General features: G+C 48.1%; 54 protein-coding genes (1 of these 54 cut by a window edge). 8 read left to right on the top strand and 46 right to left on the bottom strand.

Annotation, left to right across the window (positions count from 1 at the left end; all coding sequences use genetic code 11):
• Positions 1-24 precede the first annotated feature (24 nt).
• The 6 genes from JNUCC32_RS08730 to JNUCC32_RS08705 form a co-directional block, all read right to left on the bottom strand.
• Positions 25-1,620, bottom strand: coding sequence for an extracellular solute-binding protein (locus JNUCC32_RS08730; RefSeq protein WP_192571691.1), 1,596 nt, complete (start codon positions 1,618-1,620; stop codon positions 25-27).
• 88 nt (positions 1,621-1,708) lie between these two features.
• Positions 1,709-2,584 (bottom strand): carbohydrate ABC transporter permease, encoded by an 876-nt coding sequence (locus JNUCC32_RS08725; protein WP_015735651.1) that lies wholly within the window; start codon positions 2,582-2,584, stop codon positions 1,709-1,711.
• A gap of 32 nt (positions 2,585-2,616) precedes the next feature.
• The gene (locus tag JNUCC32_RS08720) at positions 2,617-3,579 is read right to left on the bottom strand and encodes an ABC transporter permease (RefSeq protein ID WP_192571690.1); all 963 of its coding nucleotides are present in this window, start codon (positions 3,577-3,579) and stop codon (positions 2,617-2,619) included.
• A complete protein-coding gene (locus JNUCC32_RS08715; RefSeq protein ID WP_192571689.1) occupies positions 3,567-6,074 on the bottom strand; it encodes a heparinase II/III domain-containing protein in 2,508 nt (835 codons plus the stop codon). Before JNUCC32_RS08715 ends, JNUCC32_RS08720 begins: the two co-directional genes overlap by 13 nt.
• Positions 6,075-6,593: 519 nt before the next feature.
• On the bottom strand, positions 6,594-7,496 hold the full coding sequence (locus tag JNUCC32_RS08710; RefSeq protein WP_192571688.1) for an RCC1 domain-containing protein: 903 nt from the start codon (positions 7,494-7,496) through the stop codon (positions 6,594-6,596).
• A gap of 66 nt (positions 7,497-7,562) precedes the next feature.
• A complete protein-coding gene (locus JNUCC32_RS08705) occupies positions 7,563-8,249 on the bottom strand; it encodes a DUF6273 domain-containing protein (protein WP_192571687.1) in 687 nt (228 codons plus the stop codon).
• A gap of 156 nt (positions 8,250-8,405) precedes the next feature.
• On the opposite strand from JNUCC32_RS08705, the gene JNUCC32_RS08700 reads away from it, so the two are divergent.
• Positions 8,406-9,107 carry a MerR family DNA-binding transcriptional regulator gene (locus JNUCC32_RS08700; RefSeq protein WP_192571686.1) on the top strand — a complete coding sequence of 234 codons (702 nt, stop codon included), beginning with the start codon at positions 8,406-8,408 and terminating at the stop codon, positions 9,105-9,107.
• A 118-nt stretch (positions 9,108-9,225) separates the two neighbouring features.
• Here JNUCC32_RS08700 and JNUCC32_RS08695 read toward each other — a convergent pair whose 3' ends face one another.
• The 5 genes from JNUCC32_RS08695 to JNUCC32_RS08675 all read right to left on the bottom strand — a co-directional run bounded on the left by JNUCC32_RS08695 (position 9,226) and on the right by JNUCC32_RS08675 (position 13,696).
• Positions 9,226-9,975: an ABC transporter permease gene (locus JNUCC32_RS08695; protein ID WP_009592402.1), complete on the bottom strand. Its 750-nt coding sequence runs from the start codon at positions 9,973-9,975 to the stop codon at positions 9,226-9,228.
• Complete coding sequence (locus JNUCC32_RS08690) at positions 9,976-10,737, bottom strand: ABC transporter ATP-binding protein (RefSeq protein WP_096773970.1); 762 nt, start codon at positions 10,735-10,737, stop codon at positions 9,976-9,978.
• Positions 10,738-10,945: 208 nt separating this feature from the next.
• Positions 10,946-11,287, bottom strand: coding sequence for a DUF1048 domain-containing protein (locus JNUCC32_RS08685; protein ID WP_192571685.1), 342 nt, complete (start codon positions 11,285-11,287; stop codon positions 10,946-10,948).
• Positions 11,288-11,356: 69 nt separating this feature from the next.
• Positions 11,357-11,677 (bottom strand): PadR family transcriptional regulator, encoded by a 321-nt coding sequence (locus tag JNUCC32_RS08680; RefSeq protein WP_015735658.1) that lies wholly within the window; start codon positions 11,675-11,677, stop codon positions 11,357-11,359.
• Between the two features lie 585 nt (positions 11,678-12,262).
• Entirely contained in the window at positions 12,263-13,696 is a 1,434-nt protein-coding gene (locus tag JNUCC32_RS08675; protein WP_192571684.1) for a family 43 glycosylhydrolase, read from the bottom strand.
• A gap of 268 nt (positions 13,697-13,964) precedes the next feature.
• Here JNUCC32_RS08675 and JNUCC32_RS08670 point away from each other — a divergent pair, with 268 nt between their 5' ends.
• Positions 13,965-17,099, top strand: coding sequence for a hybrid sensor histidine kinase/response regulator (locus JNUCC32_RS08670; RefSeq protein WP_192571683.1), 3,135 nt, complete (start codon positions 13,965-13,967; stop codon positions 17,097-17,099).
• Positions 17,100-17,229: 130 nt separating this feature from the next.
• On the opposite strand, the gene JNUCC32_RS08665 is transcribed toward JNUCC32_RS08670, so the two are convergent.
• A complete protein-coding gene (locus JNUCC32_RS08665) occupies positions 17,230-18,135 on the bottom strand; it encodes a LysR family transcriptional regulator (protein WP_192571682.1) in 906 nt (301 codons plus the stop codon).
• 143 nt (positions 18,136-18,278) lie between these two features.
• On the opposite strand from JNUCC32_RS08665, the gene JNUCC32_RS08660 reads away from it, so the two are divergent.
• Positions 18,279-19,298, top strand: coding sequence for an alpha/beta fold hydrolase (locus JNUCC32_RS08660; RefSeq protein ID WP_096774576.1), 1,020 nt, complete (start codon positions 18,279-18,281; stop codon positions 19,296-19,298).
• A 101-nt stretch (positions 19,299-19,399) separates the two neighbouring features.
• Here the strand turns inward: JNUCC32_RS08660 and JNUCC32_RS08655 are convergent, their stop codons facing one another.
• From JNUCC32_RS08655 to JNUCC32_RS08565, 19 genes are all read right to left on the bottom strand, one after another.
• Positions 19,400-19,930 (bottom strand): GNAT family N-acetyltransferase, encoded by a 531-nt coding sequence (locus JNUCC32_RS08655; protein ID WP_192571681.1) that lies wholly within the window; start codon positions 19,928-19,930, stop codon positions 19,400-19,402.
• A gap of 76 nt (positions 19,931-20,006) precedes the next feature.
• Positions 20,007-20,795, bottom strand: coding sequence for a nucleotidyltransferase domain-containing protein (locus JNUCC32_RS08650; protein ID WP_192571680.1), 789 nt, complete (start codon positions 20,793-20,795; stop codon positions 20,007-20,009).
• 178 nt (positions 20,796-20,973) lie between these two features.
• The gene (rpsN, locus tag JNUCC32_RS08645; protein WP_192571679.1) at positions 20,974-21,243 is read right to left on the bottom strand and encodes a 30S ribosomal protein S14; all 270 of its coding nucleotides are present in this window, start codon (positions 21,241-21,243) and stop codon (positions 20,974-20,976) included.
• 29 nt (positions 21,244-21,272) lie between these two features.
• Entirely contained in the window at positions 21,273-22,409 is a 1,137-nt protein-coding gene (locus JNUCC32_RS08640; RefSeq protein WP_192571678.1) for a metal ABC transporter substrate-binding protein, read from the bottom strand.
• Positions 22,396-23,262 carry a metal ABC transporter permease gene (locus tag JNUCC32_RS08635; RefSeq protein ID WP_192571677.1) on the bottom strand — a complete coding sequence of 289 codons (867 nt, stop codon included), beginning with the start codon at positions 23,260-23,262 and terminating at the stop codon, positions 22,396-22,398. Before JNUCC32_RS08635 ends, JNUCC32_RS08640 begins: the two co-directional genes overlap by 14 nt.
• Positions 23,208-23,915: a metal ABC transporter ATP-binding protein gene (locus tag JNUCC32_RS08630; RefSeq protein WP_192571676.1), complete on the bottom strand. Its 708-nt coding sequence runs from the start codon at positions 23,913-23,915 to the stop codon at positions 23,208-23,210. Before JNUCC32_RS08630 ends, JNUCC32_RS08635 begins: the two co-directional genes overlap by 55 nt.
• Before the next feature lie 111 nt (positions 23,916-24,026).
• Positions 24,027-24,839, bottom strand: coding sequence for an AAA family ATPase (locus JNUCC32_RS08625; protein ID WP_192571675.1), 813 nt, complete (start codon positions 24,837-24,839; stop codon positions 24,027-24,029).
• A gap of 80 nt (positions 24,840-24,919) precedes the next feature.
• Positions 24,920-25,168, bottom strand: coding sequence for a type B 50S ribosomal protein L31 (locus JNUCC32_RS08620; protein WP_096773980.1), 249 nt, complete (start codon positions 25,166-25,168; stop codon positions 24,920-24,922).
• 261 nt (positions 25,169-25,429) lie between these two features.
• On the bottom strand, positions 25,430-26,104 hold the full coding sequence (locus JNUCC32_RS08615) for a stalk domain-containing protein (protein ID WP_192571674.1): 675 nt from the start codon (positions 26,102-26,104) through the stop codon (positions 25,430-25,432).
• 60 nt (positions 26,105-26,164) lie between these two features.
• Positions 26,165-27,253 carry a HAMP domain-containing sensor histidine kinase gene (locus tag JNUCC32_RS08610; RefSeq protein WP_096773982.1) on the bottom strand — a complete coding sequence of 363 codons (1,089 nt, stop codon included), beginning with the start codon at positions 27,251-27,253 and terminating at the stop codon, positions 26,165-26,167.
• Complete coding sequence (locus JNUCC32_RS08605) at positions 27,246-27,941, bottom strand: response regulator transcription factor (protein ID WP_096773983.1); 696 nt, start codon at positions 27,939-27,941, stop codon at positions 27,246-27,248. The genes JNUCC32_RS08610 and JNUCC32_RS08605 overlap by 8 nt, the downstream gene beginning before the upstream one ends.
• Before the next feature lie 263 nt (positions 27,942-28,204).
• Positions 28,205-31,123 (bottom strand): hypothetical protein, encoded by a 2,919-nt coding sequence (locus JNUCC32_RS08600; RefSeq protein WP_192571673.1) that lies wholly within the window; start codon positions 31,121-31,123, stop codon positions 28,205-28,207.
• A gap of 108 nt (positions 31,124-31,231) precedes the next feature.
• Positions 31,232-32,572, bottom strand: a complete 1,341-nt coding sequence (locus tag JNUCC32_RS08595) for an ABC transporter substrate-binding protein (RefSeq protein WP_192571672.1) — start codon at positions 32,570-32,572, stop codon at positions 31,232-31,234.
• Between the two features lie 44 nt (positions 32,573-32,616).
• The gene (locus JNUCC32_RS08590) at positions 32,617-33,771 is read right to left on the bottom strand and encodes an efflux RND transporter periplasmic adaptor subunit (protein ID WP_192571671.1); all 1,155 of its coding nucleotides are present in this window, start codon (positions 33,769-33,771) and stop codon (positions 32,617-32,619) included.
• Between the two features lie 36 nt (positions 33,772-33,807).
• Positions 33,808-34,686 (bottom strand): carbohydrate ABC transporter permease, encoded by an 879-nt coding sequence (locus JNUCC32_RS08585; RefSeq protein ID WP_192571670.1) that lies wholly within the window; start codon positions 34,684-34,686, stop codon positions 33,808-33,810.
• An 18-nt stretch (positions 34,687-34,704) separates the two neighbouring features.
• Entirely contained in the window at positions 34,705-35,571 is an 867-nt protein-coding gene (locus JNUCC32_RS08580; protein ID WP_096774578.1) for a carbohydrate ABC transporter permease, read from the bottom strand.
• A 340-nt stretch (positions 35,572-35,911) separates the two neighbouring features.
• Positions 35,912-36,457 carry a spermidine/spermine N(1)-acetyltransferase gene (locus tag JNUCC32_RS08575; protein ID WP_192571669.1) on the bottom strand — a complete coding sequence of 182 codons (546 nt, stop codon included), beginning with the start codon at positions 36,455-36,457 and terminating at the stop codon, positions 35,912-35,914.
• A gap of 25 nt (positions 36,458-36,482) precedes the next feature.
• Positions 36,483-36,935 (bottom strand): MarR family winged helix-turn-helix transcriptional regulator, encoded by a 453-nt coding sequence (locus JNUCC32_RS08570; RefSeq protein ID WP_192571668.1) that lies wholly within the window; start codon positions 36,933-36,935, stop codon positions 36,483-36,485.
• 594 nt (positions 36,936-37,529) lie between these two features.
• Positions 37,530-37,838, bottom strand: a complete 309-nt coding sequence (locus tag JNUCC32_RS08565) for a hypothetical protein (protein WP_192571667.1) — start codon at positions 37,836-37,838, stop codon at positions 37,530-37,532.
• A gap of 238 nt (positions 37,839-38,076) precedes the next feature.
• Between JNUCC32_RS08565 and JNUCC32_RS08560 the strand changes: the two genes are divergently transcribed.
• The 3 genes from JNUCC32_RS08560 to JNUCC32_RS08550 all read left to right on the top strand — a co-directional run bounded on the left by JNUCC32_RS08560 (position 38,077) and on the right by JNUCC32_RS08550 (position 41,358).
• Complete coding sequence (locus tag JNUCC32_RS08560) at positions 38,077-38,751, top strand: response regulator transcription factor (RefSeq protein ID WP_096773991.1); 675 nt, start codon at positions 38,077-38,079, stop codon at positions 38,749-38,751.
• Complete coding sequence (locus JNUCC32_RS08555; RefSeq protein WP_192571666.1) at positions 38,736-39,818, top strand: HAMP domain-containing sensor histidine kinase; 1,083 nt, start codon at positions 38,736-38,738, stop codon at positions 39,816-39,818. Before JNUCC32_RS08560 ends, JNUCC32_RS08555 begins: the two co-directional genes overlap by 16 nt.
• A 61-nt stretch (positions 39,819-39,879) precedes the next feature.
• A complete protein-coding gene (locus tag JNUCC32_RS08550) occupies positions 39,880-41,358 on the top strand; it encodes a serine hydrolase domain-containing protein (RefSeq protein ID WP_192571665.1) in 1,479 nt (492 codons plus the stop codon).
• Positions 41,359-41,434: 76 nt separating this feature from the next.
• On the opposite strand, the gene JNUCC32_RS08545 is transcribed toward JNUCC32_RS08550, so the two are convergent.
• Both JNUCC32_RS08545 and JNUCC32_RS08540 read right to left on the bottom strand, forming a co-directional pair.
• Complete coding sequence (locus JNUCC32_RS08545) at positions 41,435-42,664, bottom strand: multidrug effflux MFS transporter (protein WP_192571664.1); 1,230 nt, start codon at positions 42,662-42,664, stop codon at positions 41,435-41,437.
• A 156-nt stretch (positions 42,665-42,820) separates the two neighbouring features.
• A complete protein-coding gene (locus JNUCC32_RS08540) occupies positions 42,821-43,870 on the bottom strand; it encodes an NAD(P)-dependent alcohol dehydrogenase (protein ID WP_192571663.1) in 1,050 nt (349 codons plus the stop codon).
• A 246-nt stretch (positions 43,871-44,116) separates the two neighbouring features.
• Between JNUCC32_RS08540 and JNUCC32_RS08535 the strand changes: the two genes are divergently transcribed.
• On the top strand, positions 44,117-44,665 hold the full coding sequence (locus JNUCC32_RS08535; RefSeq protein WP_192571662.1) for a TetR/AcrR family transcriptional regulator: 549 nt from the start codon (positions 44,117-44,119) through the stop codon (positions 44,663-44,665).
• Positions 44,666-44,896: 231 nt separating this feature from the next.
• Here JNUCC32_RS08535 and JNUCC32_RS08530 read toward each other — a convergent pair whose 3' ends face one another.
• The 10 genes from JNUCC32_RS08530 to modA form a co-directional block, all read right to left on the bottom strand.
• Positions 44,897-45,673 carry an NAD-dependent epimerase/dehydratase family protein gene (locus JNUCC32_RS08530; protein WP_192571661.1) on the bottom strand — a complete coding sequence of 259 codons (777 nt, stop codon included), beginning with the start codon at positions 45,671-45,673 and terminating at the stop codon, positions 44,897-44,899.
• A 252-nt stretch (positions 45,674-45,925) separates the two neighbouring features.
• Entirely contained in the window at positions 45,926-46,573 is a 648-nt protein-coding gene (locus JNUCC32_RS08525; protein ID WP_192571660.1) for a glycosyltransferase, read from the bottom strand.
• 157 nt (positions 46,574-46,730) lie between these two features.
• Positions 46,731-47,363: a Vat family streptogramin A O-acetyltransferase gene (locus tag JNUCC32_RS08520; RefSeq protein WP_192571659.1), complete on the bottom strand. Its 633-nt coding sequence runs from the start codon at positions 47,361-47,363 to the stop codon at positions 46,731-46,733.
• A gap of 274 nt (positions 47,364-47,637) precedes the next feature.
• Positions 47,638-49,002: an amino acid permease gene (locus JNUCC32_RS08515; protein WP_192571658.1), complete on the bottom strand. Its 1,365-nt coding sequence runs from the start codon at positions 49,000-49,002 to the stop codon at positions 47,638-47,640.
• Between the two features lie 233 nt (positions 49,003-49,235).
• Positions 49,236-50,114 carry a metallophosphoesterase family protein gene (locus JNUCC32_RS08510; protein WP_192571657.1) on the bottom strand — a complete coding sequence of 293 codons (879 nt, stop codon included), beginning with the start codon at positions 50,112-50,114 and terminating at the stop codon, positions 49,236-49,238.
• Between the two features lie 88 nt (positions 50,115-50,202).
• Positions 50,203-51,000: a DMT family transporter gene (locus JNUCC32_RS08505; RefSeq protein ID WP_267132976.1), complete on the bottom strand. Its 798-nt coding sequence runs from the start codon at positions 50,998-51,000 to the stop codon at positions 50,203-50,205.
• 222 nt (positions 51,001-51,222) lie between these two features.
• Positions 51,223-51,987, bottom strand: a complete 765-nt coding sequence (locus JNUCC32_RS08500; protein WP_036660720.1) for a DeoR/GlpR family DNA-binding transcription regulator — start codon at positions 51,985-51,987, stop codon at positions 51,223-51,225.
• A 190-nt stretch (positions 51,988-52,177) separates the two neighbouring features.
• Positions 52,178-53,164: a helveticin J family class III bacteriocin gene (locus JNUCC32_RS08495; protein ID WP_096774000.1), complete on the bottom strand. Its 987-nt coding sequence runs from the start codon at positions 53,162-53,164 to the stop codon at positions 52,178-52,180.
• A gap of 227 nt (positions 53,165-53,391) precedes the next feature.
• A complete protein-coding gene (modB, locus tag JNUCC32_RS08490; protein ID WP_192571655.1) occupies positions 53,392-54,051 on the bottom strand; it encodes a molybdate ABC transporter permease subunit in 660 nt (219 codons plus the stop codon).
• An 11-nt stretch (positions 54,052-54,062) separates the two neighbouring features.
• Positions 54,063-54,902, bottom strand: a complete 840-nt coding sequence (modA, locus tag JNUCC32_RS08485; protein WP_192571654.1) for a molybdate ABC transporter substrate-binding protein — start codon at positions 54,900-54,902, stop codon at positions 54,063-54,065.
• 223 nt (positions 54,903-55,125) lie between these two features.
• On the opposite strand from modA, the gene JNUCC32_RS08480 reads away from it, so the two are divergent.
• Positions 55,126-56,076, top strand: coding sequence for a substrate-binding domain-containing protein (locus JNUCC32_RS08480; RefSeq protein ID WP_192571653.1), 951 nt, complete (start codon positions 55,126-55,128; stop codon positions 56,074-56,076).
• Between the two features lie 121 nt (positions 56,077-56,197).
• Here JNUCC32_RS08480 and JNUCC32_RS08475 read toward each other — a convergent pair whose 3' ends face one another.
• From JNUCC32_RS08475 to ppsA, 3 genes are all read right to left on the bottom strand, one after another.
• Entirely contained in the window at positions 56,198-56,581 is a 384-nt protein-coding gene (locus tag JNUCC32_RS08475; protein WP_036660724.1) for a VOC family protein, read from the bottom strand.
• 37 nt (positions 56,582-56,618) lie between these two features.
• On the bottom strand, positions 56,619-56,897 hold the full coding sequence (locus JNUCC32_RS08470; RefSeq protein ID WP_192572625.1) for an ArsR/SmtB family transcription factor: 279 nt from the start codon (positions 56,895-56,897) through the stop codon (positions 56,619-56,621).
• 200 nt (positions 56,898-57,097) lie between these two features.
• Positions 57,098-57,671, bottom strand: partial view of a phosphoenolpyruvate synthase gene (gene ppsA, locus JNUCC32_RS08465; protein ID WP_192571652.1) — the end only. 2,042 nt of this gene lie beyond the right edge of the window; only the last 574 of its 2,616 coding nucleotides appear in the window; its start codon lies off the right edge, out of view; it ends in the stop codon at positions 57,098-57,100.

Genomic DNA, 57,671 nt, shown 5'->3' with positions numbered 1-57,671 from the left:
GTTTAAAGCGTTATTTCCAAAGTCTCACTTAAACAGTGCCTTCGGATCCTTCTCTTTGATATTCGCGTTGTATTCCTGGATGATCTGGGCACCGCCTTTGTCCAGATACTCCTGTACCAGTTTATCCCAATCCGAAACCGGACGGGTCCCCGCAATCATTTTTACCTGCTCATCCATGACATACTTTCTCAGCTCGGCGCCCTTCGAGTTGTCGGTCGGCGACTCCAGTCCATTGATCGGGTTTGCATAAAGCTTGATTTCCTTATACATGGATTCGATCTCCTCAACCAGATCGGCCAGCTGCTTGGTCTGATACGTAATGGAGTAATCATTATCGAAATCCTGCGGCGCCCACGAAGTGTTATCAACAAAATAAGTGGAAGGCGCAAGTCCGTCGGATGCGAAATTCTCCTTGTTGACCTGCACGCCGTCCTGCATGTCATAACCCACACCGACTTTGCCCGACCACCAATCAAAATCGGCGTTTGTATCATTCCGCTGATCCTGAGGATAGAACTGGCGGCCGAAATCAATCATTTCGAAAATCTTCTTCAGCTTTTCCGGCTCATCGGCAAGTTTGGCGCTCAGCACGGTAATTCCGTTGTAGCCCGCCCCGGACGTAAGCCCTTTGTTGCCGTAATTGTCCTCGAAAGGACCAAGACTGATAAACTGGGCATCCGGATGTATACTGAGCAGGCCGTTCATGTAATCCTGCGACATGCCGCGCGGCGTTCCAATAAAGATGCCTGCTTTGCCGGAATAGAACTCCTTGTTGGTGTCTCCCCAGTTCAGGATGGCGTAGTCCTTCGTCATCGCTCCCTGCTTATAAAGCTCAGACAGCATCGTAATGAACTCCCGGCGGCCTTCACCGATAATGCCCGGGATGTAGTTGCCCTGCGCATCTTGGTGGTACCAGGCATCCGGGTCCCAATACGGTCCCTGGTTGAAGTTCGGGTTAATGTCCTGACCAATGGCGATTCCGTAGGTGTCCTTCTTGCTGTTGCCGTCCGGATCTCCGTTCGTGAATGCCAGCGCTACCTCTTTCAGCTCCTCGTAATTTGTCGGCGGTTTCAGGCCAAGCTTATCGAGCCAGTCCTTGCGGAGCACCGTGACGACCTGATATTTCGGAGAATACTGCGGGATGGCATAAATCTTGCCGTTCACCCGCATGGCATCCCAGATAAAATCAGGCACCACTTTAAGCGACGGATACTCCTGGATATAAGGCTCGATGTCCAGGAAAGCCCCTTGCTTCGCAAATTTATTGTAACGGTTCTTGATGTCAGCCGACATAAGTCCGATCATATCGGGTATTTTACCTGAGGCGAACACGGCGTTGATCTTCTCATCAAAGGCGGTATTCGGCACAAAAACCGGCTTGTAGTCGACTTTAAATTTCTCGTTGATCATATCAAGTCCCGGACTTGAAGTCGGTGGCGGATCACCATAGCGAAAATCAATCGTAGAGATTTCATACGTCTGCTCTGTCGGTGCCGGTTTTTCCTCCCCCCGAGTGGTCGTTCCAGGTTTCTCCTCCGCCTTCGGCTGGCCGCCGCATGCTGCCACGCTGATGGAGAGCAAGGCCGCCATCACTGCGGTAAGTCTGCGTTTCTTTAACATGAGCTTTCCCCCATTCTTATCAATGTTGGAGTGTGACCTCCGTTTATGATTCATTCGAACAGCTCCGTTATTCGGCCGTTCGAAGTCATCAACCTTTGACGGCGCCCAGCATGACGCCTTTCGCGAAGTGCTTTTGCAAGAACGGATACACGATCAGAATCGGCAGCGTCGCCATGAGAATCGCGGCCATCTGGATCGTTTCCGGGGGCGGCGGATTATCCATGAACATGTTATCTCCTCCGAGCGTGCCCGTCGTTTCCCCCACCACCACAATCTGTCTCAGCACGACCTGTATCGTCCATTTGGCCGGATCATTGATGTACAGAATCGGCGCAAAATAGTTGTTCCAGTGCGTGACCGCATAAAACAGGCTGAATGCTGCCAGCGCAGGCTTCGAGAGCGGCAGGATGATGCGCCCGAAAATCTGCAGGTCATTCGCGCCGTCCACGATGCCCGCCTCGATCATATCGCTTGGGATGTTCATGAAGAATTGGCGGATGACAATCAGGTTGAAAGGCGCGATGGCCACCGGCAAAATAAGCGACCAGATGGAATCAAGCAGCCCCGTTTCCTGGACGACCAGATAGGTCGGAATCATGCCGGCCGAGAACAATAGCGCAAATACGACCATAAACATGACGGTACGCTGGCCGACGATCGGTCTTGACAAGGCGTATGCCATCGTCGCCGTAAAAAACAGATTGACGATGGTACCGAGCACGGTAACCAGCGACGTGTTTAGCAGCGCCTGCCGGAACGTCCTGGAGGCCCAGATATATTCATAGGCGTCGGTCGTCCATTTGGACGGCCAGAGCAGCAGTTTGCTGCCCAGAAAATCCTCGAACGAGGAAAATGAAACCGAGAACAAATATAAAAACGGAAACAGCATGACTGCGGATATGACAAGCAGCAGACTGATATTCACGCCGCTGAACAAGCGTTCCGCGATGGATTTTTGCTTCATATGTCGTTCTCCTCCCAGAAAGAATCGAAGCCCTAATATACGCCCTGTTCGCCGAATCGCTTGGACAGCTTGTTGGCGGCCATAACCAGCACGAGACCTACCAGACCCTTGAATACGCCGACCGCGGTCGAGAAGCTGTAGTCCGACTGCTGGATCCCCTTGTAATACACGAAGGTATCGAGCGTATTGCCGATGTGCATGTTAAAGGCGTTCAGTTGAAGGAACACCTGCTCGAAGCCGACCTCCAGCACGTCGCCCAGACGTATGATCAGCATGATTATGATCGTGCTGCGGATAGCGGGCAGCGTAATATGCCAGATTTGACGGAAGCGCCCTGCGCCGTCCATGACGGCCGCTTCGTAAAGAGCCGGGTTGACGCCTGCCAGCGCCGCCAGGAAAATAATCGTTCCCCAGCCGGCTTCCTTCCAGATGACCTCCAACACCAGAAAAGCTCGGAAATAATCGGGCTCGGTGAGAAAAGGGATCGTCTGCTGCAAGCCGAACCATTCGCGCAGCACGTCGTTGATCAAGCCCTCGTTGCGGAAAAAGATCGTCACGATGCCGACCACCACGACCCAAGACAGAAAATGCGGCATGTAAACGATGGACTGCAGCCCTCTTTTCAAGAGCGGATTTGCCACCTCGTTCAGCATGATGGCCAGAAGGATCGGCGCCGGAAATGCGAACGCGATCTGCAGAAATGAAATGATAAGCGTATTCCAGATAACCTGGATAACCTCCGGGCTTTCGAAAATTCGGGCAAAGTTCGCAAAACCGACCCAAGGACTCTCCGCGAACCCCCGGAACGGGCTGTATTCTTTAAAGGCTAGGGATATGCCCAGCATGGGCATATACCGGTACACGATAAAGTAAAGCAGGCCCGGCAGCAGCAGCAGGTATAGATAACGATCCCTCCACATTCGGGTCCGGATTCGCTTCCAAGCGCTCTTCTTGACGGGAGCGGATGGATTGACCTCCGAAATCACGGTTTCCACACAGCTTCTCTCCCTTCCGCCTGACCACCTCTGCCGGTATTCATAAGATTCCATTCATAATAGCCGGGTGGTGCGGTTTGTTTGACTTCCACGCCAGCAGTTATCTGCCTCAGCTTGAAGGAGACCTCCACAGGGTGGGGGTTATGCACAATGCAGGTTAAGCGGCGGTCATCGCTGTATATACTCAGAGGCAGCTCCGCCTCAAAAGCGATGTCTCCGCCGGACAACCGTTCAGCCTTCCACAAATTAAGCATGCCGTTACCCGATAAACGGGCGGCTTCTCCCAGGAAAGTTATGCCCCGGTAGCGGGCTTCCACAGCGTCAGCGCAAAACAGCCAGATATCCTCCGCCCCGCCGGGCCTTTCCATCGTTAAACCGGAAGCCAGGCTTCCGGTATCCTGCTCCTCCTGATGGATGGCCAATCTCTCGCCGTAATGGACCCGCGGATTGATCAGCGTGATGAACCGCCGTCTTTTGCCTTTCGTGCCACCGACAACTACATAAGGACCGTAGGTTTCAGCCCCGGGGTACTCGCGGAGGGTGAGCACCTTCTCCTTGGGAAAAGGAAACATGAGCTGCAGTGCGGCGCTTTCTCCTTGGAATACAACGGATTCACTTCCCAGAATCTCGCCCGGAGCCTTGGGCTCTTCTCCATCCAGAACCGCCGAAGTCGTATGAAACAGCAGCTCGGCCTCATCCGATTCCTGATGAAGCTCCACGTCATCCACGATGAAGTAATATGCCGAATCGATATGTAGGACAGATCGCCGGTAGCGTTTCAGCAGCCCGCCATAGCTTTCGGCAGCGTCCCCGACAACCGCCTCAAATGCCGGGAGTAGCAACTCCTCCCGGAGACCCCCGCCACCCAGGCGGATTTGCCCCTGACCATTGACGAGCAGCGAATTATGGCCCACCGTGCCGGTAGTGTAATCCGCCTTCGGACCGGGTACATAATCCTGGTAGCCGGGATTGGTCAACAGCCACTCTCCGCCGACATTGATCACCAAATTGTTCTGGTCCTTGTGATTATGGTCCTTCGCCGAGCTGCTTGAGGTGAAGCACAGCAGATGATCCTCATCGCCCCATCCCGACCGCAGGGCGGCCCAGCCTACGCTCCGGAATACTGCGGAAGCACGCTTCCCGTACAGCTCCGTTGGACTTGCAGGTGAGGTCTCTTTCCGTAAATAAAGAAGCGATGCGTGATGCGTTGCAGCATGCTTGTGCAGGTACCAAACCGCTGCCGGATGGTCGTAATGGGTAGCTGTCATGGCCATGAGGTAAGCGATATCGAGCTTGTAAAACGAATCCGACAGATTCGGAAACGAGCTTTCCTTTCCCGGTGCCAGGAGCCGAAAAAAACGTTCAGGAAGCTCTTCCCGCAAATACGGATGCTGAACCAGGCCGTCATCGCCGCTGATTCTCCGATAAAGATCCGCAGCCATCCAGGCATGGCGCGCAGCCACATTGTCGTACAGCAGCCCCTCTGTTTCTCCAGACACCCCTTTTCGGTCCAGATAGCTTTGAAGATAAGTAAGTCCGGCTTGCAAATATTTGGCGGCAAACGGGTTCTCATCCATAATGGCCGACGCGCCGTACACCATCGCCACCTGCTTGGCTGCCACGATGTTGTGCATATCACGGCTTCCGATATCGATGGCCAGCGGATGCAGCCCTTTTTCCAGAATGGCTTGGCGAATGGATCGCCGCTCTTCTTCCGTCAGCAAGCTGTGAATGGCGTCATAGGCGCAGGAAGCGCCTAGCAGCAGATGGGCGTTGCTCAGATTTCCTTCCGCGCCCCGCTCGTCGAACTCATACCATTTGCCGAAGGCGGCCAGGGACAACAGATGCTGCTTCACTCGAACCGCATACTTTCTCTCTTCCGTCACTAGGAAGGCCGTGGACATGACGACCAGCCGATCCTCTATCGCTCTGGCGTACATCGTCCAGAACGGGAAGAAGGTATGGCCTTGCGGTTCTCGTACCCGCTTCGGCTCCGTTAGGGGCAGCGCAACCTTCCACTGATCCGATATGGACGGATACAGCACCTCGAAGCTATCTTCCTCCACATAGTCGTCCGCTTTCGCCAAGTATCCGGCCCATAGCACGGATGCATCGATTGCCCTCGCAGAACTGCCGTCATCCCGCTTAATCCGACCCCGAAAATCCGCGAGCTCATCGATCGAAAACAAAATCCTCGGGCGGTCCTTCAGCTTCAATTTCGCGGGTTGACCAGCCGGCCTTACAAGAACCTTCCATTTAAACACTGAAAATCTATCGTCCAGAAAGTCTACGGCAATTTCGGTCTCGCCCGGCTTCAGCCCGGTGATCGCGCTGCCGTTCACCTCAACGATCTCCGGGTCGCTGCAAGTCATGCTGAAGGTCGTATCCGATTGCGGCTCCATTCTTCCGCAGGGGTGCACAAGCATGAAGTTAAGCCGATGTTCCTCCCCGGTCTCCAGGAGCGAGGGCTTAATAAATTCCATCCGCAACAACAATCGCAAGCTCCTCCTTTTAATAAGTGAGTATCTTTCTTTTCAATCGATCAAGAAAACGCTGTCAAAAGTTTTTGCAACAAAGCACCGATTGAAGCCGTCCGCCGTTACGTAACTTCTGGTTGTCATGCTTCAATTGAATCTCCTTTTAAATATACATGTATATTACTTGTATGTTTTGTGATCTGTCAATTCAAATTTTTGTTGCTTTCGTTCAACTGCAACATGATCAATCGGGAGGAAATCCCCCGTATACGGCCTGCTATAAGGAAACTTGCCCGTTCCAAAGCGTTTGGCTGCAACCATATTTATTTCCGACTTTAAATCCTTGTTGTTAATCTCAATCCTTCACTTGCGGCGTCCGTTCAGGAGAAATCCAAATGTAAAGCGGCACCAAACATTCCATTTGGTGCCGCCTCTTTTTGCCTTGCTATTTAACCGTGACTACACATTCCGACTTCTTGCTGCATCGAATTTTTGCCAAAAGTCTATGATCCATTCCTAAAAGTTAAGCAATTAACATTAAAACTGCCTGCCGGGAAGCTTGATGCCGCGCCATTCGCTTACATCGCATTGGCCATATTCATTATCACCCACGGCTACGACCGTGCCGTCCGATTGAAGGCCGAGCGTATGAGCGCATCCCGCCGCTACCGCTACAATATCGCGCCAGCCGCTTACATTGCATTGGCCATGCTGATTCCAGCCCGCGGCAATGACCGTACCGTCGGATTTAAGACCGATGGTATGATAACTCCCCGCCGCTACCGCCACTATGCCGCTCCAACCGATTACATCGCACTGGCCGTGCTTATTTAAACCCACGGCGGCCACCGTGCCGTCCGATTGAAGCCCGACGGTATGAAGGTAGCCCGCCGATGCTTCCACGATGTTGCGCCAGCTGCTTACATTGCATTGGCCGTACCGATTATTCCCCACGATCGTTACCGTCCCGTCCGCTTTTAGACCGACCGTATGCCAGTCACCTGCGGCGACCGCCACGATGTCGAGCCAGCCGCCTACACTGCATTGACCTTCATTATTTCGTCCCGCAGCCACCACTGCGCCGTCGGATTGAAGACCGACGGTGCGACGCCAGCCTGCCGCTACCGCAACCATATCGCGCCACCCGCTGACATCGCATTGATTATGCTTATTCCAACCCACGGCCGCCACCGTACCGTCCGATCTAAGACCGATGGTATGAGCATTCCCCGTATTCGTTGCCATATGGACATTCCCGGCCGCGACCGCTACGATATCGCGCCAGCCGCTGACATCGCATTGGCCATAATGATTATCTCCTGCGGCCGTGACCGTGCCGTCCGATGTAAGAGCCACGGAATGACGTCGACCCGCCGCTATAGTATGTTTGGGCCACCGTTTTACTTTGAACGCCGCTTCTAGTTGGGAAGTGCAATCCATGTCTTACCTCCTCGAAAAGTGTGAGTTTCGATATTTCTTCCGGAAAGTTCTCCTATTCCATTTCGATTATGATAGATCCAAATTTAAAGCAGGGCGTACGCCATAACCGTCAATACTGTTATTTCCGTAGCTGCGAGCACTGCAGCCTGTCCCTACAAAATACGCACGCGAAGGCTTGTTTCCTTGCGTCCGCAGCCACCACCAGGAACAGCCGGCTTCTTTGCCGTCTATGATCATATAGTTGTCTTTGTTCGTTTTATCATATACATATAAGCTGCATCCATCGGGCTTAATCGTTTTGGCATAATCGGTTCCGACAGCGCGTCTCCAATCCTTGCCGTGAGTCTCAGATACATCGTTTAGTTCGGCAACGCTGAGCAGAAAAACCTTATCCTCCGTATCCGGGCAGCCCTTTCCGTTGTCCGTGCAATGCGTCGTCTTGATGAGTTCTTTCTCCGAAGCATTGAATGCGACGTTATAGAATTCATGATTCAGCCACTCGCGCAAGTCGCAGTCATGCCAAGATATATCCATGCAATCACGCCACGTCAGATCCGCACGCTTGCCCTGATACCTTTTGCAGTCCAAAATATATTCGCTCAATACCAACAGCTCGCTCCCTGAGTTTTGAAGAACACGCCAAGTAATCGCCCGTTCTTTGCCGTCCATAGACTGCGGATACGTGCCGAACGTAATGAATTCGCCGGCCTTTAGGTTGCGATATGACGCTAAAGCATAATTCCCTTTTTCCATGACCTTTACCTCCTCCATGTTGCGTTCCTGCTTCGATCATATAACATTCATGCAAGATTTCGCTTGATATACCGGGAATCCTTGTGGGGAGGGTCATTGTCTCTTATAATATTGTTGCCGTACTTTAGAGTTTGACTTTAAGGAAGGTGCACGCAAATGGACAGAACCTTTACACCGAAACAGATGGCCAAGAAACTTCAGGTCAGCACCACTACCTTGCGAAGATATGAAACTCTCGGCTTGGTGCCTGACGTACCTCGGACTTCAAGCAACAGAAGATATTACACGCCGCTCCATGATCAAGCTTTCCTTGCCTTACGATCCTTGGTCCAAGGATTCGATCTGCCTATCGCCTACGAGGTCATGAGTTTATTAAAGAAAGGTCATGTTGAACAAGCACTTTGGATGATCAATGTGCAACAGTACAACATCCAGGTAGAGAAGCAGCGAGTCGAGGAGGTTATGAGGCTCATCCATCAAACGGATTTCTCCAAGTATAGAAATATTCAGGTCACGGATGAAATGAAAATCGGGGAGGTCGCCGTGATCGCTGGCGTTAACCCCTCCGCTATTCGACATTGGGAAAAGGAAGGACTTATTCGCGCTAAGCGAAACGCGGAAAACGGATATCGAGTCTTTACGTCCCAGGAATTAAAAAAGATTATAGTGCTAAGCAGTTTAAGGAAAACCGTCTTTTTCATTGAAAGCATGAAACAGCTGCTTGAAGCTTTAGAGACACATGATCTAACTACGATTGAACGCTCCTTCAAAGTGGCTCTTCAGAAGCTGAATGAGCAACTGGAAAAGCAAATGAACGGCATATCCGAAATGATGAGATATATACAATTTTTCAAGTGAAGGCATTTACTTCAAACAAAAAAAGCCGCATTTCACGCGGCTTTTACAGTATCCATGGCCATTCTGTTCGATGAAAGATGTTACCTGTTCTCCGATCATCTAAGGAGGCTAGGTGTATTTAACCTAACTGGCGTTTAAAGGCTTTATTAGCGAAAAAGTAAGCGATGACCATGATGCCGACGCACCAGGCAAGCGCGATCCAGATATCGTTGCCGACAGATCCTTCATGCAAGAGGGCACGAATCGCATTCACGATGGAAGTCACGGGCTGGTTCTCAGCGAACGCACGCACAATTTTAGGCATGGTTTCGGTAGGGACAAAGGCCGAACTGATAAACGGCAAGAATATCAGCGGGTACGAGAAGGCCGTCGCCCCTTCCATCGTCTTTGCTGTCAAGCCGGGAATGACCGCCAGCCATGTCAGCGCCAGCGTAAACAACCCGAGTATCCCTGTTACCGCGAGCCAATCCAGGATATTAGCGCCGGAACGGAAGCCCATCAATAGAGCGACGAGGAAAACCACCACGACCGTAAGCGCATTGGAAACAAGCGATGTCAACACATGAGCCCACAATACCGACGAGCGCTTGATCGGCATGGTAATGAAACGCGCCATCAGTCCGCTCTTTACATCTCCGAACAGCCGGAAGGCAGTATAAGAAACGCCGGATGCGATAGCCATCAGCAAGATTCCCGGCAATAAATAATTGACGTAGTTGGCCGTGCCTGTCTCTATGGCGCCGCCAAATACGTAGACAAACAACAGCATCATCATTATCGGCGTAATCGCCACCGTGATAATCGTATCCGGGCTGCGCATGATGTTGCGCATTAAACGCCCCAATAATACCCCTGTTTTGCTTTTCATTTACATTTCCTCCTTTTTGCCGATGATGGCAAGGAAAATTTCCTCCAATGTCGGCTGCTTCTCGATATACTCTACTTTTGCCGGCGGGAACATCTCTTTGAGTTCGGCTAGGGTACCGGTCGTGATGATTTTTCCGCCATGCAGGATGGCGATACGGTCCGCCAGTTGCTCGGCTTCCTCCAGGTACTGGGTCGTCAGCAAGATGGTCGTGCCGCTGCCGGCAAGCTCCTTGACGGTATTCCAGACTTCAATTCGTGCTTCAGGGTCAAGTCCTGTGGTCGGTTCGTCGAGAAAAATGACGGCTGGACTCCCGATCAGGCTCATGGCGATGTCAAGCCGACGCTTCATCCCGCCTGAATATTGGTCCGCCCGGCGGCCCGCCGCATCGGTCAGGCTGAATTTGGCAAGCAGATTGTCAGCGACTTGCGCAGGATTGGGAACTCCCCTCAGCTTGGCGATCATAATGAGGTTTTCCCTTCCTGTGTTCATGCCGTCTATAGCTGCAAACTGACCTGTCAAGCTGATGCTCTGGCGAACATGATCCGGTTGACGTTGGACGTCAGAGCCGCAAATGCTCGCTTCGCCGCCATCGGGCTTCATCAGCGTCGAGAGGATGTTGACCGTCGTCGTCTTGCCCGCTCCATTGGAGCCCAGCAGCGCGAAAATTTCGCCGCGCCGCACTTCAAAATCCACCCCTTTTAAGACTTCCTTGTCTTTAAAGGATTTTTTTAACCCTTTTACTGAAATCGCTGCATTGCTCATATTTTTTCCTCCTTATAATAAGCTCGATTAGGCTGCACTTGAGAATTCCGAAACTTACGGTTAATTGCCTTGAGGGCTAAATTAACGCAACTAGTTAGTCAGACTGATAATCTGTATTACTTACTACTGGACTAAAAATATAACTGAATAGCGACGGTGGCAATTCACACGCGTAACCAGCTAATCAGTCGGTATTATTGTAATGAATTTATTTCTTACCCAATCGTTTCATGATGCTCTGATTCAAATCTTCACGATACTTCGTGACATAGGTTTTAGCGTTAGCAACCAGCTCGTCGGCAAAGGATGCCACGTCGTCCCCCGTGATTTCCAGCACTTGTCTGCCTTCCGCCGCACCGGCTTCGAACAACTCAATTAATTCATACTGCATATGCAGCATATCCATCCCGTTGCCTGAGGAGAAATTCCACATGTAATTTTGAATCTTCTTAAATACATACTGGTAGTCTTCTGGCAGGGCTTCAACGCGCGCCATCATCATCTTGTATTCTTTTTTATCGCCGATCATTTTTTTGAATATTTCCATCATGTTATGGTTCCTCCTTTTTTATAAAACCGAACCCGACACTCCATTTATCGGACGGAATATCTTATGATGCTACGTCGACTTCAAGACGTTGATTTTTGATGATACAAAATCCCACTTTTCCCAAAACAACTCAAGTTCCTGGCGGCCCGCTTCATTAAGCGTGTAAAACTTGCGGGGCGGTCCCATGTCTGACGGTTTTTTTTCGATGTTCACCAGTTTCTTCTTCTCTAATCGCACGAGAATGGTGTAGACCGTCCCTTCCACGACTTCGGTAAACCCAAGCTCGTTCAATCGGCGGGTAATCTCGTAGCCATAGGTTTCATGGCGGCTGATAATTTCAAGCACGCAGCCTTCCAGCGAACCTTTCAGCATTTCAGTTAAATTTTCCATGTTCAAAGCCTCCTCTTTTTCGTCCCTCCTCTATTTAGTCTGACCAATATTCAGTACAACATAGTACTAAGGGAATGTTTTACCTAACAGCTTTTATAAATCGAACTATTTAGTATTACTTACTACAGGTACATTGTATTACAGAGTAGATGGAGTGTCAACTGTTTTACTAAAATTATTCTCCACATTCCGCGGTTCGGTATTTAGTGTGACATATTACCGGTATATCGTAACACAAGGTAGCTGGTTTTTCAACTTGATTGGCTTTTTCCTTGTAAAGCAGGATCAACCTGACGCTTCCCCAATTATTCACACTTTAGTCCTCCATCCTTGATTTTAGATTCTTTACATAGCATGACAAGGACAATCAGGTCACTGCAAGCCATGCTTTTGGAGGGAGTCCGAATGATGAGCCTGCCGATCTCAAGTCTGGATTACGTATCCTCCGTTGTTGACTTCATGATTGAGGAATACGCGAGCAAGCTGCAGGGCTACCAGACCATCCTGCGTTCGCGATTTATGGAGCTCGTCGCCTCGCCAATGGAAGAAGCGACGCACCCATGTAAAAGGCGCGTCGCTTCATATTTACAGCTTCTGATAGATAAAGTTTTTAAACGTAACTTCGCCGGAACCTTTCGCCCTGAGAGCGATTCGCAATGCAAGAAATCCGCCCAATGTGTTATGATGCCAGCCTGAGGTTTCGAATGAATGCTCAAATTTATGCCATACCGATCCATCCGCACTGTAATAGAAGACGACTTCATGCTCGTTATTTTCAAGACGAACGATGACACGCCGATGCGGAAAAGGCCTTGATGGCGTCTCCCAGCCGCGAATAATCCCATAAAGCCCCTCTTGGGATATGCCGAATCCGCTATACGTCGATCCATTATAGAACAATAACAACTGGGCTTCCGATTCTTCCGAGAGCTCAATCTCCACCTGTGCCGCGTACGAATGGTCTTCCGGCATCATAACCAGGGGCGCCGGCTCGGGAGCAGCTTGGATCGTTATCGCTTGCTTCTGCAGAGTATATTGAATATGATTGCTGGATTGGTACCAGCTCCACGGATAGCCCAGCCCGCCGGACGCTTCTTGAAATTCACCGTAAGTCATGCCATGCGGAACGGCATCTCCCGGCGGTTTTGGAATAGCTTCATCTGTATTGCAATGAAGCGGGACGCGGAACCATCCGTCCTCCGTCCATTCCAGCGGTTCGAGCAGCTTTTGCCTGCCGAGTGTGTAGTACCCTTTTTCGTACGCATGATAAACGATCCACCAGCCGCCGTCCGGGGTGTCAACCAATGAGCCGTGACCTTTGGAGCACCATCGTTCATTCCGGCTTTGCGTTCGAATAATCGGATTGAGGGGAGAATGTTCATATGGCCCCCATGGCTCTTTGGAGCGCGCAGAAGCGACCATATGGCTAGTCGAAGGCCCCGATGTTCCTCCTTGCGCCACGGTAAGATAGAAATATCCGTTATGAAACGTTAGTTTGGGAGACTCCATAAAGTTTCCTTCCACGACCCATTCCTTCGGAAAAGGCCAGCCATCGTACACTTTGCGCGGAGTGCCCACAGCCGACAAACCGTCCCCAGCCAGTTCTACCATATAACCATCGCTAAAAAACAAATACCGGTTACCATTGGAATCCGCGACATGTCCCGGGTCAATTCCTTGCACCCCCACCTTTTGCGGATCACTCCAAGGTCCGTGCGGATGCGTCGCCGTCAGCACCATGATCTCTTCATTGATGGGAGCATAGATATAAAACCGGTCTTCATAGTATGTCAAATCAGGCGCCCAAACATCTCCGGCATAATCGGTTAACGCTTTGGCGATGGGTTCCCAGTTCACCAAGTCTTTGGAGTACCAAATCAATAACCCCGGCGCAAACTTAAAACTGGAGTGCGTCATATAATAATCGTCTCCGACTCTGACCACGCTAGGATCCGCATAATCACCGGCCAAAATCGGGTTTCTATACGTGCCGGTTCCCAAATCTCCGCTTGCTTGCATGATCAAACTCCTCACATTCCATGATGTTATGAACTGTCCAAAATACAATTATAAGGAGATCGAAATGACCGGACCTTGATTATTCTGTCATGGATTAGCATGATTGAGACCTTGCTAGCTGCGAGTGCTCTTCCGAGTTCATTATTACAAATCATTTTTCGGCAAAGGATATAAGTCCGAGGCCTTATCAACCTAACATATAGTGCTGTACGGCTATCCTATTTTTGCGTATATTGGGAAGTAAGACTTTTATAAAGGAACGTGAACGGTGACAACCATACTCGCAAAGAACCACAAACGATTTCGAATCATCAAAATACTCCCGCATATTGCGGCATTTGTCGTTTTTTTGAGCATGCTACTGGGGATCCGTTGGCTCTGGCTTGAAACCTATGCCCCTCCTGCAGATCAACCGAAAGTCTCCAATGGCATACTCGATTTGAGAGGCTGGGATCTGTTGGGCTCAAAATCCATCAATCTGGACGGAGAGTGGCAGTTCTACGCCGACATCCTGGCTAAAGAACAGGAAATGAAGCCGTCCCATGAGTTTTCCTACGTAAATGTACCTGGAGACTGGAATAACAATCGTACGAATAAGGCAAACACTTCGTTTGGCAGCGGAACATACAGGCTTCGCATATTGCTGGATCGCCCGCTTTCGGCCCCTATCTCGTTCTGGATCCAGGAGATTCAATCCGCCGCTACCGTGGACGTCAACGGCGAAACGGTAGCTTCCATGGGAAGGACGGGCGAGCCCGGCCAAGCCTCCTATCTGCCGAACCGCACCTCTTTCGTTGTCGATTATGTTCCCGACCGGGATGCTCTCGAGCTCGAACTGATCATCCGCGTGGCGAATTATGAGCATCCTTACCTAGGCGGAATCGCAAAGCCGATCAAGCTGGGATCGCACCAGGCGATCCAGGATGAGCACGGCGTTTCCGTTGATCTTCAGCTGGTTATGTTTGTCGTCCTGATGCTGCACGGACTGTACGCTTTCATTCTATACATATTCAATCCGCGGGAAAGGTCGCTGCTCGATTTTTTCCTGCTGCTAGTATCGGCCGCTTTAACCGTTGTAACATCACACGATAGTCTCCTGTTGAAATGGGTGCCTTTAAACTATGAATGGGAGGTCAAAGCAACCTTTCTCTCCTATTCGTGGCTGTCGTATTTCATATGGAAGCTGAGCCGCACCTTTACCGCCCGAAAACGTAACGTGTGGTTTATCACATTCAGCACGCTTCTAGCCCTATATACGGTCGTGGTATTTGCCGCTCCTGTGTCTTGGGTTCACTGGCTCGTAGAATACCGGGTGTTCGGCGCCTTTTACCTGCTGCCGATGCTGATGTCGCTGTTCCTGTTTACCCGAATGGTCTTTAACAGCCAGGATGATTCCATATTCCTGCTGCTGTCGGCCAGCGGCGTGCTGGCAAGCGCCGTATGGGGGGCGCTTAATAAATATTGGGAGCTCCCAGCCGTGTATTATCCGGTGGACGTGCTCGCGGCCATCATCGGGTTTTCGGCCTATTGGTTTAAGCGATACTTCCGCAACCTTCATCAAATCAGCAAACTCAACGATAAGTTGAAGCTCGCGGATCAAATGAAGGACCGGTTCTTGGCCAACACGTCTCACGAGCTGCGCACGCCGCTGCACGGAATCATGAATATCGCCATAATCCTTGCTGAACGGGAGAAAGAAACCCTCGGCAAACAGAGCAGCGAGGATTTGAACCTGTTGATTACGGTCAGCCGTCGGATGTCGCATTTATTAAATGATCTGCTGGATGCCGTCCGTCTTCAGGAGAAGCAAATTCAGCTGCAGCCGAGCCGGGTTTCCCTGGTTTCCGTCGTGAACGGGGTATTCGATATCGTAAAATTTATGACGGATGGCGCGCCCGTTCAGCTCAAGATGAATATTCCCAATACCATTCCTGCCGTACAGGCGGATGAAAAGCGGCTCGTTCAAATTTTGCTCAATCTGATTCACAACGCCATCAAGTACACGGAGAAAGGCTCCGTTACCGTCTCCGCCTTTACCAAGGGCAGTAAAATGACGATCACGGTAACGGATACGGGGATCGGGATGGACCCTCAAACGCTAAACCGTATTTTTCTTCCGTACGAACAGGGGAATCAAGGGTTAAATGACGCGAAGGGGATCGGTCTAGGGCTTAGCATCAGCAAGGAGCTCGTTGAGCTGCATGACGGCGAGCTGACGGTCGAATCGGAATTAGGGAAAGGAACGACTTTTGCATTCACACTCCCGCTTGCGGACACAAACGCAGAGTACTCTGCTTCGCAGCAGGTTCCCGTACCCGCTGTAGACCCAGCTGTCTACAAAGAACTCGCAGCCAGCTGGGAAGTTGCAACAGAAGGTACCCCTATGCAGGTACCAACTAGGTTATTGTCGAAAGAGCATCCCGTCAGTATCCTGGCCGTGGATGACGATCCTGTAAACCTGCGCATCCTTGCCGGCATTCTTTCAGCAGAGCCGTACAACCTGAATGTCGTTGCCTCGGCAGCCGAAGCGCTCGAGCTTCTCGGCTCGCAGCCGTGGGATCTCCTCATAGCGGATGTCATGATGCCGGAGATGTCCGGCTACGAGCTCACCCGCACCGTAAGGGAGCGCTTTAACGCCTCGGAGCTGCCCGTACTGCTGCTGACGGCTCGAGGCGAATCGGCCGATGTGTATGCCGGCTTCCAATCCGGCGCAAATGATTATGTGACGAAGCCGGTTGATCCTGTAGAATTGAGATATCGCATCCATTCCCTGATCACGCTGAAGCATACGGTGGATGATCGCATGCGCATGGAAGCAGCGTATTTGCAGGCACAGATCCACCCTCACTTTTTGTTCAACACCTTGAATTCGATTATGGCGCTTAGCGAAATGGACATCGATCGCATGCGAAGCCTTGGCGAGGCTTTCAGCTCCTATCTGCAGATCAGCTTCCATTATCGGAATCAGGATCGATTGGTACCGCTGCAGCAGGAGCTTGAGCTTATCCAAGCCTATTTATACGTAGAGAAGGAACGATACGGGGAACGCCTTAACGTGACCTGGGAAGTTGATTGGAATATCAATATCCTCATCCCGCCGCTGGCGATCCAGCCATTATTGGAGAATGCGGTTCGGCACGGCATTATGAAGAGGGCCCTTGGAGGCACGATACGGGTCAGAATTGCGATGCAAGAGGACTTTATCGTTGTTGAAGTGACGGATAACGGGCTTGGCATGGAACCCGACCAGGTTGCCCAGCTGCTGAATGCACCCGACCATCGTAAAGGCGGCATCGGTCTCTACAACACGAATCGTCGTCTGCTCCAAACCTTCGGCAGCGGGCTGGTCATCAAGAGCACGATGAATCAAGGCACTACGGTTTCTTTTAAAATTCCGATATAGCTCCCATTACATTCTTTATTAAAAAAAATCCCAACCTCAACATGTTGGGATTTTTTTATAAAGTGGGTGAGTACATTTACAGGTGAAGAGCGGCCTCTTACCGGCGCAGAGGACATTCTTCACCTTGTTCCTACGGCCTATTATCCTCCTCTGTTGCAAGAAGTTCCCTTGCCGCTTCTATGAACGACATCATGATTGGTGAAAGCCACTTGTCCTTATGCCACAACATTTGTGTATACACGTGCAAATCCGGAATTTGCCATGGAAGGGCAACCAGTTCCCCTCGTTCCACTTCGGCTTCCGCTACGATTTCAGGAAGAAAGGCAATGCCGATTCCCGAAATGGCACATTGTTTAATGGCTTCGGCACTTTGAAACTCTAAATACGTAATACTGTCAATGCCCTCTTTTTCAAAGGACCGGTCAAACATGGTTCGATAGGGACACCCCTTTTCATTCGTCAAGAACACTTCTTCGTGAAAATCTTCGAGCCGCAGCACAGTCCGTTTTGCGAGCGGGTGGTCTGGAGCGGCGAATAAGCGGAACGTTTCTTCCAGCAAGGGTTCCACGGCAAGTCCGCTTGAGCGAATGGGTTCGTCCAACATAAAGACAACGTCCGCGCTTCCTTCAAATAGTGTTTGTTTGAGCTCTTGATTGGGAACGGAGCGGAAGATGAGACGCACGCCCGGATGACGCGAACGAAATAACTGAAAGACGGCCGGAAGCCGATAGGCGCAAATCACCTCGTTGGCACTGATCGTTAGGGTGCCGCTTAGAACCTCGTTGTCATGAACGACGGTTTTAGCTTCTTCCAATTGGTCAAGAACACTCTGGACATGTGTTAAAAATCGTTTACCCGCCGTCGTGAGTACGAGCTGCTTGCCCAAACGGTCAAACAGGCGAACCCCCAGCTCATCCTCCAATGCCTTCATTTGCATCGTGACGTTGGAAGGGACGTAACTCAGCACTTCCGCAGCACGACTGAAATTTAATGTGGACGCCACCGTGCGGAACGTAATCAGTTGGCGTAATTCCATATACGATGCCCCTTTTACTTTCAATTTTATTGAATACTGTTTTGAATTCTATTCACTTTTATTGAGAGTACCATGACTCTATACTGAGTACAAGAACGACAATCTAAATATATGGATTCATTTTGAAGGGAGCAAACGATATGATGGATTATGAAATTTTTGATTTGGGTGACGTAACCTTGCAATCCGGAGTGACGTTACCGGACGCTTTTCTTGCTTATAAGACATATGGACGATTAAATGAGAAGAAAGATAATGTCATCGTCTATCCAACTGCTTTTGGAGATCAGCATATACAGAATGAATGGTTGATTGGAAACGGAAAGGCCTTAGATCCGCGTGAATATTTCATTATCGTTCCAAACCTGTTGGGTAACGGATTATCTTCCTCCCCCAGCAACACGCCTCCCCCATTCGACCGGGCTCATTTTCCGCAGGTAACCATCTATGACAACGTTAAATTTCAGCATCGGCTGGTGACCGAAAAATTCGGCATTCACAAGATCGCTCTTGTCGTTGGGTGGTCCATGGGAGGCATTCAAGCATTCCAATGGGGTGCGAGTTATCCCGACATGGTGGAGCGAATCGCCCCTTTTGCCGGCGTTGCCAAGACTTGGCCCCAAACGTACGTGGTCCTGGAAGGAATGAAAGCTCCGCTCATGGCTGCAGTCGGCTTCGATTCAAGCAAACTAAACAAGTTGACTTCCGCAGACATGCGCGCCGTCGGCCGCGTCTATGCCGGGTGGGGCGTATCGCAGGCGTTTTATAGAGAGGGACTTTATCGTGAGATGGGTTTTGACTCTTTGGCAGAATTTATGGAGGGCGTCTGGGAAGACAGCTTTATGAAGATGGATCCGCACAATGTCCTGGCCATGTTATGGACTGGTCAACATGCAGACATAAGTGCGAACCCCTCCTATGAAGGAGATTTCGATAAAGCGCTCAAAAGCATTTCGGCGCTTGCCTGCATCATGCCGGGTAGCACGGATCTCTTCTGCCCGGCCGACGACAATGAATACGAGGCCAATCTTATACCTCATGCTCTATTTAAGCCCATTGAGTCGATCTGGGGTCATTTTGCCGGACGCGGAATCAACAGCGCCGATAATCAATTTATAGATGATAACTTAAAACGCTTGTTAGCGCTTCGTACAAACGAATAGAACATCAATAGCTGAGGTCACCAGAGCTTGCTGGTCGACCTCTTTTTATCCATCGCCCTCAAGCCCGGATAGGATGAGTAAAATCTCTCAATGCAAAGAGTCTATAAGAATATCCAGAATCGTCTTACAACGTTCCCATTCTCCTCCACATACTCCGACTCAAACTGACCACCATTCTTCAGAATCGTTTTTTCCGATGCCACATTTCCTTTATCACAAACCAGCAGCACTTTGTTTAGTCCCATATCTCTCGTGATTTCAAGGGTTAATGCTAAGAGTACGGAAGCATAGCCCTTTCTTCTTTCCGATGGACGTATTCCGTAACCGATATGCCCGCCGCTGTTCAAAAGTTTTTCATTAAGTCTGTGTCTAATATTGACTGCACCCATTACTTTTTTTGAATAGCTGTCGATAAGCCAGTACGTAGAATGTGGGACAAAGCTCTTGTTCTGTAATTTCTCCTCTGTATCCTCCGCATATAAAAATTCGATCATGCAATCAAAATCAGAAGGATCTTTCCTCACTACCCACGGGGTAATATCCTGTTCATCCGACATCCAATCTTCGTAAAAAGACAGATACTCCTTCTTATATGCAGCTGAAGGTTTCACCAACTCAACGGAGTTCGACATTACACCATATCCCATCTGTTAAAATTTATGTAACTCCTAGTAAAATGAGTTTACCTTTATTGTCGTCCGACCTTTTTTATTGAAGTTTGGCTGAATAGACATGGTCTAGAAACTCGATAGAGATGCGTTCTGCTTCCTTTTTGGTTACAATTTCCGATGCCTGGCGTAAATTTTGGTACAACGCTATCGTATTCTTTAAAGCCTGGTAGCAACTTTCAAAGTTGTGGAGGGAAATCGTTCCTTTAAGCTCCTCTAATTCCTGGACACCGTATTTCTCTAATTTTCGAACCCCTCGCGGTTGCTGGCCGTTACTCATGAGAACGAGCGGCCCCAAGACGGCGCTTCGCATAAATGTTAAAAGATCTATTACTTCAAACAACTCGCCTCTCCCTAGTTTTGTTGCACCGTAATGAACCCATACCCAAAAGCGGTCTTCAATCCATTGCGGATCAGGGTTAGGAAAAGACATCGTCGTTTTGTTCAGTATCGTTGTAATGTCAGAACCTCTCTCCCATAGAATTCTCGGATCTTCGATTCGAGATTCGAGCTCTTGCGGCTGTACAAATTTGAGGTCGACATGAAGCGGATCGGGGCCGTATAGGCAAATAACCAAACGAGGCTCACCAACATGCTCCCCGGTGAATGCCGACAGCAGGTTACCCAGCCCTTCCGCAATTTGAAGCCGTTGTTCCATGATCTCACTTCGGAATTCATTACGATAAACCACAATTAAATCTAAATCACTGTACTCATCCATAGCGCCGTGCACCATAGAACCGCCTGCGAGCAAACCTGCAAATCGTTGATCTTGGCGAAAATGCGCTATTGCCTGTTCAATGAATCGTTCATGCACGGGTAACCTCATACAAAACACTCCTTAAATGATGACCCATAAAATGGGTATTATTAAAAAGTAACATTGAAGCAATGCGCGTGTCAATCAAATGAAATCCAATTTGCGAAATATGAAAAAAGCCGCAGTTTATGCGGCTTATCCATGTTTATCTGTTCTTGTCGTCCAACAATAGCAGTTGACAAGGTAGTTACCAGCTGGACTTCGTTATACCAGGAATTTGCCCCTTATGGGCCAACTCCCGAAAAACAATGCGTGAAACGCCAAATTTACTGATATAACCTCTTGGCCGACCGCTGACCGCACAGCGATGATGAAGCCTGGTCGCGGAAGAGTCGCGGGGCAGTTTTTGGAGCGCTGCATAGTCGCCCTTCTCTTTCAGTTCCTTACGCTTCTGCGCGTATTTAGCAACCATCTGTTGTCTTTTCCGTTCTTTCACGACTTTCGATTTTTGTGCCACTTGGAACACACCTCCCTTCCTATTCGCGATTATTCATTCAAAGCCTGTGCTAAAGCGTCGAGATTTTGTCGCATAATGGCAATGTAATCATGGTTATCCGCGATATCTTCCTCGGTTAACCCTTCGATCGGATTAAGGACGGAAGTCGAAGCCCCGATCTCAGAGGCTATCGTCTCTGCAACGTTTGACGACACAAGCGTTTCAAAGAATATCGTTTTTACATTGTGCTCCTTGGCAAATTCGATCACTTCAGCCATTTGAGAAGCCGAGGGCTCTTGATCCGGAGACAAGCCTGCAATCGGCACTTGAGTCAAACCGTATTCTCTGGCTAAATACCCGAACGCAGCATGCTGCGTAATGAAGTCTTTTCGTTTGGTATTTTTCAGCCCGTCTCGAAACTCCTTGTCCAATGCCTCCAGTTTACTAACATAAGCATCTGCGTTTGCTTTGAATGCCTCTTGATGTTCCGGAGCAGCTTTGGCCAAACCTGCCTCGATGTTGCGCACTTGTTTGACAGCCATGGCCGGCGAGAGCCATACATGCGGATCCAGTCCACCGTGGTCATGGTGATGCCCCTCATCCTCATGATCATGGGCATGCTCATCATGGCTGTGATCGCCCTCTTCACCATGATCATGGGCATGCTCATCGTGGCCGTGATCACCCTCTTCACCATGATCATGGGCATGCTCATCGTGGCCGTGATCGCCCTCTTCACCATGATCATGAGAATGACCGGTACCTTCCATGATCTCTATTCCCTTACTGGCCTCAATTGCCGATACCCCGGTGCCTTGGATGCTCTCCAGAACCTGATCCACCCAGCCTTCCATGCCGGCGCCATTATACACCAGCACATCGGCATCGGAAATTCCCGCCATGTCCTGGGGTGTCGGCTCCCAATCATGCGCTTCAATACCCGGAGGAATTAAATTCTCCACATCTGCCAGATCGCCCGCTACCTGTCTAGTAAATTCATACATGGGATAGAAGCTGGTTTTAACTTTCAGCTTTGTAGTTTCCGTTGTGGAGGCATCTGTCGCTTGGTTATTGGCGGAGGAAACGTTTCCCTCATGAGTAACCGTCGATTTTCCCGAGCCGCAGCCTGCAATAGCCAATACTGCGGATAGGGATAGTAGGGTTAATACTCGCTTAAATCTCTTCATAATTCTTATGACTCCTATTTCTATTTATTTTTTGTATCGACCTTCGATTTTGTAACCGAAGTAATTTTTGAAAGATTACGGCCATGATTAGAAATCCTAATAGAATCAGGGCAATGGTACCTCCTGGCGGCGTATTGAGATAGTATGAAGCTGCAAGGCCCGAAAAAACACCACTCAACCCAACAACGACGGCGATCCCCATGGCTGCTAAAAAACCTGTTGCCATCCGCAGTGCGATCGAGGCCGGCAGCACAATTAACGCCGAAACCAACAGCACGCCGACTACCGGCATGGCGGCGGCAACCGTCATTCCCGTAAACACGGCGAATAAAAAAGACAGGAGAGAGACACGCATACCGGATGCCGCAGCGGTCTCCTCATCAAAAGCAAAGTTATAAAGCGGCCGGCGCAGTCCAACAAAAAAGATCATTCCCACTGCTGCTACCACCGCAATAAGCCGAAGCTGCGTATCGCTAACCGCAACAATCGATCCGAACAAATAGGAGCTGAAGCTCTTGCTCAGATTTTGATTCAAGCTCATCAGGACCACCGATAGAGCAAGCCCAGAGGTCATAATAATGGCAACCGGAACCTCGGTGTATGTACGATACACTCTTCTAAGCTGTTCAATCACAAGTGCCCCGATCATAGCCATTGCAAAACCGCTGAGTGCGGGATTCAGTTTCAAGAAAGAACCCAATGCGACTCCCGCCAAGGATACATGAGAGAGTGTGTCCGCCATGAGAACCTGGCGCCGGAGCATTAAAAACACGCCCAGAACGGGACCGATCACGCCGATCAGGCCTCCTGCCCAAAACGCGCGCTGCATAAATTCGTAACCGAGCATCGCCATCCCTCATTCTCCTTTCGCTCCAATTGGACGACCTGGTCCATATATGGACCGATTTCATCAAGCGAATGGGTGACCATAATGACCGTGCTGCCTTTGTCCTTGACATAATCGTTTAATAGTCGGTACAGATCCGTACGACTCGACACATCCATCCCTGTCGTAGGCTCGTCTAGAATCAACACCTGCGGCTCCTGGGCCAACGCTCTGGCAACGCAAATTCGCTGCTTCTGCCCTCCCGATAACTCGCCGATCCTCCGATAACGATATTCCCACATCCCCACTTCCTTCAGGCTTCGCTCAACGATCTCATGATCTGCGGATGTGAAACGCTTGAACAATCCAAGTCGTCCGTAGCGGCCCGATCGTACAAGCTCAATCACTTTACTGGGAAAGCCAGCGTTGAACGAGGCCACTTGCTGCGGAACATATCCAACAGATATCCTGGATCCGTCCTCCAATACTCGCTTGAAAACGATGGACCCGCTCCAGGGCTTTATCAAACCAAGCATCAATTTCAGCAAAGTTGATTTTGCGGCGCCATTTGGACCGGATATACCGATGAATTGTCCGCCATGAATGTCGAGCGACAAATTCTCAACGACAGCTTGATCCCCGTATCCAAACATAACGTCGCGCATGGAAGACAATAACATATCCCCATCTCTTCCTTCCTTGTGACAGAAAAACTGTTTTATTCAGCATGAAACCCGGTGTATCCTAAGTCTAATCCCTTTTCCAACTCGGCAGCATGACAGCCGTCCCACTTAAACCTTTGCCAGATCAGGGTTATATTCATCATAGGAATCTTTTATATGGCTTCTTAGCAGCGGCTGCCGTTCAATAATGGCTTTTCGCTTTGCTTTCAATACAATTTGCTCCATGTCGGCAAAGCTGCACCCTTCAAGCAGGTCGCATGCCTCCGTCAACGCTGACGCCTCACACCGGAAATCTCCGAGAAGAATTTCGATATAATGCTGCCTTCTGCCAAAGTCCGGCAGGGAATACGTCATCTTCGTGTCGAACCTGCGCCATATTGCCTGATCCAATTCCTTCTCCAAATTGGTCGCCGCCATCATGATGCTTTTGTCCCCAAAATCATCCAGACACTGCAGCAATGTATTTACGGCACGGGCCATCTCCTTCACTTCATCGTTGCTGTCCCTCGTCCTGGCAATGGCATCGAACTCATCAAGGAAAAGAACGCAGGGAAATGTGTCTGCATAATCGAAGATTTTGCGAATATTGCTCCCCGTTTCGCCCAGATGACTATGGATGATAGCATCCAGTCGAGTCAGAACGAGTGGAAGCTCCAGTAGGTTGGCCATATAAAAGGCCGTTAAGGTTTTACCTGTTCCCGGAGGACCGTACATGACGATCTTGTTAGGTATCGGTACGTGATGCTCCTCGAATTCCTCCCTCATCCCCAAAATGGCTATAAACTCATCCACAATTCTCTGATTGAAATCCGGCAAAATCAGGTGCCTCGCTTTTTTGCCGCACTCCTTAGGTGAATACACGGTTGCCATATCGATCCCTTTGGCACGCGGAATACGCTGGCTTGCATTGCTTTTGCTCATGATCAACTGCTGCTCCTTCACTGCATAAATCGAGTATCATGACGTGACCGTTCTTTCTCTGATTCGGTACGTTAACCTCTCTACCGTTTATAACTTAATCGTTTCTTGAACTTATCGACACGCCCGCCGATTTCGGTATTTTTCTGCTTGCCCGTAAAGAAAGGGTGTGAAGCCGAACTGGAATCTACGCGAATCACGGGATAGGTTTGACCGTCTTCCCACTCCATCGTTTCTGTCGAAGTCTTGGTGGAGGCACTGAGAAATGAATAGCCCACGCTCGCGTCTAGGAATATGACTTTTTGAAATGTTGGATGTATCCCTTTTTGCATGGTAATGTTCTCTTCTTTCCGAGCCGATCGACTCTGTATTATTTGTTATTCGTAATATTTACGATTAACGTCATGGATGAATATTAAAATATAAAATCATTTCTGTCAACTCTCGGCTCCATACTGAAAAAATCGTTTCATTACTCTTGGGCATAAAGAAAAAACCGCATACCACGAATGGAATGCGGTCGGACTATGCGATCATAAAGGCGTAAAGTCTAATTTGATAGAGTTCTAAACTAATCTTTAATCGCTTATACCCTAGCCGTCAGTAATATGTACAACAAAAGCATACGAGGTGAATCCTGCCTTCCAATCCGAATTCACTAAAATCGTATAAACTCCCGGTTCCGTTGGCAGCTGTAAGCGCCGATTCACCACCATCATGTCAACAAACTGCTCGGTTTCATTGCCCGTATCCATGACGTTAAATACCGTCAATCTGTCAGGCTCCAATCCAGCCGGATAGGTTATTACAAGATTAGAGTCCGGCTTCACCCTGACCGGCGGATACCGGGCTTCGGTTACCCATTGCCCTACAGAGTCTTTTACTTCCAGGCATCCATTCCAGCAAGAGCTTCCCTGTAGCAGCGGAATCTCCTGCATCCAAACGCTACCATCCTTGTATGTGTTCTCATAAGCAATGGATGGAACGGGTGCCTCTACCTGTTCATCGAATGCTAAGCTTTGCTGTTTGATCGTGATTAATTCCTTCTCCTCATCGTAATGAACTTCAGCATGCATTTCTTCCCCTACAAGGCGAAGAGGAACGTAGACGTTTCCGTTGTAGTTAATGACGGGCAGTCTTGCTGATATGCCATTGATCACAAATTTTCCGGATGTCAGGAAGTCGATCGAGGAGCTTGCGCCATAAGCCACCAGACCGATAACGGCTAACAAACCGAACCATAACCATACCAAAACATATTTCCGCAAAAAGCATCTACGCTCCTTTCCTTAGTCAGTCATATCAGTTATTTATTCAGATATTGGCATTCATCGCGGCAGCCTTACTTCAAAAACTGTACGAAGCAAGCTGCTGTCGGCCGTGATCGTGCCATTATGCTGCATCATGATATTTTTCGATATAAATAAACCGAGGCCTGTGCTGCCCTCCCGATGAACCCGGGACGCATCGCCGGTATAAAACATGTCGAATAGATGCGGCAGCTCGTTCGGATGGATGCGATCCCCATAATTGATTACCTGGACCACCGTTTCGTCTGCTTCAAGGAAAGCGCGGATATCTACAAACTGGCCGTCGCTGCCGTACCGTATCGCATTGGTCATTAAATTTTCAAATACGCGTGCCAGCAAGTCGCCATCTCCCGAAATGATCAGATTAGGCGTAACGTGCAATCGAGCTTCCAGTTTATTTTTCTCAAGAGCCGGAAGCAATTCTTCACTTAACTGTGTCAGCAGCTCGCTTAAATTGATCGGCTGTTTATCGACAGGCAGCATACCGTAATTCATTCTAGTGATTTCGAACAATTCGTCTATCAGCCTCTCCAGGCGCTTAGACTTCGCGAAAGCAATGCCCGTGTAATGCCGTACCTGTTCTTTGGTCAATAATTCGTCCCTAAGAATGAAATCCAAATAACCGATGACGGAAGTGAGCGGCGTTCGCAAATCATGAGCCAAATTCAATATCAGCTGATCTTTGCTGCTCTCAGCAAAATCTCCTCTCGCCACCGCTTGCTTCAGCATCTCTCCCGTCAGATTAATATCCGCCGCGATATCACCGAACTCGTCCCGGGACGAAACCGAAACCCGCTTGTCGAAATCGCCGCTGGCGAGATGACGAATCCCCGCAGAAATTTCACGAAAATATGCCACATAAGGCTTCGTAAGCAGGAAGAAAAACAAAACCGCCAACGGGATAAAAAATATCAGAAAAAAATTAATATCCCCGACCGTTCTTATGAACAAGCGGACATAAGCCAGCGGATCCTCGAATTTGACCTGTGTTCGGTAATAATATTGCAGGATTTTATATAGTGCGTACATGATGATGCCGGATATGATCATGCTGAAGCCGAACAGCACGATCATTTTGGAGCGGAAGCTTCGTATCAAGTTAGCCATTGAACGTATAGCCTACCCCCCAAACCGTTTTGATCAGCTTATTTTTGTTCGTATCATCGCACATCTTCTTTCGCAATGTTCGAATATGGACCATAACCGTATTGCTTGTTTCAAAGTAGGCCTCGCCCCATACGTGTTGAAAGATATTTTCCGTACTAAACACCTTCTTCGGGTAACTGGCCAATAAGTACAGAATGTCAAATTCCTTAGGCGTCAGCTCGATCGTTTCGCCGTATAGGGTAACAACTCGCTGATCGGGGTATATGACCACTCCTCCTGCTTCCAGGGCGGGTTTGCCGGAAGTCGCCGGCTGGTTCATCTGCATATAACGGCGAAGGTGCGCATTCACGCGAGCGATCAACTCCATCGGGTTAAAGGGCTTGGTCATATAGTCGTCTGCGCCTCTCACCAGCCCGGCAATTTTATCAAGATCGGACGTTTTCGCGCTCAGAAAAATGATCGGCATATGATTGCGTTCCCGAATGTGCTGGATCACTTCATAACCGTCCAGCTTCGGCATCATAATGTCCAATATCGCTAAATCGACGGAATGCGCTCGAACGGCTTGCACCGCCTCCTGCCCGTCAGCCGCTTTCAGGACATCATAACCTTCTTTTATCAGGTGCAGCTCGATCAGGTCCGCTATTTCCGCCTCATCGTCCGCAATGAGAATAGTAATCCGCTTCATGGTATGTATCCATCCTTTGCATATCGTTAACGTAGGAACATGATTGAAATTTAGGACAATAAGAAGGAGGTTCGTTAACACTCCATTATGCTTGTAAGAACCTTCCGACTATAGCTTACGTGGAAAATCTTAAAAATTCTTTTAGAATAATTAAAGAGTTATTAAATTGACAAACCAAACGGAAAGAAGTATATCAAAAACACCCCCGAACCTCCTCATTCTTCAGGGGTGTTGTCTTCACTGCCAGTGTATTGGTGATTCTTTTAATCGGTACCTGGCCTGTTGGCCTGATTCTCTTCATACATGATTGGATAGCTTTGACTTCCTAGCAGCATTCTACGTCCTTGGAACTCGTCATACAGATTGATTCGAACCGCCCCTCCACTCACGATTTTACTGAAGTTGCTATTCAAGCTAATGGAGTAGGATTGATTGTTGCCGATGGTCAAATCGGTACCGAGTGTTAACGTCTTCTCTGTCGACTGCCCGGTTGGGTCAATCAGCTCCATGATGAGTTTATGGTCATAAGGACCTGTCTCGTAATCCCCATTCCTAGAGAGATTATAATGAATAACGGTAGTGAGCATATCTTTCCCTGCGCTAAGCGTACCTTCTCCTCTCGTGATGGTGAGGAAGTACGGAAACAATTCCACATTTTGCAGATTCGTTGCCGGATGCGTAACTTTAGGGTTAAGCGCTAAACCCACCGTATTGATAGATCCCGTTGATTCTTCCCCTAAATTTGTCATTTTTCCGTTCGCTACGCCTTCCCCGACAAATAAAACAAGCTGGGAAGCATTCACATTCTGCGGAAGCTTGCTCCAAATGGTCACAAGATTCTTTCCATTGGCACTTGTCTTTTCGGATGATTGACTAATCTTTGCCTCAAAAAACTCGTTGTCCGGTGTTTTATAGTAAGCAACCAGCTGCGCCTGTTTGGATTGGCGTGTTTCCTGACTCGTCATCACCAGTTCCGTATATATTAGATTGGAGCCGTTGTCTTGGTATACGGTCGTCAAGCGTTCCCGGACTTCCGCTTTCTTGCCTGTCGTATGGATAAGATAAGATTCGCCGGCAGCCACCTGTTTCATGACATTGTTGAGCGAATGGGTATTCAGCGACAGAAATTTGTGAACATCCTCACCTGAAGTTTCCTGCAGATCGACTCTGAGCTGATTGAATGAATAGGAATACGGTACATTGGCAAGCACATACAGCTCCATGGTTTCATTCGGCGCCAGAGTTGTTTGATCATTCGGCACTACCATTTGGGACGTATTGCTGAGATTGCGCATGCCTGCCTTAACTGCAGCTTTAAACTCAGGCAGCGATACGGTCGTCGATTGGGTATTGCGAATGCTGATTTGGGCTACAATTTGATCCACATCTCCCAGCGGCACACGCTGATATGAGCTTAGTTTGACGCCGAATGTTCCATGAGCATTTTCGACGATGTTTTCTACACCCAGATGACTTTTCCCCTCAGGGGCATAAGGAATTTTATAGTGGGCAGCCGGGAAGCTGATCCTCCCCTCCACAGCCGGCTCTGTCAATTGCAGCTGCAATTGATTCTGTTTCATGTGCAACGGCACATCTGCACTGAGGTCGATAAGCTTCTCTTCCAGCGGCTTCAGCGTTACATGGTCAAGCGCCTTCGTATTCACCGGGATGCTGTAGCCTTCATCCGTGAGGATGGAAAGCTCATAAGCCGGCAGCTTCAAGGATTTATCACCGAGATTTTTAACGCGGAATTGAAGGTTCCATTTGCCGGTATCGTTCTCTGCAAATACCGAAGCATGTTTCAGCTGCGTCTCTATCGTTTGATGGTTCACCGATATGTTTCGGATGGCATAATTCGCCGCAGGCACATCAGCGGTAACACCCGGAAGTTTGAAGGTTTTGACCGGAAGCAGCTTGTTCATAGCCTCGTCTTTCTGCGTGAATTGCATCGTCATTTGGTCTGTTTTAAGTTGGGACGGAACCTCTGCCAGATAAAACACCGTTCGTTTTTGTCCTGGCTGGATCCTGAAGCTGCCCCCTGTGACATCCTCAGGCGTAAGATCGAATACCGAGCCGCCGGCCGACTTCAGTTGTACTGTATATCCGGGATCACTCAGCACCTTCTTGCCTCCGTTTGCAAAATGAACCCCCACTCTCAAATACACTTTTCCATTATGCTTCATTCGCTTCACACTTTCCGCCTTGACCGTAACAGGCTGTTGTTTCATAATCAGCTTTGCGCTTTTGCCCTTGGCCACGGCGAAATCCGTCGCTGCCGCCGGAAGCTTGAACGTTTGCACAGGAATACTGATCTTCAATGCTTCGTCCTCCTGCGCCAGCTGCAGTGTCATGCCGTTCGTCTTTATCGTGGATGGGATCTCCGCCCAATAGAAGATGATGCTGCTCTCCTGAGGCTGCAGCTTGTATCCGGTGCTGGCTGAATCGGAGGTGAGCTCAAATACCGAGCCGCCGGCCGACTTCAAATATGCCTTATACCCGGGGTCGCTTAATGCCTTTGTCCCTCCATTCGTGAGCCTGAGTCCTAATTTTATAAATACTTTTCCATTGATGGTATACCTCTGCAAGGTATCCGCCTTGGCCGTAACCGGAAGATGATTCATCGTGATCTTCTTGCTCTTTCCTGTCGGAACTACCGAAGAGTAATCGGCCGGAACGGTGATCTGCCCCAGTTTTTTCTGATAGTTCGCGCTGTCAAAATTCCATCCGTACAGGGAAACCTTGGCTCCGTTGACCTTAGTTGATTTTCCAACGTTTACATAATACGTCACGGAGAGGCTGCTGTTCGCCGGCACCGTTCGTTTAATAGCGTCACTCGTAACGTTCTTGCCTTTTCCCGTTGCCCCACTAGGCATAGAAACTTTGGAAAAATAATCGATAAGATCTACTCTACTGCCGCTGCTGTTACGATAACGAAGCGTATAGACCAAAATATTCCCGTCTGGCTGAGTTAAAATATCCATCCCCGTCAGCTTCACGCTGACGTTCTGCTTCAATGGAACAGAGCCCAGTTTATCTAATGCCATGCTGGACGCGACTGCAGCTGCTGATTTAGAAACAGAGTAGCCTGTTGCGGATGCCCCATACGCATCAAGGGCAAACCCATGACTTAACATCAGCGCACCAAGCATGATGACCGCGCATGTCTTTTTTGGTCCGTGCATAATGTACCTCCTGTATAAAAAGAAAATCAAAAAGCCTATTCTCCGTTGTCTCTCTTCTGTGAAATAGGGAGCAGCGCACAAATGTGGGCTGTTTCCTGGATGATCCTCCTATTCGTTTAAATAGGTGGTGACCCGGTTCTGGATCAGCTTCGCCACTTCTTCTGCCGTTTTCTGTCCGCTGAAGTACGCCATAGACTCTTCACCGGCAATCGATATCACTTTACTGTCCAGATCGACGTATTGATCCGCGGACTGAACAATTTGTTTAAACACGTTGAATTGTTCGTCAGATACTTTGGCCGGCTGCCCGTTCGGAAGTGTATAATCGCCGCTCCCCACCTTTTCCTGGAGGTCATTGATCAGCTTTTCATTCACGGATTTAAGCATCGAGAACCCTTCTCTTTCCTGCAGTAATTGTGCTTCTTCAGACAATAGGAAGGAAATGAACTTCCAAGCTTCTTCTTGTGCTGGCGATTTGGCATGGATCGCGAACCCGGATGATGTAAAAACCCTCGCGCCTTTTTGACCCGCGGTTTCTCCCGCTCGGGGTAACAGCATGATCTTGGGATGATCAAATAGCATATAAGGGCCTTCGATAAATTGAAGCGGCGACAATATTGGGGTAGAGCTGAACAATTGATTGCCCGGCTTTGCCTCGTCGGATGTAATGATCTTGTCATCATTCATTTTCATGGCTTGCTGAAGCAAATCCACAAATTCCGGAGAATCGAACGTTGCCTTTTTGGCTGTCGTATCAACAAATGCAGCGTAGTTTTCATATAGCATCTCCTGAAAGAGGTATTCCGGCGGGTAGGACGCTAATGCATAAATCTCATCGGTACCGCTCTCCTTTGCCTTTTGGATAACTTCCTTTGAAACCTTCTCGAACTCCTTCCAATCCCAGGTTTTATCATCGAACGCCACATTAGCGTTGCCCAGCATGTCCCCATTACCAACCAATACTCTCAGGGAGTATCCCAAAGGGATGGTATACACCCCGTCATTCAGTTTCAGACCGTCCACAATATTCATTTGCAAATCGTCTTTATGGAGCGTCTGGTCTTGCTCCAGCAAATCATTCATATTGAGCATGAAACCTTTGCTCACATATTCTTTAACAGGCAAGCCGCCAACTTCAATGATATCCATGCCTTTGCCCGATAACATGGCTGTATTCGTTGCAGTACGATACTTCTCGAATTCTCCAGGTCCCCATAGTTCACCCATGCTTTTATATGCATGGATCTGCAGGTCGATATCCGGGTATTTTTCTTCGAACTTTTTTTCGAGCGTTTCATAGAACGGACTCGACTCTGTCAGTGACAGGGTAAGCAACGTTTTCCCCTCTTTCGTTGCGGGCTTATTTACGTTCCCGCCTTCTCCTGGGCCGCAAGCGGTTAAACTCGCGATTAAAGCCCCCATAGAAATAAGTAAAAGCCATTTTTTCATCGTATGATTTCCTCCTGATATGTTCTGATTACAATGCCGCCTCACTATTCCAAGCGAACCCGGTTGCCATCCTGCAGAGGCTCGCTGCTTTTCAGAATGATTTTATCTTGTTCATAGATGCTATCCGTTTGGATCATCGTTTCTTTGTCATTCCGCTCGCTGAACTTGATGTTGACTTTCCGGGCAACAAAAACATTACCGAGTGCACCCGGCTGCTCCTCGACTACAAAAACGTACATGCCTTCCCGGTCCTGATGAACAGCTTCATTAGAAACAAGCAGCCCTTGATCGAGAGAGTTTTTCTCGATGTTAATCCGAGCCTGCTCACCTCCCTTCAGCTTGGCGTTGATGAGTTTAATACGAATCCTCTTTTGAGGGACGGTTACCGTCTCCGCTCCTTCGGTTGCCCCCTCAATCATCGGCTCCGCATTGGTGATTTCTTCAATGATGCCTTCAATGACACTGGCTTGCTGCTCTTCATCTGTCTGCACCTCTACCTCGATCCGCTCACCAACGGATATCCCGATGCTGGACAAGCGTTTTGCATCAGCACCAACGTCAAACCTGTAGCCTTGACTGCTATTCGAGACAATGACATCCGGCTCGCCCGCAGATGCCAGTCCTTCTACCGCATTCAGCTTCGTTACAATACCGTCGAAGGGAGCGGTAAGCATCTGATCTTTTGCCAGTCGTTCTTTCATCTCGTTGATCTTGCGTTCCTGCGCAGCAATATCAAGTTTCCCTTTTTCAATTTCGCGTTTTGCGCTTCGCAGCTTAAGTTCATCCTCTTCAATAGAAGATTGAACAAACTGATCCTGAAGATTTTGCTGCTCAATTCTTTGCTTTTCCAGATTCGTTACCTCAAGTTCGATTTCTTGTCTTGCCGCTACGTTGTCATAAGCGATAAGCTTCTGTCCCTTCTTCACACGTTCACCTTCTTTTACGTGAATCTGCTGAACCTTCCAGTCGTTTGAACCGGATAGCTTAGCTTCGGCGATCGGTTGAAGTATTCCGCTTCCCTCGATCGATAGCGCAATGCCTCCCTGTTTCGGCTGTTCCGTGGTCACCTTGGGCAAGGTCAACGACTGCAGCGTGTTACTGAACAAGGTAAACAGCAGCAGCATTCCCATAAAAACCATGAACACGAATTGAAGGATTCGCTTTCGTCTTTGGTCAGCTAACCCTTTTCCAAGCTCCATATCCTTTCTTCTCCTCCTAAAAACCGCCTTGAAAAGTTACCCCTTAACACCTGACAATTGAATGCCCTCGATGAAATACGACTCCGCATACAGAAATAACATCACCATCGGGGCCATATAGAGCATGGATGCAGCAAAGGCAATCCCCCGGTCAGTATCATTAATCCTGGATAGAAAGACAGACAGCGGCTGCTTGAAGGGGTCATCCAAAAAAATAAGCGGCTGCTCCACCATGTTCCAATAATCAACGAACAGCAAGATCACAAGTGCGGCCAACCCCGGCTTGATCATCGGGACAATCATCGTCATAAAAATCCGCAAATGTCCGGCACCGTCTATTTTGGCAGCTTCAATATAGGCATAGGGAATGTCCAGCATGAACTGTCTGAGCATGAACACGCCGAAAGCTGCGAAAATGCCGGGAACAATGATGGCGCCCGTACTATTCAGCATGCCAAGCTTATCGACCATAATATAGTTGGGAACCAGCGTGACTTGGAACGGCATGAGCATCGTCATGACATATACCAAAAACATCGAATCCCGGCCGCGGAATTTCAACTTGGAGAATGCATAAGCAGCCAGTGCTGCCACGATCGTCTGACCCACAATGATCGGCACCACCATGAACACGGAGTTCCAGAACATCGTCAGATACTTCGGGTTGTCGATGAACACCTTCCCATACTGTGCAAAAGACACCTTGTCGGGAATTAATTTCAGGTTTGCAAAAGAGCCGTCTTTACCTGGAATAACTTCATTCATTTGACCGATGAGACCGTAATTGATCTGAATCTCCAGTTCTGTCATTAATGAATTTGTGAATGTAATCACAATTGGTGATAGTAAGATCAGGGCGATAACACCCAAGACGAATGTTAATACACTTTTTTTCAATATATGGACGATTCGCACGAAGCTTCGCTCCACCTCCTATTCCATGTACTGCCGATGTCGGCGCTCAATAGCAAACAGCACCAGGACGATTAGCAGAATACAGGCAAACATCAAGGATGCCGCTGCGGTCAGCTTCTGAATGTCGAGTGAAATGAACATATTATTCATATAGTGCTGCATCATATAAATGCTGTCGTGGGGATAGTCACCTGCGATGAGATACGTTTCCCGGAACACTTTGAATGAGTTGATAATGGACATAATCACAACAAAGAACATGGAAGAAGTCAGATAGACCAGCGTAACGCTTCGGAATTGCCTCACGCGGCCAGCCCCTTCAATCCGGGCCGTTTCGTAGTAATCCTTCGGAATTTGCTGCAGCCCGGCCAAGAATAAAATGACGTTGTAACCGATGTTCTTCCATAGATACACCATGATCACGACCAAACGTGCCGATTCCGTCTTCATCCAGTCCACGCGTCCATATCCAAAGCTGTTCAGCCATGCGTTCAGGGAGCCGTTCCAGTCAAATAGCATCTGCCAGATCATGATAATGGAGGCGACGGGCACAACAAGCGGCATAACGTAAGCAGTCCGAAGCCATTTTTGAAAATATGTATTTTTATGGAGCAGGATCGCTAACCCGAGCGACAGCATGACCATAAGCGGAACACTGACCGCGCTGAAGAAAAACGTGTTGGATGCCGCCTTGCGGAAGGAAGCACTCCCAAACAGCTCCACGTAATTATCGAGACCCGCAAAATGGCCGTCTACCGATTGGCTCATAAAGGAATAGTACACACCCATGGCAAATGGAATAAGGTAAAAGAGTGCAAATCCGATACCGCTTGGCACGAGAAAGAATATGGCCGCCGAAGCATCCTTGCGGAGCCATTTATTCATGATTATCTTGATCCATCCCTTCACTGTTAATTTAAGTCTCCCATGCTGCTGACTCCTGTCGCGCATCCCCATGCATTCAGATTAGATAAGATTGCTTAAGAAAAAAGGGGGAAAGTATTAAAAATATCTAAAATATTCGTATAATATTGTGAGCCTAGCTCTCACTATGCCAATCAGATATTGAATCGAAAATGATGATGATAACCTTGGAATCGGAAGATAACGAGTGAAAATAAAAAAACAACGAGTCCACTCACTTCGAGCGGTCCTCGCTGTTTTTTTGTAATGTGGGTCTTACGTGTGGTCAGAAATGGAAACGCTACGGCCATATTGTTGCTATTCATTGTAAAAGCGCTCGCCGCCTGATTTCCGAAAGTGTGTGGGTCATGATAAGATCGATTTGCTCTTCATCCCCCATATAGAAAGTATGGGTCCCCGTCTGAACAAACCCCATTTTATTATAAAAGGTAATGGCATTCTCATTTTTTTCCCAAACCCCTAGCCAGATCTTCCTTAGATTGCGTTCCAACGCGATCTCTACGGCTTGATTCATTAGATATTTGCCAAGCCCCTGTTTATGAAAGCTTTGCTTGATATAGATCCGCTCGATCTCTAGGCAATCATCGCCCATTGCTTCAGACTGAGCATGCTGGGTGTTAATTTTTAAATATCCTGCAATTTCCCTACCAGCATAAATAAAATAGAATTCCGAAAAGATATTCGATAATTCTTTTTCCAATTGATTCAAATGGAAAGCTTTATCTAAGTAGGCTTTCATATTTTCAGGCGAATTTTGATCCTTAAAAGTCTCGTTAAATGTTTTAATGCTTATTTCTTGAAGTAAGCCCAGATCTTTAATCGTGCACTTTTCTATAGTTATGGTCACTTTGCTTCGTCCTCCTTCGAATACATCAATAGTGTCGCTTGTTACCCTTTTTAACAAACTCCCAGTCTTTTTCCACATTGTGTCGGACTCTTTGGAGAAGCTCGAACATGACTTCTACTTCGCTTGCAGAGAATCCGGATAGTGCAACCAAATTGGAATAATCGTTCTCCCTTTTTATTAATGGATACACATGGCTCCCTTTCTCCGTAGGAAACAGTTTTTTGATTTTTTTGTTATATTGATCTTCTCTCTTATCAATAAACCCATTCATCTCAAGCTTCTGTATAGCCCGGGCCGTTGTTGTTCGGTCGACCTTTATCATTTCAGATAATTTTTCTTGAATAATTCCTGGGTGTTCACATATTCGCACGAGGTACAAATACTGTCCTTTTGTAAGGTCGTATTGCTTAAACTCAATATTGCTTATCGAATCCAATGACCTGGCGATCATACCAATCTCACGTAGTACGTCCTTCATATATGCAACTCACGCTCTTCTCGAATTTATTCAAATGAAGCAGTAAGAGAATAGTACATTATTTTTGTTGCATTTACAACATAAAATAAGCGCTCGTAGGTCCCGATCAAACACCAAGCCCTGCAGGATAACCATCAACCAAGGATAAGGCAAACAAATGGAACGATCATATGGTTATATTCTCCTGTAATGACCGGCAGTCAGAAATCATCGGGTTTCCGTACTTTACATGTTCTGGCATAACTTTCTGGCCGAAAAACAAATACTATTCATGAGAGAGGGTCAACATGGTTAATATCAACCCTCTCTTTCAGCCCTTCCCTATCCGTTTGGGCATCGCCGATGCCCGCTTGCGTTTGCTTTAACGGCCGCCATCAACTTTGTGGATTGGGGCAATAATTCGCGGATAGTCGCAGGCATCCTACACCAAACCATCCTGCGCCATTTAAAATGGACTTCGCAAAAAAAAGCGCCGATGGACTCGGTAAGATCCTCTAACCAAGCTCATCGGCGCTTCTCATTTCGCTGCTTATCTCGACAGCCTAACATATCTAATACGGATGATCTTACGAAGCTCTTACAGGATCCATTCGGTTACCCTTCTACGATATCCGCCCGCAAATCAGTTGCAATTTCGATCATGAGAGGCACAAGCTCTTGATGGGAAACGGCGACATACAGCTCTCCCATGTAGTGCCTGAATGGAATCAAGGCTTCCCCATGTTTCCACATAAAGAAATCGCCTTCTACCGACATGGTGCTCTCTTCCCCTCTCACAGTGAGCTCCGTCTGATAAATAAAATCAGCTTTGGTTGAAAAATATTGTTGGCATTCTTCCAATGAAATCTCCTGATCGCCAGCGTCGGGTTGCATGGATCTCGTGATCCGAAAACGTTGATTCATTATTGATCCTCCAAAATAAAATAACTTGTATCTCCAATTACTTTCGTTAACCAGCCCTTCTCTAACGGTGGTGGTGTCGAAGCGCCACCGACTCAGCCAATACTATTCATACCACGATTGGTGAACCTCGTCTACACTGCCTTAGACTTTCCATGCCGTTCAATTAAAATCCGATTGGTATGCGAAAATTTCTTTGATATGCTGAAATCAAACATATGGAACTGGAGATGAAGCATGTATGCATAAGATACTAATCGTGGACGATGAGGCGGATCTTCGAAAGCTGCTGACCGATTACTTTGAAATCAATGGATATTTTGTCATGACGGCCAAGGACAGCCGGGAAGCTATGCGAAAAGTGGAACTAGGACCCGATCTCGTATTGCTCGATATCAACATGCCTGAGGAGAACGGCCTTGAAGTATGCGAAAGAATTAGAGGCTTTGTCTCGTGCCCCATCTTATTTTTGACCGCTCGAATCGAAGATGCCGATAAAATAGCCGGCTTTCGGGCAGGAGGTGATGACTATATCCTGAAACCTTTCAGTATTCGCGAGCTTGGCGCCAGAGTAGAAGCGCATTTGCGCAGGGAACAGCGAGTCCTAACCAAAGCCTCGGTGAGGTTTAACCATGATTTGGTCATTAATTATACGGCCCGGGAGCTCTATTTCCAGGATAAACGAATACCTCTGGCCAAAAAAGAGTTCGACATTATCGAATTACTGTCCATGAATCCCGGCATGGTATTCGAGAAGGAGCGCATTTACGAGAAAATTTGGGGCCTGGACGAAGAAGGCGATAGCAGCGTCATCGCGGAGCATATTCGGCGAATTCGCAACAAATTCAAGGAATACGGCTGCAGCGATCGAATCGAGACGGTGTGGGGAGTAGGATACAAATGGCTAAACTCGTAAATAGGCTGCTGCTAGAAAGACTTAATTTGCTGCAATCGTTCATCCTGTTATGCATTCTTACGCTTTTTGCTGTACTGGCCATGATCACTTTGGAATTTGCCTGGGCGGAGATCCTGCGGGAGCGTTTTGAAGAGGCCGATTGGTTGCTGCCCTCCCTCGTCGCGGCGGTGCTGTTGACGGTAGCCGCAGGAATTGTCGCCATGGCCGTTCTATTTTACAGATGGAAGCTAAAACGACCGCTGACGATTCTGATGCAAGCATCCAAGAAGATCTCGGCCAACGATCTAGGCTTCAGCATCTCCTATGACAGCCGGGACGAGATGGGCGAGCTCATCGCCGTATTTGAAAACATGCGGTCACAATTGGAAATCAATTTAAAGGCACTCTGGCGTTCGGTGGAGGAGCGCAAGCAGCTCAATGCAATTTTTGCCCATGATCTAAGGACGCCGCTGTCTGTGCTGAAAGGGTACGCCGAGTTTCTCGCCACCTATGTTCCCGAGAAGAAATTGTCGGAAGAGAAGATTCTGGACCTGATCCATACCATGAACCTTCACATCGTTCGCCTGGAGAACTATGCGGAGGCCATGAGCTCGATTCAGAAACTGGAGGATACCCCGGTGCATCGCGATCCCGTGGATATCATCCCATTCACGGCTTTGTTGAACGACAGTGCCAATCAAATAGCTAGTCAATTCGGCATAAACTTTGCCTCATCCATTGATAACGCTGATTCTGAAATCAGCCTGGATGCCCATGTCGTCATGCAGGTATTCGAGAACCTGGTAGCCAATGCGGCGCGTTACGCAACCAGTCAGGTGAACGCTCGTTTTATCATTCGGGAAGCCTCTATGGATATTGCCGTCACGGACGACGGACCCGGTTTCTCGAACGAAGCCCTAAACAAGGCTGCTCTTCCTTTTTACCGCGGGGATATGTGGGATGCAACCGAACATCGTGGGCTAGGACTGTATGTTTGCAAGGTGCTTTGCGAAATACATGGCGGGAGCTTGCAGGTCGAAAACGGACCTCAAGGCGGCGGGTGCGTAACCGCAAGTTTTGGATCGTAGTTGATAAATAGTTGAAAATTATCCGATAGCATATCCTTATCTTGATTGAAGGAGTGCTATGATGCCGAAAACAATACAAAGAATGTTTACCGTAATTACCTGCCTGCTGCTAACTTGGACCGTGATGGCGGAGTCCGTATCTGCATTGGAGGACGGGGACCGCACGGAACTTTGGCGGGACATTGACGAATACATGAGCCGGAGCATGAAGGCCAACCATATCGAAGGAGCGTCCTTGTCGATCTCCTTAAACGATAAGACCTTCTATGCCAAAGGTTATGGTACGTTTGGTGAAAACCAAAGCATAACGGACGAAACCCCTCTACCCATTGCTTCGCTTAGCAAGTCCTTTACCGCATTAGCCGTTCTGCAGTTGGTGGATAAAGGCCGGATTGATCTGGATGAGGCTTACGTTTCCTATTTTCCCAAACTGACTCCTCAGGATCCCCGAGTTCATGACATAACGGTCCGGCATTTATTGAATCAGACCAGCGGCCTGACGGATGGCTCCAATCCCGATATGACGAGGACTCCGCAATTCCAAGCACTGCACGAGGCGAACCGGTTATTAAATGAGGTTGAACTCGCCCATAAACCTGGAACAACTTACAGCTACCACAATCCCAATTACGTGCTGTTGGCGAACCTCGTGGAAAGCATCAGTGGAGAGCGGTTTTCGGATTACCTGAATCGTCATATTTTTAAACCCCTGGGTATGAACCATACGTACAGCGTCAGCACGACGCATCAAATCAATGGGAATGAAGCGATCCCGCCGGGTCATTACTCGATTCTGGGCCGCTCCGTGAATCGCTCAGAGCCGCTGTGGTTTATTGACGGTCCCGCAGGGATCGTTTCAACCGCGGAAGACATGTCCAGGTGGATGATTGCCCAATATAGCGGCGACCTTCTTCCCCCGGCGTTGATGAAGCAATTTCATTCAGCCGGAGAAGCTTCGCCGTACGGCATGGGTTGGCTCGCAGACCATGATCCATCGGGAGGCCGAACGATCTCCCACAGCGGCATTTTCTGGACGTACAAGTCGGAAGAAACGGTTTTTTTGGACGAGCAAATGGGGATCGCGGTGATGTTTAATTCAGGATTGAACGCATTTGTGAATTACTCGGGAATCATCGATGGGGTCGCGGCTATGATGAGGGGAGAACAGCCCAACATCTCATTTCTTAACGATCGAAACATGTCTATGATCATGATGGCGTTGATTCTCGCAACGCTTGTATGGGGCGGCTATGCTTCTATTCGTATTCGTCGGAAGAAAAAACGCCTTACGATCGGCATGTTCATTCTCATATCGGTCATTAGGCTGATTCCGGTCCTCATCCTCTTGTCTCTCCCCCCATTGCTGACGTTTATCGGCGGAGGGCGCGTGCTGCCATGGTCCGGTCTTTGGACTACCCTATCGTCACCGATCATCTGGCTCGTTGTATGGTCGCTCGTCAATTTCGTGCATGTGGCTTGCTATTATATCGTCTATGCTCGTTACGCTAAGAATAGTCAATCGATGGCTAACAACCCATAATGCCACAAGTTCAACACAACTAAATGAAGAAAAGGCAGCTGCATCAGCTGCCTTATTAAATCGTTTACCTATACATTCACATGCTGGAATCAGAGCTGGTTTTACCGCTGGTTAAACTTTGTCCCCCTTGAATCAGGATGAGATAGGCAGCAATAGATAATACACTGGTGGAAAAGATGACAACTCCGAAAGGAATCGCGGAATTTTCGCCCGCAATTCCTACAAGCGGAGACGTAACGGCGCCTAATGCGAATTGTAAGGAGCCGAGCACGGCTGAAGCGCTGCCTGCAATATGCCCCTGCGACTCCATAGCTAGCGTAAAAGAGATCGGCCCGATGATCCCAATGGAAAAAGCGAATAAGAAAATCGAAATAAACATGGCAGACAATGCGCCATGTACCACTACGACGAACAAGACCGCTGCAGAAGATATGAACGCAATGATTAATCCAATCCTGAATAGCCGGCTTTCCGTTACCCGGCCTGCAAACAATTTGACGATTTGAGATCCCGCAATGATCGCAAGGCCGTTCAACGCAAAGAGGATCGAGAACATTTGCGGCGACACGCCGTACATGTTCTGATAGATAAACGGGGTACCCGCCACATAGGCGAAAACGCCTGCGAACAGTATGCCGTTAACTAGTGCATATCCCATAAACGACCGCTCCCGGAACAAGCTGTTATAATTTTTTATCAATGTGCTGAAACTGCTTGGAACACGCTGCTGTACAGGTAAGCTTTCCTTTAACCCTCCTAAGGTTATCGCGGTCAGTGCTATGCCTAGCGCCCCCAAGAACAGAAATACACTTCCCCATGAGCTGTATGACATTACCGCGCTTCCGAGCGTTGGCGAAATTAACGGTGCCACATTGCTGATCATCGTTAAGAGCGCGATAAACTTCGTCATTTCAACACCATGGAACCGGTCTCGGACAATCGCTCGCGAAATCACGAGTCCGGCCGACGCTGCAACCCCTTGAATGAATCTTAAACATATGAACCACTCGATGCTTGGCGCAAAAGCGCATCCAATCGAGGAAAGGATGTACAAGATCATGGAGGTCAGCAAAGGCGGACGCCTTCCATACATGTCGCTTAAAGGCCCCATGATCAACTGTCCCAATCCTAATCCTAACAGGCTGGTGGTTAAACTCGCTTGAACCGCAGCTGCGCTTGTTCCAAAAAATACAGCGATTTGCGGAAGCGACGCCAGGTACATATCGACCGTAAACGGCCCCAATGCCGAAAATGTCGCCAAGATTAGGGCAAAACCGAGAGAACTTTGTTGAGCTTTATATTTCATTTCTCTAACTCCTATGACTGATGAGATGTTTTCTTATAAAATAACGTCTCTGCTTAAGACGATTGCGCAGGTAGCCGTTCGTTCGACCGGCTCCTCATTTAACTAAAGGGCACACCACTCGGCGTGCCCTTCTTGATTCGGGGATGCAATGAATTCTTATTCGTTCTCCATCGTGCTGATATCAATGACAAATCGATACCGGACGTCCGAAGCCAGCACGCGTTCCCAAGCCTCATCAATCCGATTTGCGGAGATGACCTCGATCTCAGGCGTTATGTGGTGTTCAGCGCAGAAATCCAGCATTTCCTGCGTTTCTCGAATGCCGCCGATTGCCGATCCGGCAAACGACCGACGATGCGGGATTAGCGAAAATACTTGAACAGGCAATGCCTCCGGCGGTGCACCGACGTTGACCAAGGTACCGTCCACCGCCAGCAGCGAGAGATAAGCATTCAAATCAATCTTCGCGCTCACCGTATTCACGATGAGATCAAACGTGCCGGCCAACTTGTTAAATGTCTCCGGATCGTTGGTAGCATAATAATGGTCTGCGCCTAACTTCAAACCGTCTTCTTTTTTCTTCAAGGTCTGTGATAAAACCGTGACTTCGGCTCCCATGGCATGAGCCAGCTTTACAGCCATGTGGCCGAGCCCGCCAAGTCCAACCACTGCGATCTTCTTGCCAGGAGCGGCACCCCAATGGCGAAGCGGCGAGTAGGTTGTGATTCCGGCACATAAGAGCGGTGCAGCGGCATCAAGAGCAATGCCGTCGGGAATGCGTACGACGAAATCCTCCGTTACGACGATATGGGAGGAATAGCCTCCTTGTGTATATTGACCATATCTGTCGGTAGCTGCGTAAGTACCCGTATGTCCTTTCAGACAATATTGCTCCTCTCCTCTGCGGCAGCTCTCGCACTCTCCGCAGGAATCAACCATGCAGCCGACGCCTACTCGGTCACCAACCGTGTACTTTGTGACATCCGAGCCAACCCGGGCGACAATGCCGGCGATTTCATGTCCCGGTACGAGAGGATATTGGACCGGCCCCCAATCGCCGCGAGCGGTATGGATATCCGAGTGGCAAATCCCTGCATATTTGATTTCAATGAGCACATCATGCGGCTTAAGATCCCTTCGCTCAATAGTTGTTAGTTGGAACGGACCTTCCGGACCGAACACAGCACGTGCATTAGCATTCATCATGTATAACCTCCAGGTAATCTTATTTTTCTCAACTAGTCCTCTTTAAAAAATGGGGGTAAACAGGCCATTAGCCGTCGTTATCCACAAAAAGCGAATAAACAATTTAAGTTGTTTAATCAACTCATGTCTATTATTATAGGAGATAGATGTTGAAGTTCAATGGTTAAATCAGCGCGATTTGTTGAGATATCAACAAGATCATCAAAAGTGTTCATTATGTTGGGAAGGTCAGGGGGTTAATACAAGATGGCAAAAGTGGATCGTAGAATCCTAAAAACGCAAGAAGCCTTAAGAAAAGCCGTCATTGAATTGATGGCCGGCAAAAACTTCGATGACATAACCATTCAAGACATCGCAGACCAGGCAAATTTGAATCGCGGCACGATTTATCTGCATTATCAGGACAAGTATGATTTATTGAATCAAATCATGGAGGCACACATTCATGAATTAAAAGAGATGGATACATGGGCGTGTGAAATGGAATGGGCGGATGCTCTCGTGCCGTATTTCGAATATTTTGAAAAGAACTATGTGCTTTTTTCAACCATGTTAGCGTCCAAAGGCGCCCCTTCCTCTTTCAGAACGCGGCTGCTTACGTCTTTCATGGAAGGATTCAAAGGTGAGATCGACAAAGAAAGCGGAAAAAACGCCGAATTGCACGAAGATGTGATGCTGCAATATGCCGGGACTGCTTATGTCGGGGTCATTGAATGGTGGATCCGAAACGGAATGCCTTACCCGCCGCAAGTCATGGCCAAACAAGTGGGGACCTTGTTAGCAAGAAGCCTCTAATCGGCGTACGTGTGGCCGGGGCAGCTGATCACGTAATCGAAACGTACGTCAAGTGGGAATGACACGAACGATAGTCCTGAAAATAAAAAAAAGCCGCATTATTAACGCGACTTTCAGAAGGCAAGCCTCTCATCGTTCATCGTATCCTCATGGCTTCTGTACGCATGCAAATCTCTATCAGGCATCACCGATCTACGGAAACGCAGGTTTACAGGTGCTTCTTCGAAGCTGTTATTGTTGCTGGCCTCCCTGATAGACCGTCTCGTCCTGACGTACTTTGCTTCCCGCCGCTTTGGCTAACTCAAGCAGCTTTGCTGCGTCGTCCTGAGGTTTGTATCCGATCAATGCTTCCAGATAATCGATGTTATAATAGTTATCCGTATTAGCGGAGGTTCCGTACAAGTTCAAATACGTTAGTTTGTCATCTGCTTCAATGCAGCAAACGATCAGTTGAAGCATATCGCGTTCCGATATCCAGATATGTCCGGCGCGCTCTGAATGAGGTCGATCGTCTCCAGGGAAGTTGCCGATTCGAATATTAATCGAAGAGATTTTTCCCTGATCTGAATACAGCCGGCCCAACAGTTCGATATAGCATTTGCTGAGTCCGTAAAAGCTATCCGGGCGGTACGGATCGTCTGGCTCTACCTTTTCGTAAACCTTGTAATAACCGGTCGCATGATTGGAGCTGGCAAATATCAAACGCCGCACGCCATTCTTCACGGCTGCCTCAAACAACTTGTACGCGCCGCTCACATTTCCCTCCAGTACCTTACCGAGAAAATCCCCGTTGTCCTTAATCCAGGCAAAATGGAGCACCGTATCGACTCCTTGCGTAAGCTCTGCCAGCCGCGCCTCGTCCACGATGTCCAGCTGCACGATACCCTGCCTATCGTCCGCCTCAATATCCGCACCGATGATGTCATACCGGCTGTCTTTTTGCAGCCCCTTGTAAATTACGTTCCCTATGGTGCCCGCCGCTCCGGTTATCAATAGTTTGCGTTTCATTCGTTTCAAGCCCCTTTCCCACTGATCGTCACGTTTTTCTGTGCTGTTAGTTATTACCCGTTGGGAGAGGGATGTATACGATAAAATTTGGGGTTCCCTCTTGAGGAAAGCGAAAAACGGCTAATGGATCATATCTCTTGGTACCCGTTAATGATCATCAGCTTCTGCTTTGGCAATTACAAAAAGCCGCAAAGATGCGGCTATTGTAATTGTATGTTCTTCTTTAACGCGATTCTGACACACGAGTAATTCTTAGAATTTCTCAGGGAATTGCTTGACAATGCCTTCTGTCAGAATATCCGCTAAATGAATCATGTGGATCTCGTTTTTGTCGGTTGCAGCAATATCCGCTTTCCAATCTCCCTTGATACAGCTAACGACGATTTCCGTAATCAATTGGAGATGCGTATATAACATATCCTGGAGCTCTTTAAACTGCCAGTTCGGATTCGCTGCGCTTAAGAATTTGGCGATATCGTCAGCGTTTCTGTGCCAATCCGCCTCTAATTTGTCCACTTCCGACTGTTTGCCAGCCTTGGCCGCAGCCACGATTTTCACTGCAATCAGAATATGTTCTCTCATTAGATCGGCAAGCTTATTCCCGGCGGCTTCCCCATAGTAAGGTTTGATCACGTTGCCAATGTCCTGCTGGTTTCGCAAAAGCCGGTCCAGAACGTCCTTCTGATCAGGACGATTGGATATGGCACTCACGATATAGCTTCTTGTCCATATCGTATGGTCGATCCAAACCTTCTCCATTTCGCCTTTCAATTGGACTGCTTTGGGACTTATGCAATCCGAATTCTTCTTCTCGCCCACCATGGCTTGCACAGGCGCTACGGCCTGCGTCGTGCTAATTACAAACACTAAGGTTAACGCTAGCAACCATTTGTTTTTCACACGTATCTGCTCCTCTGAATGGTTTGGAATAAAATAGGCTGTATTATTATGATGTAAGGTTCCAATTTTTATTCTGAGGATCATGTTCACGGTGCCATGGTGTTCTGCAAAGCCGCTCAATAAGTAGATTCACCCATGAGATGCTATAATGAGCAATTTATATTTCCTTGATTTTAGTCAGATCTCCGCTGCATAACGTTTCAAGATGGTCAAAAATTTTCCGAGCAGGCCAATCCCACCATTGGATGGCAAGGAGATGGTCGATGAGTTCGTCTTCAAATCTTTTCTTAATAACCCTGCAAGGGTTCCCGCCTGCAATATGATAAGGGGGGACATCTTTTACAACAACCGAATTGGCCGCTATGATGGCTCCGTCGCCAATGTGTACACCGGGCATTACGGTCACGTTTTGACCAATCCACACATCGTTGCCAATGACGGTGTCGCCTTTTAGGGGTAAGTCGGCCAGTGCCGGAGTCGATTTCTCCCAACCGTTGCCCATGATGTTGAATGGATAGGTAGTAACACTGTGCATTCTATGGTTGGCGCCATTCATGACGAATTCAATCCCCTTTGCGATTGCGCAAAACTTCCCGATAATCAGCTTGTCACCAATAAATTCATAGTGGTGCGTGACATGCTCTTCGAATTTTTCGGCACCGTTTAGATCGTCATAATAGGTATAGTCGCCGACAATAATATTGGGACGTGTCACTACGTTTTTAATATAGCAAATACTTTTTATGGCCTCATTCGGGTAGATTGCATTAGGGTCGGGCCCATATGGCATATAGAATCCCTCCTTCGTTTTATATCGATCCTGATGTTGTTCAGCGTCGTGTCTATCTATCCATGAGGTGTCCGATACCAGGAGACGAACTTTTTACATTTTCAATTTCGACGTTTTAATTGTTTATCCTGTTTGAATCTGCATAAAATCACTCAAGCTCGTCCCTCAAAATGAAAACATCCCATTTCCACTTTGGTGAGAATGGGATGTTTATTTGATTTTATCCATGGATGATTTGCCAATTCATTTGCTTTCATTTGTTTTTATATGCTGCTTACTCACGGTTATTTTGTGCCTTGTTAACCCCGGAAGCATAATAACTGATCACGACAATACCCAAGAAAACAATGCCTGTAATCAAGGAAATCCGAGTTTCATCGTTAATCCACATACCGACCAGCACCAAAAGCAAAAAAGCAATCGTCACATAGTTGGTCACCGGGGCGAAAGGCATTTTGAACGGATGATCATCCAAGGCACTCCCCTTGGTTCTTCTGAAATTGATTTGACTGATCAAAATGACGAACCACGGCACCATACCGGGAAGCACGCTGGCGCTGTACACATGCACAAACAGATTTTCCGGTGCGATATAACTTAAAAACACCCCAAGGCCCAACCCCGCGAGTACGCCGATCGTTCCCAGCAGGGGCACGCCGTTACGGGACAGTTTCGTAAATATTTTCGGTGCCTGTCCATTGACTCCTAACGTATAAAGCATGCGTCCTGCGCTAAATATTCCGCTGTTGCAGCCCGACATGGCGGCGGTGATGACAACAAAGTTGATAATTCCGGCTGCCGCAGTAATGCCGACTTTCGCAAACGTGGCAACGAACGGACTGCCGAGGGCTTGCAGCTGATTCCAAGGGTAGACCGTAACAATCACAAAAATCGCGCCGATATAGAAGATCAAAATGCGCCAGATAATGCTTTGCGTCGCGCTCATTAACGTTTTTTGCGGGTTTTTGGCCTCACCTGCCGTAATCCCTATCAGCTCGACGCCTTGATAGGCTCCGATCACTAACGAGAGAGCAAAGAAAAAGCCTGACCATCCGCCGGTAAAAAAGCCTCCATGCTGCCACAAGTTAGAAAATCCGATCGCATTTCCGCCATTGCCTAATCCGAACAAAATCAGACCGAGCCCGGCAACAATCATCAAGACGATGGTTACGATTTTAATCATGGCAAACCAAAACTCGAATTCACCAAACGATTTCACGGAGAACAGGTTGGCTGCACCGAGAATCGCCATGGCGACGAGCCCTGGTATCCAAGCGGGCAAATCCGGAAACCAGTACTTCATGTACGTCCCAACGGCAATGATTTCCGCCATCCCGACGATCACCCATTGGAACCAGTTGCTCCAGGCCGTCACATAGCCCGCCAAGGGATGAATGTACTTATGGCCAAAGGTCGCAAACGATCCCGTGCTCGGTTCGATGTACTGCATTTCCCCCATTGCGCGCATAATGAAGAAAATAAAAATCCCTACAATAGCATACGCAAGCATCACCGATGGACCTGTCCATTTGATCGTGCTTGCCGAACCCATAAATAACCCGACACCGATGGTGCCGCCCAAAGCAATCATCTGAATGTGGCGAGCTTCGAGCCCCCTCTTTAGTTCGTTGTTCTTCATTCCAAGTTTCCCCCTCTGTTACTCTCTTAGCTGTCAATTTGAACAAGAGCAAAATCTAAACGCTAATATGTAAGGCTTGATCCAATTGTAGTATCTTTTTCCTGTGAAAACAATTATATTCATTTGGTAATCCTGCAGCGGAGCCGGAAAAACCCTCCATTTACCCGACAGCCCCGTTCAATCATAATGAACCGATGTCGTTGAATGGAGGGTTCTGTTGTAGGCGTTTCCAATTATTCGGATTGCTCAGGGATGTTACATTCAAACCGGACATTCTCCAGCCACTTGCCTGCAGCGAAATCCCGGCCTCTGACGATTACACGATCTGCATAAACCTCGACGAACAGCCCTTGACTCCCATCTTTATGTTCGTCTTTATCCGTCCATAGGTACGCGACAGAGGATCCGTTAAACATATAAGGCAGTTGTTCCTGACCATCGAACATCGTATGCTGAGCCTCCAGCTCCCAGTGAGTATGGCCCGTGAACAGGATGGCATGCCGGTGTTTAGCCAAAACTTTCTTGAGCGCTTCGTCCTGAGCAACGCCGTACCACCGCTGCGACTCATAAGATCCTGCAACCGTGTCTTTGAGCGGCTGATGCAGGAAGACGAAAGCCGGTTGAACCGGATTCTTGCTCTCGGTTAGCTTAGTATCGAGCCATGTCAGCTGAGTTTCGGACAAGGAAGCAAACAGTTCCAGCCCCTCCTCGGTTCCGAGGAAGATAAAGTGGTACCCATTCACCCAATGATCGTGATAGGGTCCCCTCATCCCCGTGGCATCCAGATAAGCTCCCAAACGTGAAGGCCAATGCCCCAGACCGACATCGTGATTGCCTGCAGCAAAATAACTGACCGGCAATCCTGCGCCATGCTCCCGCCATATTCTGCGAAACTCCGCATATTCCTCCGTACTCCCCTGGTCGGTTAAATCGCCTGCGTGCATAATGCCGTCACTGTCCGGCGCCATTCGTTTAATATCTTCTAGTGCCCTCGCCAAATTACAATTGTAGCTATGTCCAGGGTCCGCCTTCACGTGCGTATCGGTGATAACCTGAAATCGGAGCAGCACGTCCCCCTTCCGGTTTTCTCCATCTTGATTTCGCTTGTTCAAACTACTCAATCCTCCTTCAAAGTGATGTCGAATATGGCCGACGCGTTATCCCGGTGTTCACCGCAACGGTAAAATGCCGTCTAACTAATCATATGCCCAGCATGCCTACGAGTAAGATTCCGATAAAGATAATGCCGGCCGATACGATCCGCAGCCCTCCTTGACCTTCCTTCAGCAGCAATACGCCCAGCAAGGTGCCGAATACGGTTCCAATCTCTCGAAGAGGCGCTATGTATATTAACGGGGACATACTCATGGCAAACAAGAACAACAAATATGAACCTGGAGAAAGGACCGCGCCAACTGCAAGCCATTTTCCATGTTCTCTTATCTCTCTTACCCAGCGGATTTCGCCAAAACGGATAAACGGGGCCAGCCCCAGCATAAATCCGATATTGGATATTTCCAAAAGCAGCGTTGGCGAAAAATGCTGCAGATTCACTTTGTCTACCATCACGTACGCCATTGTGCAAAGCCCCACGGCTGCAGTATAGAAAAGAACCCTGTGAGGGGCATGAAATCTTTGCTTCCTCATAAAGATGCCGCTTGATAGAAAGAAGCCAAATGCAATCAATCCGAGTCCCAGCCATCCCCAGACGGATAACCGCTCGTTCAGGAGAATGACTCCGCAAAGAGGCAACAAGAAAGTGGAAATGCCTCTCATCATCGGGTAGACCTGGGATAGGTCGCCATAGGTTAAGGACTTGGACAAGAAATAGGCATATCCCCCTTGAATGAATACGGACAGGAATAACAAAAGATAACCCGACATGGGTGGATTCGCAGTGACGATTTCGATCATAAAGCCCGGGAGCAGCATAAGCGTGGTGGGGATATAAATCATAAATAAAAACAACTGCTTATTCCCACTCGACTTTGCCAACATATTCCATATTGCATGCGCCATGCCAGAGCCTAGAACCAATAAAACTGCAAGTGAAATTGCTACACCCCCTCTAAAAACACTAGTTTACACACTTTTATGCTTATAAACACACATTTTCACAACTTGATTTTGATCGTATCATGGGATTTTCTTACTGTCAATTGATATGATGAGCAAAAAAAAGAACCTCGTCGAAAGGCTCTTCTTGTTCCTTTGAAATTATTAGCAATCGATGTTGACCCCTGCCTCCCGATATTGTTCAAGGACATCATGCCCTAGCCCGGAGTCCGTCACAATCCGTTCAATCTGATCCAATCCGCAGACCGGTGTGAGCGAAACCGCGTTAAATTTACTGCTGTCTGCAAGCACGATGACCTTGTGTGCCCGGGCCAGCATTTTCTTCTTCAATTGAATCTCGCTTAACCCATAATCCGTCAAGCCTTCGGTCAGGGATATGCCGCTCACGCTCATAAAGAAAAGGTCGGCATGAAACTGAGTGACAAAGGATTCGGCAAAATCGCCGACCACGCAATGTTCCGAGTTACGGACCACCCCACCGACAAAGATGATCGTGAAATGAGGTTTCTCCATAAGTATCGATGCGATCTGAAAGGAATTGGTCAGTATCGTCAATCGATCAAAGCGCGTCATCAAGGCCTTGGCGAATTCGGTATTGGTGGTGCTTACATCCATGAACAAGGATTGCCCTTCTTCCACGTAGCGGAGGGCAATCTGGGCCAACTCCCGTTTCTCTTGAAGCCTCTTCATTTCCCGCACGGTAAAAGGCAGTTCTTTCTGATAGTCCGCTGCCGGCAAGGTTGCCCCGCCATGAACCCTTTTTAAGAAGCCCTCTTGTTCCAGATATTCCAGGTCTCTTCGAATCGTCTCGAAAGAAACTCCGAATTGCGCGATTAAATCCGTTGTCTTGACCGATTGGATTTCGTGAAGCAGTTTCATGATTTGTTGATGCCGATCATGTGCAAGCATTGAATATTCCTCCAATAAACGACTACCGCGTTTGAATTACTAGTACAGAATACCACAAAAACACACAATCTCACATTGTTCTCTGATATTAAGACGTGATAAGAAGCGATTTACACTTGCTGGGGACTGGACATACTAGTTGCAATCTCGAAAAAAGCCGCCATTACATGGCGACTTTTTCGTAAAATATTTAAAAAATCGTATCCGGCACATAGTAAATTTTCTGCGTGTTTTTCTTGTTCTTGGGATCCGTCACGATCGTAAAGTAAACCTTCCCGTTCTTGGTCTGAACGCCCTCGATTTCATGCTTTCCCACATTCGTAATTTTCACCAGGCTCTTGTAGGCGCCCGAGCTGGTCATCATGGCGATCTGCGGGGTTTGGCCTTCGGCACCTCCCGAAGTGTAAATTTTGGAGCTCCCCAGCATATCTGCACCTTGAAACGATCCATTCGGTCTAATAATACGATTGCCGGATTGAGTGAAACTCGCTATGCTCGCTTTTACCGCTGCGGCACTATCCATTCGAACCTGCTTTTTGCTGTCCAGAAGCTTGTTCAGGGCCGCTGTGCTATATATGGACCAGGTGACGGTCTTTTCCTTGGTTTGTACGCGGAAGAACGTATATTTGCTGTTGCCGCCGCCGTCGACCCTATAGGTTGTGCCTAATCGTTTGCCGGTCTTGTTGGCATAATTCATATAGACGAACCGGTCCAGCTTCGTATAATCGACCTTTGATCCCGCCTTATATTTTAGTCTTGCCACTTGGAGGGACCAGAATTGCTTAGTGGAAGAATCGGCTTTGGAACTGAAGTAGAAATAATGTTCCCCTTTGTACGTATACATATCAAGCGTTTGACAATGGCCGGTATTGGTGACGGTCATTTCGTCAACGTACTTCGCGTCTTTCCCGCTAATAAGCAGCCTGGAAAGATAGCATGTACCCTTAGACCGCTGCGTAACGTAAACATACTTGTCTGCAATATATGCTTTTTGAACGGCCACATTGTGCTTAAGCCCTTTAAGATTATAGGCCAGCTTAGCCGAAGCATTCACGGTTTTGCCTGGTGATGCAGCTGCAGCCGGCAGGACCGGCATGATAAGTAAAATAATGGCGAGAACGAACGATGTAAAAATCTTTAAGTTCTTACCGCTGAGAGCAAAGCGCTCCTGAAACATTAAGATACCTCCTTTGACATGATGTCTCACTGGGGTTGATATGAAGCAGGAATTATAGCTGACGACAGCTAATCACAATCCTCCTTTCGGTTTGCGCGTAATCAGCACTTTTCACTGGAATGTGATGGTAAAATAAAGTGCTGTAACTAATGATTACCCTTTTTTTAAAATAAATCAATATCATCAAGTTCCGAAACATGAAAAAAAGCCGCTGTATTTAGCGACTTTTATTGATCACTTCGTCTTGTAAGAAGCAACATTATAAAGGAAATCATGATCATGGATGCTGTCCACGCCCATGCCATCGTCGTATTGCCCGCATCAACCGCAACGAATATGGCTGTAGGAATGGTCTGTGTTTTGCCCGGAATATTGCCTGCTATCATTAACGTCGCCCCGAATTCACCAAGTCCACGAGCAAATCCAAGAATATAGGCAGTTACCAACGAGCGATAAGTCAAAGGAAGCGTTATATACCTGAAGACCTGCCATTCGTTAGCTCCGTTTGATCGAGCTGCTTCCTCGACATCCCGTTGGACAGAAGAAAATCCCACCTTCATCGTTTGGTAGACGAGCGGGAAGGCTACGACGACCGAAGCGATCACGGCAGCCCACCAAGTAAAAATGACGGGCGCGTCAAAGAGCCATTCTATCCATTGCCCAAACCAGCTTTTTCGACCAAGTATGACCAACAGTACAAAACCAACCACGGTTGGCGGAAGAACTAAAGGGAGCATAAAGGCGGTCTCAAGAACCGTTTTCCCTTTAAAGGATTTGTGTGACATCCACCAGGCAGCAGCCACTCCAAGCAGGACAACCGTTAGGCTGGACAATACGGAAACCTGTAGCGACAGTTTAATCGGTAACCAGAATTCGTTCCAATTCATATTGGCCCTAATCAATTCGGAACGGAAAATCCGTACTTCACAAAGACGTCCAGCGCTTCTTGAGTCTGCAAATAAGTGTAGAAATCCTCAGCCTCTTTTCGATGTTTCGTTGCCTTTACGATTCCAATCGGATATTCAACAGGCGTGTATGTTGCGGGATCCACAGCAAATGCAACCTTCACTTTGTCAGAGGTTAATGCGTCCGTTTTATACACAAACCCGACATCCGCATTACCCGTTTCTACATATTGAAGAACTTGACGTACGTCTTTACCTTGTACGATCTTGGATTGGAGCGAATCCCAGAAGTTCGTTTTTGTAAGGGCCTCTTTAGCGTAGCTTCCCGCAGGCACACTTTCTGGAATGCCAATGGCAATGTTCTTTAGTTCGGACTTGGACAAGTCGGCAAAGCTTGCAACCGGTACTTGTCCATCCGCAGACACGACAGCCACCAACTCATTGCTAAGTACATTTTTTTGTTGATTTGCATCAATCAGTTGTTTATCCACGAGCGCTTCCATGTTCTTGGCTGCGGCTGACAGGAACAAGTCGGCTGGTGCTCCCTGCTCAATCTGCTGCTGCAATGCGCCGGATGCGCCAAAATTAAAATTTAATGTGATATTTGGATTCTTCGTTTTATAATCCTCCTGGATTTCCTTTAGAGCATCTGTCATGCTTGCTGCCGCAGATACGGTCAATTCAACCGTCTCCGCTGCTGCCAAAGTTGGCGTACTCTTATCCGCAGCTTGAGAATCGATATGATCTTTTGCTGCCGTACCGCAACCCGCCATTACTAATATCATGGATAATACAAGAGATAAAACCACGCTAATCTTTGCCGGTTTAATCATGGGTCCCCTCCAAAAAACTATATTTAGTTATATTCAAGCATAAACATTATACTGTCATGCATAATTCTTTGTAAACCAAATATATCTATTTATATCTAATTCTATGATATCTATATAATCCTGAAAGGGGAGAAATCAGGAGAATCGTTTGAATTCATTCAATTGTGTTATAATTAGCCTCAAATGTTAAACCATTTATACAGTTAACCGGGAGGAACATGATATGTCCAATGACATGTCTTATACAACGGAGGAAATTGCCAAGCTCTTAAAAATATCCAAACTTACCGTGTATGATCTAATCAAAAAAGGGGAGCTGCCCTCTTATCGGGTCGGCAAACAAATGCGGGTGGATGCTGCTGACCTGGAGGCCTACAAACAAAGAACGAGAACGGTTCCGGTATCCAACCAACCTGTTGAGGCGCTTTCGCCTTCACCTATCCAACCGCCTACATTCACCAGTGGGAATCGCCCGATCGTCATTACTGGTCATGACATTAGCCTAGACATTTTGGCCAAACATATGGAACAAACAATCCCCGCCATTCGGCCCTTGCGTTCATTTGTCGGCAGCCTCGACAGCTTAATCTCTATGTACAGAGGCGAGTCGGATATCGTCAGCACGCACCTCTTGGACGGAGATACAGGAGAGTACAATCTTCCATATATTCGAAAGCTGCTCGTTGGTTCTTCCTATGTGGTCGTCAATCTTCTTTCCAGAAATGCAGGGTTATATGTCCAGCCGGGGAACCCCTTCGGTCTTAAAAGGTGGTCTGATTTAGACCGTTCCGGGCTGCGATTCGTGAATCGCGAGAAGGGATCAGGCGCCCGCGTGTTGCTCGACGAACAGCTCCGCCTTCACGGAATCAATCCGCAGCAGCTTTCCGGCTATGATCATATACAGACCAATCATCTCGGTGTGGCGACGAAAGTTGCTACCGGTGAAGCCGATGTTGGCGTAGGCATTGAGAAAGCAGCCTCAATAATCGGTCAAATTGATTTTATTCCTTTGATTCAGGAGCGTTATGATCTTGTGATACTTAAAACCACGTGGAGTCAGACTTGGATTCCCGCCCTTTTGCAAATTCTGCAATCGGACACCTTCCAAAAGGAGCTGCGTTCGATTCCGGGGTTTGATGTATCCCGTACGGGAGAAGTCCTGTTTGAGACTTGAGCACGGCAGCAATTTGCATGCTTATAAATAAAAGCCGCATACGATGCGGCTTTTATCGTCTTCATTTACTTATTGTCCTACACCATTCAGAAGTGTCAGGGTTATCTAACAAATCCGTAAATTACTTCTGCACGATCTGAATAAGGTTCCCGCAGGTATCGTCAAAGACAGCTATTGTGAGTTCGCCCATTTTTGTCGGTTCCATCGTAAACTTCACGCCTTTTTCCCTTAACCGCTCGTACTCTTTGCGAATATCTTCAACGCCAAACATGGTTGCCGGGATGCCTTCGGCAAAGATCTTCTTTTGATACTCCTTTGCGGCAGGATGCTCGTTCGGTTCGAGCAAAAGCTCGGTACCGTCTTGAACATCGGGCGAAACAAGCGTTATCCACCTGAATTCTCCGACAGGAACATCTTCCTTTTTAACAAATCCGAGCTTCTCTGAATAAAACTCCAGCGCCCTGTCTTGATCCTGCACGAATATACTGGTTACAATGATTTTCATGATTTTATGGCCTCCTCCAGCATTATAAAATTAAAAATTACTCTATCCATCCTTTCAGCAAATTCTTCAGTGGTTCGTTGTTAAAGATAATGACTCGATATTTCCCCTTACGCTTGGTTATGACGAGTCCGGCATCTTCCAATGCAGCAAGATGTTTAGCTATCGCTTGCCGCGAAATGGAAAGGTTGTGCTTCATGATGAGACGTACCGTAAGTTCATACAACGTCAGCTCATTGCTTTCGGATAGTTCGTCTAACATAAGCCGCCGTGTTGGATCGCCAAGAGCTTTGAATATTGCGTCTTTGTCCCACTTCATAGTCCGATTATAAGCAACCCCAGGGTTGCTTGTCAACAATAAGCAACCTCGTGGTTGCGTGAATAAACCGTAACGTATAATAAGCTTCCTAAGTCCGCCGATCGCCCCAGCCGATTTATTTCCATGCAAGGCATCTGCTTCCTAAATGCTGTTCAATAATTGAAAAAGCCGCGAAAATCGCGGCTTCATGTTGGTATTTATTATAATATTTCCACATACCCCTCTGTTCCATTCACGCGAATGCGCTGTCCATCCTTGATCCTTTTGGTTGCGTTCTCGACGCCGACTACGGCAGGCAATCCATATTCACGCGCAATAACGGCTCCGTGGGTCATCAGTCCGCCCACTTCGGTGATCAATCCTTTAATGGATACAAACAATGGCGTCCAGCTAGGGTCCGTAAAAGCAGTGACTAAGATGTCTCCTTCCTCCAGATCAGCGTCTTCCATGTTTAAGATGACACGTGCTCTTCCCTCAATAACGCCCGAAGAAACTGGCAGCCCTACAATGGCTTCAGCAGGAATATTTTCCCGTTTGTACTCACCAACAATGATCTCGCCATCCGATGTGATCACACGCGGAGGAGTCAGTTTTTCATATAATTTGTACTCGTCTTTTCGTTTGTTGATCATTCGGTAATCCAATTTATTTGTGCGTACGGCATCGTGAAGTTCTTCAAAAGAGAGATAATATATATCTTCTCTGTCATGAATAACGCCCGTTTCTACGAGTTGTTCGGCTTCTTTCAGTAAAGCCTGCTTATATACGAAGTAG

The sequence above is a fragment of the Paenibacillus sp. JNUCC32 genome, from assembly GCF_014863545.1.
Lineage (GTDB): Bacteria > Bacillota > Bacilli > Paenibacillales > Paenibacillaceae > Paenibacillus_AQ > Paenibacillus_AQ lautus_A.
Note: the sequence above shows the minus strand (reverse complement) of the source record. Positions and strands in the feature narration are given on the sequence as shown.

Bases quoted from the DNA above. Each gene is read 5' to 3' on its own strand.
- JNUCC32_RS08730 (WP_192571691.1), bottom strand. From the start codon at position 1,620: ATGTTAAAGAAACGCAGACTTACCGCAGTGATGGCGGCCTTGCTCTCC.
- JNUCC32_RS08725 (WP_015735651.1), bottom strand. From the start codon at position 2,584: ATGAAGCAAAAATCCATCGCGGAACGCTTGTTCAGCGGCGTGAATATC.
- JNUCC32_RS08710 (WP_192571688.1), bottom strand. From the start codon at position 7,496: ATGGATTGCACTTCCCAACTAGAAGCGGCGTTCAAAGTAAAACGGTGG.
- JNUCC32_RS08705 (WP_192571687.1), bottom strand. From the start codon at position 8,249: ATGGAAAAAGGGAATTATGCTTTAGCGTCATATCGCAACCTAAAGGCC.
- JNUCC32_RS08700 (WP_192571686.1), top strand. From the start codon at position 8,406: ATGGACAGAACCTTTACACCGAAACAGATGGCCAAGAAACTTCAGGTC.
- JNUCC32_RS08695 (WP_009592402.1), bottom strand. From the start codon at position 9,975: ATGAAAAGCAAAACAGGGGTATTATTGGGGCGTTTAATGCGCAACATC.
- JNUCC32_RS08690 (WP_096773970.1), bottom strand. From the start codon at position 10,737: ATGAGCAATGCAGCGATTTCAGTAAAAGGGTTAAAAAAATCCTTTAAA.
- JNUCC32_RS08685 (WP_192571685.1), bottom strand. From the start codon at position 11,287: ATGATGGAAATATTCAAAAAAATGATCGGCGATAAAAAAGAATACAAG.
- JNUCC32_RS08680 (WP_015735658.1), bottom strand. From the start codon at position 11,677: ATGGAAAATTTAACTGAAATGCTGAAAGGTTCGCTGGAAGGCTGCGTG.
- JNUCC32_RS08675 (WP_192571684.1), bottom strand. From the start codon at position 13,696: ATGCAAGCAAGCGGAGATTTGGGAACCGGCACGTATAGAAACCCGATT.
- JNUCC32_RS08665 (WP_192571682.1), bottom strand. From the start codon at position 18,135: ATGGAATTACGCCAACTGATTACGTTCCGCACGGTGGCGTCCACATTA.
- JNUCC32_RS08660 (WP_096774576.1), top strand. From the start codon at position 18,279: ATGGATTATGAAATTTTTGATTTGGGTGACGTAACCTTGCAATCCGGA.
- JNUCC32_RS08655 (WP_192571681.1), bottom strand. From the start codon at position 19,930: ATGTCGAACTCCGTTGAGTTGGTGAAACCTTCAGCTGCATATAAGAAG.
- JNUCC32_RS08650 (WP_192571680.1), bottom strand. From the start codon at position 20,795: ATGAGGTTACCCGTGCATGAACGATTCATTGAACAGGCAATAGCGCAT.
- JNUCC32_RS08640 (WP_192571678.1), bottom strand. From the start codon at position 22,409: ATGAAGAGATTTAAGCGAGTATTAACCCTACTATCCCTATCCGCAGTA.
- JNUCC32_RS08635 (WP_192571677.1), bottom strand. From the start codon at position 23,262: ATGGCGATGCTCGGTTACGAATTTATGCAGCGCGCGTTTTGGGCAGGA.
- JNUCC32_RS08630 (WP_192571676.1), bottom strand. From the start codon at position 23,915: ATGTTATTGTCTTCCATGCGCGACGTTATGTTTGGATACGGGGATCAA.
- JNUCC32_RS08625 (WP_192571675.1), bottom strand. From the start codon at position 24,839: ATGAGCAAAAGCAATGCAAGCCAGCGTATTCCGCGTGCCAAAGGGATC.
- JNUCC32_RS08620 (WP_096773980.1), bottom strand. From the start codon at position 25,168: ATGCAAAAAGGGATACATCCAACATTTCAAAAAGTCATATTCCTAGAC.
- JNUCC32_RS08610 (WP_096773982.1), bottom strand. From the start codon at position 27,253: ATGGCTAACTTGATACGAAGCTTCCGCTCCAAAATGATCGTGCTGTTC.
- JNUCC32_RS08605 (WP_096773983.1), bottom strand. From the start codon at position 27,941: ATGAAGCGGATTACTATTCTCATTGCGGACGATGAGGCGGAAATAGCG.
- JNUCC32_RS08600 (WP_192571673.1), bottom strand. From the start codon at position 31,123: ATGCACGGACCAAAAAAGACATGCGCGGTCATCATGCTTGGTGCGCTG.
- JNUCC32_RS08595 (WP_192571672.1), bottom strand. From the start codon at position 32,572: ATGAAAAAATGGCTTTTACTTATTTCTATGGGGGCTTTAATCGCGAGT.
- JNUCC32_RS08590 (WP_192571671.1), bottom strand. From the start codon at position 33,771: ATGGAGCTTGGAAAAGGGTTAGCTGACCAAAGACGAAAGCGAATCCTT.
- JNUCC32_RS08580 (WP_096774578.1), bottom strand. From the start codon at position 35,571: ATGAATAAATGGCTCCGCAAGGATGCTTCGGCGGCCATATTCTTTCTC.
- JNUCC32_RS08570 (WP_192571668.1), bottom strand. From the start codon at position 36,935: ATGAAGGACGTACTACGTGAGATTGGTATGATCGCCAGGTCATTGGAT.
- JNUCC32_RS08565 (WP_192571667.1), bottom strand. From the start codon at position 37,838: ATGAATCAACGTTTTCGGATCACGAGATCCATGCAACCCGACGCTGGC.
- JNUCC32_RS08560 (WP_096773991.1), top strand. From the start codon at position 38,077: ATGCATAAGATACTAATCGTGGACGATGAGGCGGATCTTCGAAAGCTG.
- JNUCC32_RS08555 (WP_192571666.1), top strand. From the start codon at position 38,736: ATGGCTAAACTCGTAAATAGGCTGCTGCTAGAAAGACTTAATTTGCTG.
- JNUCC32_RS08550 (WP_192571665.1), top strand. From the start codon at position 39,880: ATGCCGAAAACAATACAAAGAATGTTTACCGTAATTACCTGCCTGCTG.
- JNUCC32_RS08545 (WP_192571664.1), bottom strand. From the start codon at position 42,664: ATGAAATATAAAGCTCAACAAAGTTCTCTCGGTTTTGCCCTAATCTTG.
- JNUCC32_RS08540 (WP_192571663.1), bottom strand. From the start codon at position 43,870: ATGATGAATGCTAATGCACGTGCTGTGTTCGGTCCGGAAGGTCCGTTC.
- JNUCC32_RS08535 (WP_192571662.1), top strand. From the start codon at position 44,117: ATGGCAAAAGTGGATCGTAGAATCCTAAAAACGCAAGAAGCCTTAAGA.
- JNUCC32_RS08530 (WP_192571661.1), bottom strand. From the start codon at position 45,673: ATGAAACGCAAACTATTGATAACCGGAGCGGCGGGCACCATAGGGAAC.
- JNUCC32_RS08520 (WP_192571659.1), bottom strand. From the start codon at position 47,363: ATGCCATATGGGCCCGACCCTAATGCAATCTACCCGAATGAGGCCATA.
- JNUCC32_RS08515 (WP_192571658.1), bottom strand. From the start codon at position 49,002: ATGAAGAACAACGAACTAAAGAGGGGGCTCGAAGCTCGCCACATTCAG.
- JNUCC32_RS08505 (WP_267132976.1), bottom strand. From the start codon at position 51,000: ATGTTGGCAAAGTCGAGTGGGAATAAGCAGTTGTTTTTATTTATGATT.
- JNUCC32_RS08500 (WP_036660720.1), bottom strand. From the start codon at position 51,987: ATGCTTGCACATGATCGGCATCAACAAATCATGAAACTGCTTCACGAA.
- JNUCC32_RS08495 (WP_096774000.1), bottom strand. From the start codon at position 53,164: ATGTTTCAGGAGCGCTTTGCTCTCAGCGGTAAGAACTTAAAGATTTTT.
- modB (WP_192571655.1), bottom strand. From the start codon at position 54,051: ATGAATTGGAACGAATTCTGGTTACCGATTAAACTGTCGCTACAGGTT.
- modA (WP_192571654.1), bottom strand. From the start codon at position 54,902: ATGATTAAACCGGCAAAGATTAGCGTGGTTTTATCTCTTGTATTATCC.
- JNUCC32_RS08480 (WP_192571653.1), top strand. From the start codon at position 55,126: ATGTCCAATGACATGTCTTATACAACGGAGGAAATTGCCAAGCTCTTA.
- JNUCC32_RS08475 (WP_036660724.1), bottom strand. From the start codon at position 56,581: ATGAAAATCATTGTAACCAGTATATTCGTGCAGGATCAAGACAGGGCG.
- JNUCC32_RS08470 (WP_192572625.1), bottom strand. From the start codon at position 56,897: ATGAAGTGGGACAAAGACGCAATATTCAAAGCTCTTGGCGATCCAACA.